Source organism: Streptomyces sp. NPDC026394, from assembly GCF_055567735.1.
In genome coordinates this window covers 344,069-401,474 of the sequence record NZ_JBVHPX010000004.1, presented here as the reverse complement: position 1 = coordinate 401,474, position 57,406 = coordinate 344,069, and the positions used below count along the sequence as shown (strand labels likewise).

Annotated in this window: 44 protein-coding genes and 2 pseudogenes (2 of these 46 cut by a window edge); 23 read left to right on the top strand and 23 right to left on the bottom strand. The window is 72.4% G+C overall.

Annotation, left to right across the window (positions count from 1 at the left end; genetic code table 11):
* The 5 genes in view from glgX to ACZ4QV_RS13085 are tightly spaced (at most 12 nt apart) and all read right to left on the bottom strand, a layout consistent with a single transcriptional unit that may run on beyond the window.
* Positions 1-746 carry the 5' portion of a glycogen debranching protein GlgX gene (gene glgX / locus ACZ4QV_RS13105; RefSeq protein ID WP_361147921.1) on the bottom strand. Its footprint begins 1,288 nt before the window's first position, so only the first 746 of its 2,034 coding nucleotides appear in the window; the start codon lies at positions 744-746; its stop codon lies off the left edge, out of view.
* Entirely contained in the window at positions 746-1,999 is a 1,254-nt protein-coding gene (locus tag ACZ4QV_RS13100; RefSeq protein ID WP_361635424.1) for a cupin domain-containing protein, read from the bottom strand. The genes glgX and ACZ4QV_RS13100 overlap by 1 nt, the downstream gene beginning before the upstream one ends.
* A gap of 12 nt (positions 2,000-2,011) precedes the next feature.
* Positions 2,012-3,142, bottom strand: a complete 1,131-nt coding sequence (locus ACZ4QV_RS13095) for a cupin domain-containing protein (protein ID WP_361147917.1) — start codon at positions 3,140-3,142, stop codon at positions 2,012-2,014.
* A 1-nt stretch (position 3,143) separates the two neighbouring features.
* On the bottom strand, positions 3,144-4,952 hold the full coding sequence (locus ACZ4QV_RS13090; protein ID WP_467762893.1) for a GMC oxidoreductase: 1,809 nt from the start codon (positions 4,950-4,952) through the stop codon (positions 3,144-3,146).
* Between the two features lie 11 nt (positions 4,953-4,963).
* On the bottom strand, positions 4,964-6,034 hold the full coding sequence (locus ACZ4QV_RS13085; RefSeq protein WP_467762892.1) for a gluconate 2-dehydrogenase subunit 3 family protein: 1,071 nt from the start codon (positions 6,032-6,034) through the stop codon (positions 4,964-4,966).
* Positions 6,035-6,910: 876 nt separating this feature from the next.
* On the opposite strand from ACZ4QV_RS13085, the gene ACZ4QV_RS13080 reads away from it, so the two are divergent.
* Together ACZ4QV_RS13080 and ACZ4QV_RS13075 are read left to right on the top strand one after the other, a co-directional pair.
* On the top strand, positions 6,911-8,440 hold the full coding sequence (locus ACZ4QV_RS13080; RefSeq protein ID WP_361614499.1) for an NAD(P)/FAD-dependent oxidoreductase: 1,530 nt from the start codon (positions 6,911-6,913) through the stop codon (positions 8,438-8,440).
* Positions 8,440-10,308 (top strand): transketolase, encoded by a 1,869-nt coding sequence (locus tag ACZ4QV_RS13075; protein WP_361635414.1) that lies wholly within the window; start codon positions 8,440-8,442, stop codon positions 10,306-10,308. Before ACZ4QV_RS13080 ends, ACZ4QV_RS13075 begins: the two co-directional genes overlap by 1 nt.
* A gap of 78 nt (positions 10,309-10,386) precedes the next feature.
* Here the strand turns inward: ACZ4QV_RS13075 and ACZ4QV_RS13070 are convergent, their stop codons facing one another.
* The gene (locus ACZ4QV_RS13070; RefSeq protein ID WP_361635411.1) at positions 10,387-11,034 is read right to left on the bottom strand and encodes an HhH-GDP family DNA glycosylase; all 648 of its coding nucleotides are present in this window, start codon (positions 11,032-11,034) and stop codon (positions 10,387-10,389) included.
* A 231-nt stretch (positions 11,035-11,265) separates the two neighbouring features.
* Between ACZ4QV_RS13070 and ACZ4QV_RS13065 the strand changes: the two genes are divergently transcribed.
* Entirely contained in the window at positions 11,266-12,300 is a 1,035-nt protein-coding gene (locus ACZ4QV_RS13065) for a phosphatidylinositol-specific phospholipase C domain-containing protein (protein ID WP_361147906.1), read from the top strand.
* Between the two features lie 19 nt (positions 12,301-12,319).
* On the opposite strand, the gene ACZ4QV_RS13060 is transcribed toward ACZ4QV_RS13065, so the two are convergent.
* From ACZ4QV_RS13060 to ACZ4QV_RS13035, 6 genes are all read right to left on the bottom strand, one after another.
* Positions 12,320-13,372 (bottom strand): trypsin-like serine peptidase, encoded by a 1,053-nt coding sequence (locus ACZ4QV_RS13060; protein WP_361635405.1) that lies wholly within the window; start codon positions 13,370-13,372, stop codon positions 12,320-12,322.
* An 81-nt stretch (positions 13,373-13,453) separates the two neighbouring features.
* A complete protein-coding gene (locus tag ACZ4QV_RS13055) occupies positions 13,454-14,587 on the bottom strand; it encodes an alpha/beta hydrolase (RefSeq protein ID WP_361614495.1) in 1,134 nt (377 codons plus the stop codon).
* A 2-nt stretch (positions 14,588-14,589) separates the two neighbouring features.
* Positions 14,590-15,501, bottom strand: coding sequence for a phosphatidylinositol-specific phospholipase C domain-containing protein (locus tag ACZ4QV_RS13050; protein WP_361587835.1), 912 nt, complete (start codon positions 15,499-15,501; stop codon positions 14,590-14,592).
* 142 nt (positions 15,502-15,643) lie between these two features.
* Positions 15,644-16,687 carry a phosphotransferase family protein gene (locus ACZ4QV_RS13045; RefSeq protein ID WP_467762891.1) on the bottom strand — a complete coding sequence of 348 codons (1,044 nt, stop codon included), beginning with the start codon at positions 16,685-16,687 and terminating at the stop codon, positions 15,644-15,646.
* 87 nt (positions 16,688-16,774) lie between these two features.
* A complete protein-coding gene (locus tag ACZ4QV_RS13040) occupies positions 16,775-17,533 on the bottom strand; it encodes a bestrophin-like domain (protein ID WP_361147897.1) in 759 nt (252 codons plus the stop codon).
* 9 nt (positions 17,534-17,542) lie between these two features.
* Complete coding sequence (locus ACZ4QV_RS13035; protein WP_467762890.1) at positions 17,543-18,178, bottom strand: hypothetical protein; 636 nt, start codon at positions 18,176-18,178, stop codon at positions 17,543-17,545.
* Between the two features lie 272 nt (positions 18,179-18,450).
* On the opposite strand from ACZ4QV_RS13035, the gene ACZ4QV_RS13030 reads away from it, so the two are divergent.
* The 8 genes from ACZ4QV_RS13030 (at position 18,451) to ACZ4QV_RS12995 (ending at position 29,895) form a co-directional block, all read left to right on the top strand.
* Positions 18,451-19,830, top strand: coding sequence for a hypothetical protein (locus ACZ4QV_RS13030; RefSeq protein WP_361614493.1), 1,380 nt, complete (start codon positions 18,451-18,453; stop codon positions 19,828-19,830).
* A 65-nt stretch (positions 19,831-19,895) separates the two neighbouring features.
* Entirely contained in the window at positions 19,896-20,711 is an 816-nt protein-coding gene (locus ACZ4QV_RS13025) for a thioesterase family protein (protein WP_361635396.1), read from the top strand.
* A gap of 180 nt (positions 20,712-20,891) precedes the next feature.
* Positions 20,892-22,496 (top strand): AbfB domain-containing protein, encoded by a 1,605-nt coding sequence (locus ACZ4QV_RS13020; RefSeq protein ID WP_361635393.1) that lies wholly within the window; start codon positions 20,892-20,894, stop codon positions 22,494-22,496.
* Between the two features lie 67 nt (positions 22,497-22,563).
* On the top strand, positions 22,564-23,112 hold the full coding sequence (locus ACZ4QV_RS13015; RefSeq protein WP_361635390.1) for an RICIN domain-containing protein: 549 nt from the start codon (positions 22,564-22,566) through the stop codon (positions 23,110-23,112).
* A 61-nt stretch (positions 23,113-23,173) separates the two neighbouring features.
* Complete coding sequence (locus ACZ4QV_RS13010; protein WP_361635387.1) at positions 23,174-23,713, top strand: RICIN domain-containing protein; 540 nt, start codon at positions 23,174-23,176, stop codon at positions 23,711-23,713.
* Between the two features lie 329 nt (positions 23,714-24,042).
* Positions 24,043-24,996: an ALF repeat-containing protein gene (locus ACZ4QV_RS13005; RefSeq protein WP_361635384.1), complete on the top strand. Its 954-nt coding sequence runs from the start codon at positions 24,043-24,045 to the stop codon at positions 24,994-24,996.
* A 179-nt stretch (positions 24,997-25,175) separates the two neighbouring features.
* Positions 25,176-29,495: a restriction endonuclease fold toxin gene (locus ACZ4QV_RS13000; RefSeq protein WP_467762889.1), complete on the top strand. Its 4,320-nt coding sequence runs from the start codon at positions 25,176-25,178 to the stop codon at positions 29,493-29,495.
* Positions 29,496-29,499: 4 nt separating this feature from the next.
* Positions 29,500-29,895 carry an Imm7 family immunity protein gene (locus tag ACZ4QV_RS12995; protein ID WP_361635378.1) on the top strand — a complete coding sequence of 132 codons (396 nt, stop codon included), beginning with the start codon at positions 29,500-29,502 and terminating at the stop codon, positions 29,893-29,895.
* A gap of 337 nt (positions 29,896-30,232) precedes the next feature.
* On the opposite strand, the gene egtD is transcribed toward ACZ4QV_RS12995, so the two are convergent.
* The 6 genes and pseudogenes from egtD to ACZ4QV_RS12965 all read right to left on the bottom strand — a co-directional run bounded on the left by egtD (position 30,233) and on the right by ACZ4QV_RS12965 (position 38,099).
* Positions 30,233-31,195 (bottom strand): L-histidine N(alpha)-methyltransferase, encoded by a 963-nt coding sequence (egtD, locus tag ACZ4QV_RS12990; RefSeq protein ID WP_361635375.1) that lies wholly within the window; start codon positions 31,193-31,195, stop codon positions 30,233-30,235.
* The gene (gene egtC / locus ACZ4QV_RS12985; protein WP_467762888.1) at positions 31,192-31,947 is read right to left on the bottom strand and encodes an ergothioneine biosynthesis protein EgtC; all 756 of its coding nucleotides are present in this window, start codon (positions 31,945-31,947) and stop codon (positions 31,192-31,194) included. The genes egtD and egtC overlap by 4 nt, the downstream gene beginning before the upstream one ends.
* A 211-nt stretch (positions 31,948-32,158) precedes the next feature.
* Positions 32,159-33,499 (bottom strand): ergothioneine biosynthesis protein EgtB, encoded by a 1,341-nt coding sequence (egtB, locus tag ACZ4QV_RS12980; RefSeq protein WP_361882246.1) that lies wholly within the window; start codon positions 33,497-33,499, stop codon positions 32,159-32,161.
* 395 nt (positions 33,500-33,894) lie between these two features.
* Positions 33,895-35,133, bottom strand: a pseudogene (egtA, locus tag ACZ4QV_RS12975) (ergothioneine biosynthesis glutamate--cysteine ligase EgtA); the annotation flags it as partial.
* A gap of 301 nt (positions 35,134-35,434) precedes the next feature.
* Entirely contained in the window at positions 35,435-36,949 is a 1,515-nt protein-coding gene (locus tag ACZ4QV_RS12970; protein WP_467762920.1) for a carboxylesterase/lipase family protein, read from the bottom strand.
* 175 nt (positions 36,950-37,124) lie between these two features.
* Positions 37,125-38,099 (bottom strand): MBL fold metallo-hydrolase, encoded by a 975-nt coding sequence (locus ACZ4QV_RS12965; protein ID WP_361614487.1) that lies wholly within the window; start codon positions 38,097-38,099, stop codon positions 37,125-37,127.
* Positions 38,100-38,312: 213 nt separating this feature from the next.
* On the opposite strand from ACZ4QV_RS12965, the gene ACZ4QV_RS12960 reads away from it, so the two are divergent.
* The 5 genes from ACZ4QV_RS12960 to ACZ4QV_RS12940 all read left to right on the top strand — a co-directional run bounded on the left by ACZ4QV_RS12960 (position 38,313) and on the right by ACZ4QV_RS12940 (position 44,816).
* A complete protein-coding gene (locus tag ACZ4QV_RS12960) occupies positions 38,313-41,189 on the top strand; it encodes a helix-turn-helix transcriptional regulator (protein WP_361614485.1) in 2,877 nt (958 codons plus the stop codon).
* Between the two features lie 235 nt (positions 41,190-41,424).
* A complete protein-coding gene (locus ACZ4QV_RS12955) occupies positions 41,425-41,937 on the top strand; it encodes a phosphatase domain-containing protein (protein WP_361590181.1) in 513 nt (170 codons plus the stop codon).
* Positions 41,938-42,022: 85 nt separating this feature from the next.
* A complete protein-coding gene (locus ACZ4QV_RS12950) occupies positions 42,023-42,337 on the top strand; it encodes a DUF6980 family protein (protein ID WP_361590178.1) in 315 nt (104 codons plus the stop codon).
* Positions 42,338-42,546: 209 nt separating this feature from the next.
* Positions 42,547-43,416: an alpha/beta fold hydrolase gene (locus ACZ4QV_RS12945; RefSeq protein ID WP_361147876.1), complete on the top strand. Its 870-nt coding sequence runs from the start codon at positions 42,547-42,549 to the stop codon at positions 43,414-43,416.
* Between the two features lie 275 nt (positions 43,417-43,691).
* Positions 43,692-44,816 carry a selina-4(15),7(11)-diene synthase gene (locus ACZ4QV_RS12940; RefSeq protein ID WP_361147874.1) on the top strand — a complete coding sequence of 375 codons (1,125 nt, stop codon included), beginning with the start codon at positions 43,692-43,694 and terminating at the stop codon, positions 44,814-44,816.
* Between the two features lie 48 nt (positions 44,817-44,864).
* Here the strand turns inward: ACZ4QV_RS12940 and ACZ4QV_RS12935 are convergent, their stop codons facing one another.
* Complete coding sequence (locus ACZ4QV_RS12935) at positions 44,865-46,502, bottom strand: phytoene desaturase family protein (protein ID WP_361614483.1); 1,638 nt, start codon at positions 46,500-46,502, stop codon at positions 44,865-44,867.
* Position 46,503: 1 nt separating this feature from the next.
* Positions 46,504-46,965, bottom strand: a complete 462-nt coding sequence (locus tag ACZ4QV_RS12930; protein WP_361147871.1) for an SRPBCC family protein — start codon at positions 46,963-46,965, stop codon at positions 46,504-46,506.
* Positions 46,966-47,195: 230 nt separating this feature from the next.
* Here ACZ4QV_RS12930 and ACZ4QV_RS12925 point away from each other — a divergent pair, with 230 nt between their 5' ends.
* Both ACZ4QV_RS12925 and ACZ4QV_RS12920 read left to right on the top strand, forming a co-directional pair.
* Positions 47,196-48,080, top strand: coding sequence for an SDR family oxidoreductase (locus tag ACZ4QV_RS12925; protein WP_361614481.1), 885 nt, complete (start codon positions 47,196-47,198; stop codon positions 48,078-48,080).
* Positions 48,081-48,161: 81 nt separating this feature from the next.
* Positions 48,162-49,253, top strand: coding sequence for a glycosyl hydrolase family 18 protein (locus ACZ4QV_RS12920; RefSeq protein WP_361614478.1), 1,092 nt, complete (start codon positions 48,162-48,164; stop codon positions 49,251-49,253).
* Between the two features lie 54 nt (positions 49,254-49,307).
* Here ACZ4QV_RS12920 and ACZ4QV_RS12915 read toward each other — a convergent pair.
* Positions 49,308-49,709: pseudogene (locus ACZ4QV_RS12915) on the bottom strand (MmyB family transcriptional regulator); the annotation flags it as partial.
* Between the two features lie 472 nt (positions 49,710-50,181).
* Between ACZ4QV_RS12915 and ACZ4QV_RS12910 the strand changes: the two are divergent.
* The 3 genes from ACZ4QV_RS12910 to ACZ4QV_RS12900 are packed head-to-tail and all read left to right on the top strand — an operon-like array spanning position 50,182 to position 53,566.
* Positions 50,182-51,180, top strand: coding sequence for an NADPH:quinone oxidoreductase family protein (locus ACZ4QV_RS12910; protein ID WP_361147865.1), 999 nt, complete (start codon positions 50,182-50,184; stop codon positions 51,178-51,180).
* Positions 51,177-52,385, top strand: a complete 1,209-nt coding sequence (locus tag ACZ4QV_RS12905; RefSeq protein ID WP_361147863.1) for an acyl-CoA dehydrogenase family protein — start codon at positions 51,177-51,179, stop codon at positions 52,383-52,385. Before ACZ4QV_RS12910 ends, ACZ4QV_RS12905 begins: the two co-directional genes overlap by 4 nt.
* A complete protein-coding gene (locus ACZ4QV_RS12900; RefSeq protein WP_361614476.1) occupies positions 52,382-53,566 on the top strand; it encodes an acyl-CoA dehydrogenase family protein in 1,185 nt (394 codons plus the stop codon). The genes ACZ4QV_RS12905 and ACZ4QV_RS12900 overlap by 4 nt, the downstream gene beginning before the upstream one ends.
* 78 nt (positions 53,567-53,644) lie before the next feature.
* Here the strand turns inward: ACZ4QV_RS12900 and ACZ4QV_RS12895 are convergent, their stop codons facing one another.
* Positions 53,645-54,043 (bottom strand): hypothetical protein, encoded by a 399-nt coding sequence (locus tag ACZ4QV_RS12895; RefSeq protein WP_361590169.1) that lies wholly within the window; start codon positions 54,041-54,043, stop codon positions 53,645-53,647.
* Positions 54,044-54,278: 235 nt separating this feature from the next.
* Here ACZ4QV_RS12895 and ACZ4QV_RS12890 point away from each other — a divergent pair, with 235 nt between their 5' ends.
* Positions 54,279-55,679 carry a hypothetical protein gene (locus tag ACZ4QV_RS12890; protein WP_361614475.1) on the top strand — a complete coding sequence of 467 codons (1,401 nt, stop codon included), beginning with the start codon at positions 54,279-54,281 and terminating at the stop codon, positions 55,677-55,679.
* A 30-nt stretch (positions 55,680-55,709) separates the two neighbouring features.
* Here the strand turns inward: ACZ4QV_RS12890 and ACZ4QV_RS12885 are convergent, their stop codons facing one another.
* Positions 55,710-56,168, bottom strand: coding sequence for a cell wall hydrolase (locus tag ACZ4QV_RS12885; RefSeq protein WP_361614472.1), 459 nt, complete (start codon positions 56,166-56,168; stop codon positions 55,710-55,712).
* Positions 56,169-56,279: 111 nt separating this feature from the next.
* Between ACZ4QV_RS12885 and ACZ4QV_RS12880 the strand changes: the two genes are divergently transcribed.
* Positions 56,280-57,406: the 5' portion of an ABC transporter substrate-binding protein gene (locus ACZ4QV_RS12880; protein WP_361614469.1), read on the top strand. Its footprint extends 472 nt past the window's final position; only the first 1,127 of its 1,599 coding nucleotides appear in the window; the start codon lies at positions 56,280-56,282; its stop codon lies beyond the right edge, outside the window.

Genomic DNA, 57,406 nt, shown 5'->3' with positions numbered 1-57,406 from the left:
TCGAGGATCACTTCGAGACCGGCGGCGTGCAGGGCTTTGACCATCGCCTTGAACTCGGTGATCTGGCCGCCTTCGTGGCCCGTCGAGCTGTAGGCGGCGTGCGGGGCGAAGAAGCCGATGGTGGAGTAGCCCCAGTAGTTGGTGAGGTCGCGGTCGAGGAGGAACGGCTCGGGGAGGAACTGGTGCACCGGCATCAGTTCCACGGCCGTGACACCGAGGCGGTTCAGGTGCCCGGTGACGGCGGGATGCGCCAGCCCGGCATACGTGCCACGCAGGGGCGCCGGCACCTCGGGGTGCTGCGCGGTCAGGCCCTTGACGTGCGTCTCGTACAGGAACGTCCGGGTCCACGGGTGGCGTGGCGGCCGGTCGTCGCCCCAGTCGAACGCCGTGTCGGCGACCAGGGGCAGCAGCGTGCGCGTGCCCGTCGGCTTCAAGGCTTTCGCGTACGGGTCGAGCAGCAGCCTGGACGGGTCGAAGCGCACGCCGCGTGCGGGGGCGAACGGGCCGTGCGCGCGGTAACCGTAGCCCTGGCCGGGGCCCGCGCCCGGGACGTACGTGTGCCAGATGTCGCAGTCCACCGCCATCGGGAGCCGCCGCTCGCCGCCTTCGTCGAGCAGGCACAGTTCGACGGAGCCGCCGTACGCGCCCGCCGAGGAGTACACGGCGAAGGAGGTGCCGGAGCCGTCCCCGTGGGCACCGAGCCGGTACGGGTCGCCGGGGGCGGGGGAGGTCGGGGAGACAGCCATCAGTCGTAACCGCCGAACATGAAGAGGGAGGCCCGCTGGTCCGCGGGGTTCATCAGCCCGTGCAGGTTGCCGCCCTTGAGAAGGGCGAGGTGCCCGGCGGGCAGCCGGCGCACCTCGAAGGAGCGCACCCGGCTGCCGGAGTCGGCCCAGTCGCCGACCACCATCAGCCCGTCGCCCTCCAGCATCAGGAAGACCTCCTGGTTGTCGCGGTGCCGGTGCAGACCGATGCCGCAGGCCGGGTCCAGGACGTGCAGGTCCATGTAGGTGACGGCGAGGAACGGCTCCACGTCGCCGCTCGGGTGCCCCTTGCGGCCGAACGCGTCGAGGTTGTACGGCTCCAGGGTGCGCCGCAGGTCGTCGGTGCCCGCCCAGCGGCCGTACTCGCTGAACAGCGTGCGGTATTCGAGGAAGCCGACGCCGCCGTGCGGGTGGGGACTGGTGCCGACGCCGAGGTAGTTGTCCCAGCCGCGGATCTTCATCTCGAAGCCGAGGCGTACCGAACCGGAGGGCGGGTCGGCCGAGCCCGCGCCGTCGGGGCTCGCGGTCCAGCGCACGTCGATGTAGCAGGGGAGCACGGGGTGCATGGCGTGCCGCGGGGCGACCAGCCGCAGGTCCTGGTTGGTCATCTGGTCGCGGTGGAAGTCCTGGCCGAGGCCGGTGACGAGGTCCGGCCGCGGTTGCAGGAGCCCGGAGTCGAGCGCCGTCCGGCCGCGTGGGCCGAGAAGGTCGCGGAGACCGTCGCCGACCCGGCCCCACAGCTCGATCGTGTAGAAGTCGGTCTCCTCGTCGTACGGCACCCGGACCGGCAGGGGGCGGCTGCCCTGGACGGACAGCACACAGCCGATGGCGTCGCCGAGCTGACCGGCCTCGCGCCACAGCGCGGAGTCCGGGCCGCCCCGGTAGGACAGTTGGAGGAACGGGCCGCGCCAGTCACCGATCTCGGCCCAGCCGCGCACCGCCCGGGTGTCGGCGAGGGTGAAGTCGCGGACGTTCTGCTTCTGGAAATCGGTCCTGTCGTCCTGCTGTGCCGGGTCGAGCTGGTCCTGGTCGGGCGAGGCGGGCCCGTACAACTGGAGCGTGCGCAGCGGGAACAGGTGCTGGAGCGAGGCGGGTTCGTACAGCTCGCGTTCGGCGGCGAACCGGGTGCGTTCGACCAGGCTCAGCAGCTTCAGCAGCGGGTTGGCCTGCGCGTAGTCCGGGGGCTTGACCGGGTCGACGCGGAAGACCGAGTCGGTGTGCACGATCTTGGGCATCGCGGGACCGCCTCAGGTGGTGTGGTAGAGGAACGCGACGAACTTCAGCGGCTCGGTGCCCGGGTTGCGGATGCCGTGCACGCCGCCGCTCTTGGTGTAGAGCACGCTGCCCGGTTTGACCGGCAGCTCACGGCACTTGACCGGGCCGATGCCGAAGACCGGCCGCTCGACCAGCGGGTAGGCGGCGGTCGTCGGGTCGTCGCCGTCGCTCATGTACGCGGTGCCGGTGCCGGAGACGACGTAGTACAGCTCCTCCGAGCCGATGTGCCGGTGGGCGCCCTCCACCGCGCCCGGCGGCACCGTCACCTCGTGGAAGAACACCAGGTCGCTGCCGAGTTCCCGCTGGAACAGCCAGCGCATCTGCACGATGTTGTCGTCCCGGCGTTCCGGATTGCCCTCGTCGGTCATGGCGTTGCGGTAGGTGACCGGCAGGATCTGCGCGGCGTCCGGGATGAAGAAGCCGCGCTGGAAGTCGAGGAGGTAGTTGCTGTCGGCGACGGTGTTGCGGGGGTCGCTGGGCTCCTGGGTGCGCGGTTCCTGGTGGGAGCGGAGGTAGGCGTTGTCCCACTGCGGGTTGCCCAGCCGCTGGCCCGTCGGGTACAGCACGCCGTCCTCACGGAAGGCCATCGCCACCTCGGAGACCGAGCCGAGCAGCGGGGAAAGCTGCGGCACCCGCGTGATCGGTGCGTTGCAGCCCATCAGCGGCAGGACGCGGTGGTCGTGCGCGGTGCCGTCCGGCGGCTCCAGCGTCTCCCAGATCTCCGTCGCGTACGCGCCGATCACCGGGTCCCAGTGCAGGGTCACGATGGCCTCGGCGGAGTCCGCCGGGTCCTCGCCGGTGACCTTCAGCCACGCCTTCGTACGGGGCCCCAGGCGCCGGTTGAACTCCCTGGCCTGCTCCACGAGCCGGATGCCGGAGTACTCGATGCGCAGCATCGGGCACAGCTTGGTGCCGCCGAGGAAGACGTCGCCCTTGATGGCGGTGCCGTCCGCCGAGCCGCGCACCTCGGCGACGTAGTAGCGGTAGCGGGAGGAGCGGGTGGCGTTGAGGTAGCGGGCGTGGTAGATCCGGTCCGGGTAGAAGACGACGCGGAAGATCTCGTTCTCGGGGTGGGTGTGGACCTCGTCGAAGCGGCTGTCCATGTCACGGCCTCCCGACCCTGTCCAGCAGCGCGTCGCCGACGCGGAAGGAGTTCGCCTCGATGGTCAGCGTCGGATTGGCGCTGCCCGAGGTCGGCATGAACGCCCCGTCGGTGACGTAGAGGTTGTCGAAGTTCCAGGCCCGGCAGTCGGGGTCGAGGACGGAGTCCCGGGCGTCCGTGCCGAACCGGGCACCGCCCAGCACATGGTTGGCGATCCGTACCACCGAACCGCCCACCGACCCCGAACTGACGTCGTGCACGTCACCGCCGCGCACCAGGATCTGCCGGCACTGCTCGGCGAGCGTGTCCATCAGCGCCCGGTCGTGCGGGTGCCAGGTCTTGATGATGTACGCGACCGGGCGGCCCCACTTGTCCTTGACGCTCGGATGCAGTTCGATGCGGTTCTCCCGCTGCGGTACCTGGTTGGCCATGAACGCCACGGACAGACGCCGCCCGAAGCTCTCCTCCAGGTAGTCCTCGAAGCCGTTGCCGACGAGGCTCGTGTCGTAGAGGTAGCCCTTCCACATGGTGTCCATGTCCATCGCGTGCCAGGTGCGGGCGAGGGAGATGGGCAGGGCGCCGTCGGAGGTGTTGTTGTAGATCACGCCGCCCGCCCACAGACCCTGGGAACGGAACCACTCGGGGCGCGCGCAGTGGTCGGTGGCCCAGTCCGAGTCCAGCGTCTTGGACTTGTCGGCGCGCTCCGGCACGATGCACTGGGCGCCGCCGAAGCAGTGCGTCAGGAAGTAGCGCCCCAGCAGGCCGTTGGCGTTGACGCGCTTGTCGAAGGCCGGGTCGAGCAGCCCGGAGAGCTGGAGCAGCCGTACGGACTCGATGGCCGAGCAGGCCACGACGACGGTGCCGGCGATGAGCGTGCGCGGGCGGCCGCCGGGGTCGCGGTAGTGCACCTTCGTCACGCGCGGGCCGTCCGCCTCCAGGTGGGTGACGGTGCAGTTGGCCCGCAGGTCCAGGCCGCCGCTGCCGTCGGCGCCATGCAGCGGCGCCAGCAGCGACACCCAGACGTTGGACTTCAGGCCCAGCGGATCGCCGTAGCGGTTGACGAACGCCGTCTTGACGGTGTCGGCGTCGGCGGGCACCGTACGGCCGCTGGGCGCGTGGTCGCGGGTGATCACCGCGAGCGGTGTGCGGTAGCGGCGCATCCCGAGCGCGTCCATGCCGGCGGCCGCGTACGCGCTGATCGGATTGGGCTCCAGCGGCGGCTGGTAGTGGTCCTGGGACGGGACCTTGGCCTGCCCGTCCCAGGTCCCGTTGATGCCGACGAGTTCCTCGGCCTTGGTGTAGTACGGCTCCAGCGCGGCGTAGTCCAGCGGCCAGTCACGGGCCTCCCGGCGCACCTCGCCGTCCGGGTCGTCGCGCAGGTCGCCGCGCGACGCGTTGAGGGTGGCCAGCCGCAGGTCCTCGGGGGTGAAGCGGGGGGAGACACCGCCGTACAACTGGGTACCGCCGCCGACCACCTGGGCGGTGTAGCCCTCGATGGTGACCCGGTCCCGGCCGTCGCTGTCGCGGTAGACGTGCGGTTCGTCGTTCAGGTCCGGTTCCACGTGAGCGGAGTAGTACGACTCGCCGGTGTTGGCCACGCCCTGCACGGTGATGCGCTTCTCCGACCCGGTGGCGAAGCACTCGTCGCGCTTGAAGTCCGACAGGCCGGTGGGGCTCTGCGCCTGGGTGCGCAGCAGCGGCCCCTTCTCCAGCACGACCACCCGGTGGCCGGCCCGTACGAGCGTATGGGTGAGCGGCGCGCCGCCCGCGCCGCTGCCGATGACGACGACTTCGGCGCTCTCCTCGTCCATGCCGTCCCCCCTCAGCCGCGGTAGTCGGTGTTGTGGCCCAGCGGCGACTCCAGCGCCCGCCGCCAGTCGAAGAGCGTGCCGCCCCGCGCGTCCCGGAACCGGCTCTCCAGATACGTCCAGCCCGCCGCGCCGGAATTCCCGCCGTGTTTCGGGTGGACGAAGGCACCGGTCATCGCGTGCCGGCGCAGGAGCAGCAGGAAGAACTGCGGACTTCCGTAACGGGAGTAGTCCCAGCCGTCCACCTTTTCGGTTTCCATCTGCCGGTGGAGATCCGCGTACAGCTCCGCGGGGGCGACCGCCGGATCGAGTCCGCCGAAACGGGACCGGATGATTTCCCCGATGATTTTGAGGCAGGTGTGGTAATCATCGGCATGGTGCTGTTCCTGGCGGGCGATCAGTTTGTCGATGTAGTTGACCGTGCCCACCTCGTCGTCCAGCAGATACGCCAGCGGGAATTCCTCGTCCCGGCTCGCGCGGTCCAGCGACTCGTACACCTCGCGGATCAGCCGCCGGTTCTCGTCGAGCCGGAAGGGCAGCAGATGGCACACCAGCCGGCCCAGCAGCTCGCGCTCGGTACGGCTCAGCGACAGCGGCACGGTGCAGGCGTCGGTGAAGAAGCGGGACCACGGCTCGCCGTTGTCCAGCACGGTGCGCTGCGGGTTGACCGGGTCGAGCGTGTACACCCCGTCCACCGCGAACTTGTACGTGTGGACCTGCCCCTTCGGGACGCGCACGGTGGTGGCGAGGAAGCCGGTCGGCTCGCCGGCGAACACCAGCGGGCGCAGCGGCACCGGCGAGTGCAGCGGCCCGAAGGTGCCCAGGACGGCCACCGAGGCAGGGGCGGAGCGGCGGCCGTCGTAGACGAACGTCACGTCGTTGTACGGATACGAACCGGCCGCCGACGACCCGTTCCAGTGCGCGTCGACGACCGGGAAGCGCCACGCCTCACAGATCGTCGCGCGCTCGTCGCCCGGCGCGTACTGGCCGAAATCATGGCGCGCGTCCCGGCTTTCCCTGGCGAGGTATTTGGTGCAGTGATTGAGAATGTACTGATCGTCCTTCTCGATGACCTCGATCTTCACCGCGCACCTCCGGGACGGCTTGAGGTGCCATTGAAAGTATTGCGCGCGGCGGGGGTTGTCCACGCCGACGGCAGACGCCGTATCGTGCCGGTATGGGCGCCGCTTGGTACGAGAACAGGGGCTCGGCCCGAAAGGTGTTCCAGGTGGGGAGCCGCCCACACCCCGGCCCGGCCCCGGGGAACCGCGCATCCGGCTGGCGTTCTCCGGGATTGCTCTCGGTGACGTGAAGAAGCGTCCGGCGCGCCGCGCGGTGTTCGCGGCCGGCCCGGTGGCCGGGCGGACGGTGGTGGTGGCGCCCTGGGCAGCGTCGGCCGCGCGGCGGCCGTCCTGGCGCGGCGGGCGGGCGCGCAGGCCATCGGCACGGTCAGCCGTCCCGGCCGGCTCGCCGCGCTGCGGGAGCTGGAAGTGGACCGCGCGGTGTGCGCCGGGGGCGACGTGGTGGACGCGGTGCCGGCCCTGACCGGGGGACGCGCGCCGACCGGGGTGTCGAGGTCGCCTTCGATGCCGACGCCGCCCTCGACGCGCGCCTGCTCGCCCCGGACGGCACCATCGCGGCCTACGCCACCCACGAGCCCGCCCCCCGCGCACGAAGCCGTCGAACGTCCGGGGCGCCGGGCGGGTGCTGCTCGCGCTGCCGGACTGAGCGGCCGGGGCGGCCCGAACAGCCCGGACGGCCCGGATGGCCGGGCCGGTCCGGACGGCCGGGCCGGTCCGGAACCGCTCCGGCGCAGTCCCGGCCCCGGGACCGGTGGCCGTAAGCCCCGTGGCCGAACGGCGCCCGGTACGGCCGGACTGGGCCGTACGGCGTACATACCCGCGCGGAATGCGGGCACCCGGGCCGATCAGGGCAGGACCCCGAGGTGAGAGGAGACGCAGATGGTGGCGGAGGCCCGTAACGGGAGGCGGCCGCGCGTGGTGATCGTGGGGGCGGGCTTCGCCGGGTACGAATGCGCCCGCACGCTCGCCAGGAAGTCCCGCGGCGCCGCGGAGATCGTGCTGATCAACCCCAACGACTACTTCCTCTACCTGCCGTTGCTGCCCGAGGTCTCCGCCGGGATCCTGGAGCCGCGCCGGGTCTCGGTGTCGCTGACCGGCACCCTGCCGGACGTCCGGCTGGTGCTCGGCCAGGTCGGCGGCGTCGACCTGGCCCGCCGCCGGGTGGAGTACACCGACCCGGAGGGCCGCACCGGCTCGCTCGGCTACGACCGTCTCGTGCTGACCGTCGGCAGCGTCAACAAGCTGCTGCCCATCCCGGGCGTCGCCGAGCACGCGCACGGCTTCCGCGGTATGCCCGAGGCGCTGTACCTGCGGGACCACATGACCCGCCAGATCGAGCTGGCGGGCGCCGCCGAGGACCCGGCCGAGCGGGCCGCCCGGATGACCTTCGTGGTGGTCGGCGCGGGCTACACCGGGACCGAAGTCGCCGCGCACGGCGTGACGTTCACCCGGTCGCTGGCCCGCCACAACGCGGGACTGCGCGGCGCACCGCAGCCCCGCTGGGTCCTGCTGGACCTCGCCGACCGGGTACTGCCCGAACTGGACCACCGGCTGTCGCGCACCGCGCACCGGGTGCTCAGCAAACGCGGCGTCGAGATCCGCACCAAGACCTCCGTCAAGGAGGCCACCTCCGAAGGGGTCCTCCTGGACGACGGCACGTCCGTCGACACCCGGTCGCTGATCTGGTGCGTCGGCGTGCGCCCGGACCCGCTGGTCGAGTCGCTGGGGCTGCCCACCGAACGCGGCCGGCTGTGCGTGGACGAGTTCCTCGCCGTACCCGGCCACCCCGAGGTGCTCGCCTGCGGCGACGCCGCCGCCGTACCGGACCTGACCCGGCCGGGCGAGACGACGCCGATGACCGCCCAGCACGCGCAGCGCCAGGGCAAGGTCGCGGCCCACAACGTCGCCGCCTCCTACGGGCAGGGCGAGCCGCGCGCCTACAAGCACCACGACCTGGGCTTCATGGTCGACCTCGGCGGGGTGCAGGCCGCCGCCAACCCGCTGCACGTCCCGCTGTCCGGTCCCGTCGCCAACGCCGTGACCCGCGGCTACCACCTGATGGCGATGCCCGGCAACCGGGTCAGGGTAGCCGCCGACTGGCTGCTGGACGCGGCACTGCCGCGCCAAGGCGTCCAGCTGGGCCTGGTGCGCTCCTGGTCGGTGCCGCTGGACACGGCGGCGCCGGAGCTGGCCCGCGTACCGGCCGACGGACGCGCGGGGAAGCACGACGGGCCCGCGGCGAAGGCCGCGAAGGACGACGCGCCGGACCGGCGGACGGCACCGGGTGAATCCGGAGCAACGGGGGAACCGGGGGAATCGGAGGGACCGGGGGAGGACACCGGCCCGAAGGACCGGCCCCAGGCGGCCGGACAGCAGTCCGACGGGCCCCGAAAAGCGGAAGGAACCTGATGACCACGCAGAACACCCCGGATGCCGACGCTCGCTACGGCCGGCTGCGCGAGCTGGGACAGCAGCTGCGCGTCGACTCCGTACGGGCCGCCGACGCCGCCGGCTCCGGCCACCCGACCTCCTCGATGTCCGCGGCCGACCTGGCCGCCGTCCTGCTCGACGCGCACCTGCGCTACGACTTCGACGACCCCGAGAACCCCGGCAACGACCACCTGATCTTCTCCAAGGGACACGCCTCGCCCCTGGTGTACGCCATGGGCAAGGCGGCCGGCGCCCTCACCGACGAGCAGTTGCTGACGTTCCGCAAGAACGGCAGCCTGCTGGAGGGACACCCCACCCCGCGCATCCCCTGGGTGGACGTGGCCACCGGCTCGCTCGGCCAGGGCCTGCCCTTCGGCGTCGGCGTCGCGCTGGCGGGCCGCGACCTGGACCGCGTCCCGTACCGCGTGTGGGTGGTGTGCGGCGACAGCGAGATGGCCGAGGGCTCGATGTGGGAGGCGTTCGAGCACGCCGGGTACGAGAAACTGGCCAACCTCACCGCGATCATCGACGTGAACCGGCTCGGCCAGCGCGGCGCCACCCGGCACGGCTGGGACCTGGACGCCTACGCACGCCGCATCCGGTCCTTCGACTGGCACACGATCGAGGTGGACGGCCACGACGTGGCCGCCGTGGACCGCGCGTACGCCGAGGCGGCCGCGACCACGGACCGGCCCACCGCGATCATCGCGAAGACCCGCAAGGGCCAGGGCGTGCGCGAGGTGGCCGACCAGGAAGGCAAGCACGGCAAACCGCTCAAGGACGCCGCGGAGGCGATCGAGGAGCTGGGCGGCGTCCGTGACCTGCACGTGGCGGTGCGGCCGCCGCGCGAGGCCGCGCCGCGCCCGCGGACCGGCGGCGGCACGCCCGAACTGCCGGACTACAAGGTCGGTGACTCCGTCGCCACCCGCAACGCCTTCGGCGAGGCGCTCGCCGCGCTCGGCGCGGCCCGCGAGGACGTGGTCGCGCTGGACGGCGAGGTCGGCGACTCCACCCGCGCCCAGATGTTCGGCGACGCCCACCCCGACCGGTACTTCCAGTGCTACATCGCCGAGCAGCAGATGGTGGCCGCCGCGGTCGGTATGCAGGTACGCGGCTGGATGCCGTACGCCACCACCTTCGCCGCCTTCCTCAGCCGCGCCTACGACTTCGTCCGGATGGCCGCCGTCAGCCGGGCCGACCTCAACCTCGTCGGATCGCACGCGGGCGTCGCCATCGGCGAGGACGGCCCCTCGCAGATGGGCCTGGAGGACCTGGCCGCGTTCCGCGCCGTGCACGGCAGCACCGTGCTGTACCCGTGCGACGCCAACCAGGCGGCCCGCCTGACCGCCGCGATGGCCGACGCGAGCGGCATCCGCTACCTGCGCACGTCCCGCGGTGAGAGCCCCGTCATCTACGGGCCCGGGGAGGACTTCCCGATCGGCGGCAGCAAGACGCTGCGGGCCACGCCCGAGGACCGGGTCACCCTCGTGGCCGCCGGGGTGACCGTCCACGAGGCGCTGGCCGCCGCCGACACCCTGGCCGAGGAGGGCGTGGCGGCCCGCGTCATTGACCTGTACTCCCTCAAGCCGGTGGATCTGCCGACGCTGCGGGAGGCCGCCGACGTCACCGGGCGGATCATCACCGTGGAGGACCACCACCCCGAGGGCGGCCTCGGCGACGCGGTGCTGGACGCCTTCACCGACGGCCGCCCGGTGCCGCGCCTGGCCCGGCTCGCGGTCCGCACCATGCCCGGGTCGGCGTCCCCGGAGGAGCAACTGCGCGCGGCGGGCATCGACGCTCAGGCGATCGCGGCGACGGCCAGGGGGCTGCTCACCTCGACACCGTGAGCGCCCGCGCTCGTGCGTACGGCGGCCCCGGCCCGGGAAGGTGCCGGGGCCGCCGTACGCGGTCCCTCGCCCAGCCGCTCACTTCGCCTTGCGGATCTCCTCCGCGCCCTTCTTGTCGAGCGCCGCGCGCACCAGCGCCGCCGCCAGCACGGCGGGCTCCGTCTTCTTCCCGGCGGCCTTGAGCAGCGCGTCGGGCGCGGTCGGCAGTCCGACGCGCTCCGCGCCCTGCAACGCCTTGGCGTCCAGGTGCGGCTCCAGCTCGGGCCACACGGCCTGCGCCTCCCGCAGGAAGATGTCGACACCGGCCGGCCCGAGGCCGGGCACCTCGCGCAGCAGCTTGCGCAGCCGGTCCGTGTCACCGTCCGCCGTGTCCCGTATCCGCCGCAGGTCGCCGCCGTACGAGTCGAGCAACAGCACCGCGCCGTCGCCCAGTTGGGTCGCGGTGCGTTCGTCGTAGCGCCGGTATCCGCCCTCGCCGAGGGCATCCACCCGCTGCTGCCAGGTCGTGTCCTTCATCCGCCGCGCGGTCCGCAGTCCCGCTTCGGACAGCGCGCGGCTCGCCGCCACCGCGATGTTCGCCTGGATACGGGCGCTGAGCAGGCAGGAGAGCACCAGTAGCTGGTACAGCGGCTGCGGCGTGTCCTTCAGGCGGATACCGGCCTCGTCGGCGTAGGTCCGGCCGTAGGTGTCCAGCAGGGCCCGGACCCGGGCGCGCTCGCTGCTCATGACCGCCTCCCGGACGTCGTGTCGTGCAGAGGTGTGTCCACGGTGTCCACGATGCCGTACATCTTCCTCGCGTCCTGGTTTGCTCGGCCGGCACGGCGTTTCCCGGCCCGCGTACCCACCCGGTGGCCGGACCACCCGTCAACTCCCGTACGCTGCTCCTTCGACCGGAGGGGCTGGTGATTCCGGAGCCGCAGGGGGCTGCCGGGGCCAGTGGAGTGAAAGCGGGGGCCCATGAGCAGAACACGGTGCGCGGGAGCGGCGGCGGTCGCCACGGCGGTGGTGCTGGCGGCGGCAGGCCCGGCCGGCGCGGCACAGCCCGCCGGATCGTACGGCGCCACCACGTCCGTCGGTGTCCACAACGCCTACGAGAAGGCCAAGTACCCTTACTTCGCCGACGCGTTGGACTCCGGCGCGGGCCTCCTCGAACTGGACGTGTGGACCAACGCGCTCGGCAAGTCCTGGCGGGTCTCGCACAGCAACCCGTTCGGCAACAACAGCAACTGCGTCAACGCCGCCACCGCGGGCGAGCTGCGCACCAAGAAGCGCGACCAGGACCTCGGCGGCTGCCTCGCCGACATGAAGGCGTGGCACGACGCCCACCCCGGCCACCGGCCGGTCATGGTCAAGGTCGAGCTGAAGGACGGCTTCAACGACCAGGGCGGCCGGGGCCCGGCCGCCTTCGACGCACTGGTCCGCGCCAAGCTCGGCGACGCGGTGTACGGACCCGGCGACCTGGCCGCCGGCCACCGCGACCTCGACGAGGCCGTACGGGCGGACGGCTGGCCCACCCGCTCCGCGCTGAACGGCAAGTTCCTCTTCGAGCTCATACCGGGCACGGTCGAGGAGAAGAACCCCCTCGACAAGCTGTGGACCGACCGCGAGTACGCCACCCACCTGAAGAACCTCGCCGCCCAGGGCAAGCTCGCACAGTCCACCGCCTTCCCCGCGGTGCACGGCGCGGCCGGGGGCGACCCGCGCACCCGGTACGCCGACGCGGCGCTGCGCCCCTGGTTCGTGGTCTTCGACGGCGACGCCGCGACGTACCTGAAGGACGGCGTCGACACCGCCTGGTACGACAGCCGCCACTACCTCCTGATCATGACGGACGCGCACAAGGTGCCCCCGGTCATCGACGGCACCGAGCCCACCGAGGCCCAGGCACAGGCCCGGCTGCACCAGCTCGCCGCCGCCCACGGCAGCATCGCGACCGCCGACTGGTACCCGCTGCCGAAGGTCCTCAAGACCGTGGTCCCGCGCGGGAAGTAGCGCGTACGGGCGCGCCGCCTCAGACCCGTTCCGTGGTGGCGCGCCGGTACAGGGCGGCGGTGTCCGGGCCGAACCGGCTGCTGTACGAGGTCGCGTCGTCGCCGCCCTCGTCCAGGCCGCCGATGACCCCGGTCACCGTACCCAGGCCGGTGACCGGGTCGACGCCGGTGAGCATCGGGCCGCCGCTGGTCCCGTTGGGGAAGCCGGCGCAGTCGAAACGTAGCTGGCCGGGGACAGCGGTGGTGAGGTTCTGGCAGCCGACGGGCGTCTCCCGGTCGTCGGGGTAGCCGACCGTCCGGGTCGGCAGGCCGGCCGGCGCGGCGAAGCGGATCTGCTCGGCGCCGGTCAGCTCCTCGATGCGCTGCGCACCGGCTGCGCTGCCGTGCGGGCGGCGCACCCGCACGAACGCCACGTCGTGGGCGTCGTCGCGGTCGTCCGCCCAGCGCGGATCGACGTCGATACGGGACGGCACCCACACGCCGTACGGCAGGACGCCGTCGTGGTAACCGGGCGCGAAGACGAGGTTCGTACGGAAGCCGCGGTCGTGGACGCAGTGCGCCGCGGTGACGAGCAGGTCGCCTGCCGGGGAGTGCACCACGCTCGCGGTGCAGTGGTGGTCGGCGTCGCCGTCGCCGCCCGGCGAGAAGAGCGGGCCGACGGCGGGGGAGACGGCGGCCGGGGCGGCTTCGAGGGGCCGGGAGACCGGCAGGCCGGCCGTCTTCGCGGGGGGTGCGGCAGGTGCCGGGGCCGCGGCCCCGCCGGACGCCGCTGCCCGGTCCGCCGCCGCGCGGGTGGTGACGCGAGGCGGAGCGGGGCGTTCGGTGTACGGGCCGGAGAGCAGCGCGTCGGCCGCCGCGTCCCCGTCGGCCGCTTCCTCGGCGTACGAGTCCGTGGCCGGGTCGCCGGGCGCCAGGTACCCGCCGTGCGTGAAGGACCGTACGGCCAGGGCCGTTCCGGCGCAGGCCAGGGTGAGCGCGGCACAGAGGCCGAGAGCGGTGGCGGTCCGGCGGCGACGGTACGGCCCGTCCGGGGCCGGGGGCCGTGCGGTGCGGCCGCGCTCGATGGTACTCACCAGCAGATCATACGGTTCCTGCCGGTCACGCGGTTCCGGGGCGGTCTTCCTCGTGCCCGGGCCCCGGGACCTGCCGGCCGTTCAGGCGCCGAGCGCGCGCATCAGCATCGGGAACGACGCCACCAGCTCACGCTCCCAGTACGGCCAGCCGTGCCCGCCCCTGGAAGCGCACACGGTCGCCGGGATGCCCAGCCGGGTCAGCTTGCCGCGCAGCTCCTGGTTCATCCCGTACACGGCCCGCTCGACCGGGTCCTGGGTGCCGTGCGCGGGCGGGTCGGTGCAGCGAGCGGGAGACGGCGCGGGCGGGCGGTCGCCGTCCCCCCACGACCAGCCCGGCCCACCGTCGGTGGTCCCGTCCCCGTACGAGAGGTACAGCGGGGTGCCGCGCAGCGAGGCCGCCTGCTCCAGCGGGCTGTTGCGTTTCCACAGCCACTGCTGGCGCAGGTCGGCCGGGTCGGCCGTGTCGAACGGGTAACCCGGCTCGCCCCAGACGCGCTTCCAGTCGACGAGGCAGGTCAGCGCGCCCAGCTTGACGCCGTCCGGCCCGGAGAAGCCGCCGTCGGGCGACCGGTACAGCGGATGGACGGCGCCGCTGTACGAGGCGGCGGCACGGAACATGCCGGGGCGCGCCGCGGTGAACTTCAGCGCGCCGAGCCCGCCCATCGACAGGCCGGCGACGGCCCGCGCCGTCCCGGCCCGGTAGTCACGCTCCAGCAGCGGACGCAACTCGTCGAGAAGGTAGGTCTCCCAGGCCGGGGGTCCCCCGTTCCCGCCGTTGTACCAGTCGCTGTAACTGCTGCACCCGCTGGTCTCCGGCAGCACGACCAGGACGTCGCGGCCGGCGGCCAGTTGCTCGACATGGGTGTTGGCGGTCCAGTCCTTGTGGTTGCCGCCACCGCCGTGCAGCAGCCACAGCACCGGCCACGTACGGGAGGCGTTCTTCGACCAGCCCTTCGGCAGCAGCAGCCGTACCCACTTGACCGGCGCGTCGGTCGTGGGGGACGCGATACCGAGGTCGAGCATCCGGTCGCCGACCGGCACCTCGGCGACGACGCGGGCCGGATCGCGGGTCCGGTCGCGCGCCGGGCCGTCCGCCGCGTACGCGGGCTGTCCCGCCGCTGGGACCGTGAGGAACGGCAGCAACAGAGCCGTCACCAGACCCGCGCAGCCCGCGCCCCACAGCCGGCGGACGCGGGGGATTCGCCGCGGCCGCATGGTCACACTCCCGTGTTGTGCCGGATCACTGCCTCGGCCAGGCCCGCTTCGTTGGGAAAGTCCATCGGGACGATGCCCAGCCCGGTCCACCCGCGTGCCTCAGCGCCGTTCAGGAAGTTCTTCACCTGAGGGTTGAGCCGGTCCGCGTTGGAACGCGGGGGCAGCAGGGCAGCGGTGCTCACGTAGTTCATGAACAGCTTGCCGGGTTCCCTGACGGCCTTCCGGAACTGACCCTCGATGAGCGGGTACTTGCGCAGCGGCTCGGCCATGTAGTCGTCCTGGATGTCGAAGACGCGCGGATCGGCGTACCGCACCCCCGGCAACCCGTCGGAGTCGCCCAGCAGCACGACCTTGCCGCGGGCCTGCCCGAGAGAAGGCAGCGTGCCGTCCAGCCGGAACAGCGACCGCCAGCCCTTGCCGTCCAGGTAGCTGTCGAAGATCCGCCGGAACTCCGCCGCGCTCTCCTCGGAGTACTCCTGCTTGACGCGCATCAGTACGGTCTCCGACGGATGCGCCTGGAGGAACGCCCGGCACGCCACCAACACATCGCCGAACATCAGCTTCTGGTAGAACGCGCCGTGATGGATCGCGAAGGCCGAGTCGATGGCCCGGCAGCGTACGTCCAGGAAGCGGATGCCGCTGTCCAACTGCTGCGCGATGGTGGTGTTCTGGCAGACCACCCAGGGGCCGCCGTACCGCGCCCCGGAGTCGTGCGTCCCCGGGATGGAGAGCCGCTGCACCGCCGTGCTGTCCGGAAGAGCCGACATCCAGTCCTGCACGGAGGCGGCGCGCCGGGACCGCCCGGCCGGGCGTCCGACGGCCGGTGCCGCGACGGACAGCCCGCTCCCGGCTCCCGCCAGCACACCCGCGGCCGACACCGCCGCCGTCCCCTTCAGGAATCCCCGCCGGTCCATCCGTCCACCCCGGTCTCTCTGCCGCTCTGCCGCCCCTGCGCGAACAGATGATCGGCAGCATCGAAGCACAGGAACGGAACGCTGAACAGGCGGCCGCGCGAACGCGCGGAGAAGACCGCGGTGCCTTTTCCCCGTACGGCCGTCAAGCGTCCTCGGGGCGCTCGCGGGGCGGTGCCGTGAGGGCGGGCCAGCGGCCGAGCATCCGCTCGCGCAGCGCACCGGCGACGCGGCCGAGACGGTGCAGGTCGTCGCGGTCGGCGGTGAGCCGGGCGACGACACCGAGCCGGTACGCCAGCCGCTGCCGCGCGGTGACCGTGCCCCACGTCCAGTCCTCCTCGGGGAGCCGGGCGAGGTGGTCGGCGGTCCCGCGGTGGGCGCGCTGGACCAGCGCGTCGCCCCGGAGCAGCCAGCCCGCGCACGCGTCGACGAGGTCACCGGGCGGCGCGCCGCCGGTCGCCGCCTCCCAGGCCGCCCCGTACGCGGCTTCCGCCTCGCGCAGCAGCGGGCCGGGCGTGTCCGTGACGCACCAGCAGGTCGGGAAACCCATGCGCAGATAGGCGAGTTCGGTGAGACCGTTGCCCAGGGAGGACTGCTCGAAGTCGATGAACCGGATGCCGTCCGGGGTGTGCAGGTCGTTGCCGGGGCACGGGTCGCCGTGCAGCAGGGCGCGGCCGGGCGCGGTGCCGAGCCGCCGCAGCAGGGCCGCCAGTTCGGTGTCCGTCCCGTCCGGCACCGGCACCCCGAGGCGGCCGGCGAGGGCGAGGAAGGCGTCGAGGTCCGCGCGGACCGGACCCTGCCAGGCGGGCAGACCCGCCTCCTCCACGGGGGCGGACGAGGCGGCCGCGTGCAGGCGGGCCAGCGCCGACGCGTAACCGACCACCCAGTCCGGCGACGGCCGCCGGTGTTCCACGTGCTCCAGCACCAGGAGGCGCGCGCCGGGGTCCGTGCCGAGCAGCCGCGGCACCACCGGCGGCGTCACCCGTGCGGCCAGCCGCAGCGCGGTCACCTCACGGGCGTACCGCTCGTCGGCGTCCGCGCTCTCCACGGCCTGCTTGACCACCGCGGGTACGCCGCCCAGTTCCACCCGCCACACCCGGGACCGCGGGCTGCTGCCCAGCCGCACCGCGCGGCGGGCCGGGCCGAGCCGCTCCTGCAGGACATCCGTGAACGGCAGTTCTGTCGCCATGCGCGCATGGTCGCACGGGCTGATCACCACCGTCGCCGGATTTACCCCCGCACGTGGGCCGTCGTCCCCGCTCACCCCCTCGCCCCCTCACAACCGTGGGAAGAGATCCGTGAACGGCTCGGCGGACGTCGTGATGCCCCGGCTGAACGGGGCGTCGAAGTCCCACACCAGGAAGAGCAGGAAGGCGATCAGCGCGCTGAAGACGGCGGCCATCAGCAACTCCCGCCCCGACCTGCGGATCTGCAACGTGAAGATCAGCCCGATGGTGATCACGGCACCGGTGATCAGCCCGAACCAGACCACCGGCGGCAGGGTCGGCTCGATGCTGTCCGCACGCGCGTTGCGGGCGTCGTCGGCCGCCGAGACCTGGTCGAGCAGGGGCTGGTAGTTCTGCCCCTCGTAATCGTCGCGCGGCCGGTAGTCGGTCACGTCGGCCCGTACCTTGGCCAGCAGTTCGGCGCCCCGGTCGGTGACCTCCCCCCGCTCGGCCATGGCCGGCCACTCCTGGTGGACGAGGTGGGAGACATAGGCGTCGACGTCCGCGCGGATGCGCTCCCGGGTGGCCTCCGGATAGGCCCGTACCCGTTCGCTGACCTCGTGCAGGGCCTGTGCCTCGGTCCGTACGGTGTCCTCGGCGCTGCCGCGGGCCTCCCAGACCCCGGCGATCGCGAGGCCGAGGACGATCGCGTACACCACCCCCACCATCATCGTCATGTACTCGATGACGTCGGGCGTCTCGGACGGGTCGTCGTCCTCGCCGATGCGGCGCTGCCTGAGGACCGTGATGGTCAGGACGACGGCGCAGACGGCGGCCATTGCGATGGTCAGTACCAGCCATTCCGACAAGGTGGCCTCCTACGAGGAACGCCGTCCGGACGAACCGGACGAGCTGGACGAACGGGGACGCAGCGCGGCGGCCGCCAGTACGGCGGGCGCGGTGATCAGCAGCATGGTGGTGACGACCGAATGGCCGCTGTGCTGCTTGCCGGCCGACGGGACGTACGCGCGCGGCAGGACGGCCGACGGGCTCGGCGTCGGGGCGGGACGCGGCGACGTGGGGCTGCTGGACGGCGGCGGGGCAGCCGCCGACTTGCTGGGGGTGGGGCGCGGCGGGGGCAGCGTCCTGGCCGGCGCGGCCGGCGCGGCGGAAGCGGGCGGCCGGGGGCGCGGGCGCGACGGCGTCGAAGTGGGTGTGGGCCGGGGTTTCGGGGGAGGGGTGTACGTGGGGGTGGGGGACGGCGGCGTGGGTGTGGGCCTGGGGGGCTTGGTGGGGGTGGGGCTCGGGGTGGGCGTAGGAGTGGGTGTCGGAGTGGGTGTAGGAGTGGGCGTGGTGCAGGGCCAGTGCCAGTCCGGCGGCATCGGCCAGCCGGTCGGCCCGTGCACCGGGGCGTGCGCCCCGGCGGTCGCGCACGCGTCGGCGGGCCGCACCGCGGCAGCGGGCGGCCGGGCCTGCGCGGCACGCGGCGCGAGGAGCACGGCCAGAATCACCAACAGCGGTATCAAAAGCGCAGGTTGGGCGCTGCGGAAACGTTGCGATCCCTTCACGCTCGTGATGTTGCGCAACGCCGGCCGCCGTCAGCCGCCGAATGGCGGTGATTCCCCCGAACGATGGAATGCCGCCCGGTCGCCTGCGGGAGAACAGCCGAGGTGTTCGCACCGCGGTCGCAGGCCGCCCCGGTGCCGTACCGCGACGCCGGGAACGACCTCGCGGTCTCTACAACCATCCGCCTCCCCGGTACGTCTGACCAGGCATGAAAAGATCTATGGCACGTACACGGGGGCAGCGCCTGGCCGGGTCCGGGGCAGCGGCCCTGCTGACGGCACTCGGCACGGTGGTGACGTTCGGCGGCGCGACGCCGGTGGCCGCTGCCGGCGGTCAGCAGGCCACGGGGGCGCGGCTGACGGCCGAGCACATCATGAACACGTACTACATTCCGAAGTACCGGGCGTCGGCCCCCGACGAGGGACCGACCGAGTACCAGATCAGCCTGAAGGCGACCGGACGTGGCGCCGACGGGCAGCCGCTGACGGTCAAGAACGTCAAGGTGAACATCGACCTGGCCGCCCTCAAGGGCAAGGCGCGTGTCGCCTGGGAGAACACGGGCTCCCACTGCAAGCGCTCGGGAACTCTCATGACCTGCGCGCTGGGGGACATCCAGGGCGCGCTGTTCACCCCGTTCCGCCTGCTGCCGGAGCCGGGTGCGGCGCTGGGCCCTGTCGGTGCCATGAACATCACCGTGACCAGTGCCAACGCCCCCACCGTCCGGCACACCACCCACGTCGTCATGGGAGCGCCGGTCCTGACCGCCCGGCAGAGCAAGCCGCTGACCGAGGTGCAGCCCGGTTCCGAGCTGCGGGTCTCGCCCGCCTTCGGCAACAAGGGTGACACCGCGATCGACGACGGTTTCCTCGTCCTGCTCACGGCCGAGCAAGCGACGCTGCGCAACCAGTACAGCAACTGCCGCTACGACAAGGCCACGGCCCCCACCAAGGCGCTGTGCGAGCTGCCCGGCCCGCTGCCCGCCGGGGCGGCCTACGAGACCGACGGGCCGCTGACGGCCGTGGTCGACAAGACGGCGATGTACGGCAAGGTCCACTACACCGTGCTCCGGGCGCACGACCCCCTCAACAACACCCTGCTGCCCGCCTCGTCGCCGCGCGGCACCGGAGGGCCGCTGGGCGTGCGTCCCGTCGACGGCAGCGGGGACGATTTCACCCCGTCCGCGTACTGGAAGGCCGAGATGGCCGGCAGCACCCTGGACTTCAGCACGAATCAGATCAACGACCTGCAGGCCGTCGGATTCACCATCAAGGGCAAGATCGGCCAGGTGGTCGACACGCAGGTGCCCTTCCCGCGGAACTTCCAGGGCGGGCTGATGCGGGTGAAGCTGCCCGCCGGTGTCAGCCTGGTGCCGGTCAAGCCGGGGGGCCACCCGAGCGAGGACTCCTACTGCGGATACGCCTCGCAGGGGAACGGCCTGGTGCACTGCTTCGGAACCCTCGACCGCAACACCTACCTGCGGGCCCGCATCGACAAGCGCGTCCCGGGCGCCCAGGGCAGCATCTCCGCCGACTCGGACCCGGCGATCGACCCCGATCAGGAGAACAACACCGCGCCGGTGAAGGTGGAGTACGTCGGCTGAAGCCACCTGTGTACACCTCCTGAACGGCATGGTCCGGAACGGCAGACGTGCAGTAGGCAGTCCCCATGACTGATCTTTGCCCGACTGGGCCGGAAGCGGGGGGCCAGGCGTTCTACCGGAACCTCGGTGACGGCCGCTACGAAAGCAGCTCGGCCACCGCAGGGCCGTGGAGCGCCAAGGCCCAGCACGCCGGCCCGCCCTCGGCCCTGCTGGGCCGGGCGATGGAGGAGCACGGGGCCGGTGACGGATTCCGTGTCGCGCGCGTCACCGTCGAACTGCCCCGCCCCGTACCCGTCGCGGAACTGCACGTCCAGGTGCGTACCGTCCGCTCCGGCGGACGTACGCACCTGGTCGAGGGCGAACTGACCGCGAACGGCGACACGGTGATGCTGGCCCGCACATGGCACATCGCCGCCGCCCCGGCCGACACCCCAACCCTGCGCCCCGCGGCCGGACCACCACCCCTCCCCGGCCCGCAGACGCCGCACACCATGGCCGGAGCACAGCCGTACGGCTACATCGCCGCCATGGAATGGCGCTTCGAGCCCGGAAAGGGCTTCGACACCCCCGGCCCGGGAACGGTCTGGGCACGCCAGCGCATCCCCCTGGTGGCGGGGGAACCGGACACACCACTCACCCGCGCGCTCACCCTGGCCGACAGCAACTGGGCGGTCGCCTTCCAACTCGACCACGTCCGCCAGTTCGTCATCAACACCGACATCACCCTGGCGCTGCACCGGGAGCCGGTCGGCGAATGGTTCTGCCTCCGGTCGGAGACGGCCGCCAGCCCTGGTGGGTCGGGGGTCGCGGCCGGTCAGCTCTTCGACGGGTTGGGGGACTGCGGGCGCATCTTGCAGACGCTGCTGGTGGCCGGGCGCTGACGGCGTTCCATGATCGGATGAGCTGAAAACATATCAGGGCGCCTGTACGCGGCGAATATGGACAACTTTGGAAAGTCTGATTTGACTCCTTTTAAGAGAACATTAAGACTTCCCTGACGTTCGCCGTGTACACATCCAGGTCGCCCTTACGGGGGGCTAGAGGGGTTCCTGATCACAAAAATGCATAAGAGCGACACGAGCTACACGCGTACCGGTTCGACCCGCGCCCGGCGCCTCGTCACGCACGGCATCGTCACCGCCACGGCTCTGGCCGCCGTCACCGGTATCGCAGCTCCGGCCGGCGCCTTCGCGGCTCCGTCGGCAGCGGCCAGCGCGGTGGATGTCATCCGTACCAGCGAGAAGGACCGGGTCAATGCGGGGCTGAAGATCGAGTACGAGGTGACTGCGGAGCAGCTCGGAGTGAGCGACCGCGACTTCATCATTGTCCTGTGGGACAAGGCCAGGGCCGCCGGTGGGAAGTGGGAGGCGGTACGCCAGGCAGCTGCGGACGCCATAGCCAGCACCTCACCCGACGATCACGTCCGCTTCATCACCACCGGCATCGGCGAGGCCCGCGAGCTCGACTGGAAGCGGGCGCAGGAGCAGGATGCTGCCGATCGCGTGGCCCGAATGATGAAGTCCCAGGCCCTGATCGCGGTGGGCATTCCGAACAGCCCGGACCTGCTGGTGCTCAGCGACGAGAACTTCATCCGCGCGATCATGCAGCATGATGCCGCTACGCCGGAGGTCAAGAAGGCCGCCTCTCGCGCTCTGGGAGACAAGGACCCGGCCGTCTGGCGCGCTTTCATCGCCAGCGGTGCTCGTGAGGCGCACGACCTCGACATGGAGAACGAGCGCAAAGAACTGGAGCGCAAGGACCGCGAGGCGGCCCAGCGCCAGGAGAAGCGGGATGCACGCAGGAGTGCCGCCTCCCTGTTCGATCGTGATCTCACCGAGGCCATGATGAACATGGGCGACGACGACTTCATCCGCATGCTGATCAACTCGCTGTCGGACGAGGCCAAGAGCTCCGTGAAATTCGAGTTGTACGACGCGGCTCAGAAGGCTCTGAACAGCTCCGATCCGGCGGCCTGGAAGACGTTCATCCACTCCGGCGCCAAGCAGGCTGACCGGCGCGATTTCGATAAGCGCGAAAAGAAGAAGGCCGACGAGGACGCCAAGAAGGTTGGCATCATCAAGGCCGCGGCGGAGCAGACCGGCGTGCGCCCCAACCTGGTCGCCGCGGCGGATAAGGCGCTCAAGGGCAGCCCGGCGGACGTCCGCGCGTTCATCGACAGTGGCCAGGACCGAGCCCTGCGTCAGTCCATCCAGCCTGTCAGCTCGAAGCTGAGCGGCTGGTACATCCGTCAGTCCAGCGTCGACGACGGTGACAGCTTCATCACTCCGGTCAGCACCAAGAGCAAGGAGGCCGACCGCGAGGACGCCACCTGGATAGTCAAGGACGCGCTGGCCAGTGCACCGGGTTGCTACTCCTTCGAGTCCGTTCGCAAGCCGGGCTCCTTCCTGTCGCTGAAGGACTCCCGGGTACGTATCGTTGCGAACGACGACACCCCGAAGTCCCGCAAGGACGCGACGTGGTGTGCGCGCAAGGGCCTAGCCGAGGGCGGCACCTCCTTCGAGTCCCTGTCCAACGAGGGCCACTGGCTGCGGCAGTACAAGGGTGACCTCTACGCGGCCGTCCAGAAGGGCAAGCGTGGCTTCGAGACGGGCAAGGACTTCGAGCAGGACGCCACCTGGAAGATGTCCACCCCGCTCGCCGACTGACCTCGGCCCACCAGAACCATCCGGCGTCACCGACGCCGTCATTTTGCACAGAAGAACGGAACACACGATGTCTCGGCCCATCCGAGCCGCACTGGCCACCGCCGCAGGTCTCACCGCGCTCGTCAGCGGCGCGACCACCGCTCACGCCGCCCCGGCCACTTCTGCCGCTTCCGCGCCTGCCGCGGTGAAGCTCCAGGTCGCACACAGCGGCAAGTGCCTCACCATCGCAGGCGGCAGCTTCCGCAACGGCGCAAACGCTGAACAGTCGACCTGCGTCGACGGTCTCGACAACCAGGCCTTCGAGCTCACCCCCGCCGGTGACGGAACCTTCGAGGTACGGGCGAAGCACAGCGGCAAGTGCCTCGAAGTGCGCGGCGCCGGGACCGCCGCGGGCGCCAACGTCTGGCAGTGGTGGTGCGGCGAGGGCGACCACCAGCGCTGGCGGTTCCGCCTGGTCGAGGTCTCCAAGGAACTGTTCGAGCTGCGTCCCGAGCACGTGCAGAACCAGTGCCTGGACGTCTACGACAGTCAGACGGCGGACGGCACCAACATCACGCAGTGGTACTGCAACGGCGGCGACAACCAGCGCTGGCGCATCCTGCCGGTGACCGACTGAGCTGTCGCCTGCCGACCGCCTACCCCTTGAAGTCAACTCAGTGAGAAGAGAGAACCACACCATGGCACGGATCACCCGAGCCGCGCTGGCCACGGTCGGCATGGTCGCCGCGCTGGTCGGCGGCACGACGACTGCCCACGCGGCGGGTGCCGCTCCCGCCCCGGTCGCGGAGACCGTCCAGTTCCAGCTCGCCGCCACCGGCAAGTGCCTGGACGCCTCGCCTTACACGGCGGGGGACCAGATGAAGGTGCAGCAGCTCTCCTGCAACGGTGCGGAAGCCCAGAAGTGGCGCGTCGTGCCCGCCGAGGAGTCCACCTTCGAGCTGCGCAACATGGTCAGCGGACGCTGCCTGGAGGTGCGCCGGTCGCAGCTCCAGTCCGGCGCCGAGGTCTGGCAGTGGCCCTGCAACGGAGGCAAGCAGCAGCGCTGGACGTTCGGTCTCCTGGACCCGATCAACAAGCTCTACGAGATCCGTCCCACGCACACCGGTGACCAGTGCCTGGACATCGGTCACGCCCAGGACACTGAAGGTGCCGCGGTCTGGCAGTGGAAGTGCAACCAGGGCGCCGCCCAGCAGTGGCTCATCCAGCCGGTCAATTGACCGGCTGAGCCGTGCTGTCGGCACGGCGGACACCTGCCGTGAGAGACAGTGCCGTACCGATCCAGCGGCGACGGCACTGTCCTCACGTTCGCATCTCTTTCACGAATTTCACGTAACCGGTTGCAGCCATGCCGTGCTGCCTGCCGGTTTTCTTCTCCAAGGGGACTTGAGTGAGACGTCAGTGGTGGATCGCCCAGGCGTTGACGTGCAGCGTGCTGGCCGGCGCGAGCGCCGTCGCGGGAACGGCGCCGGCGTGGGCCGAAGCTCAGGGGGGCGTTGCGGCAGCCCGGAGCCAGACTTTCGCTCAGGAGTCCGACGCGACCGCGCTCATGATCGCCGAGGCGGCCGAGAACGCGCGGAAGGAAGTGCATCACTATGCGCTGACGCATCCGTTCGCGGAAGTCCGCGTATCGGCCTGGAACGCTCTGCGGAGCGAGGATCCGGAGGCGATCGAGAAGTGGCTGGCGCCCGACGGCGGTTACGACTTCGCCAGTAACCGGGGACGTACCCTCCGGTCCCGGAACAAGGCGTTCATCGAGCGGGTCGTCCGTACGCACCCCAAGAGCTACTCCCCCGAGGTGCGGGCGGCTGCCGAGAAGGCACTGAAGGGCACCCCGGACCAGCAGGCTGCATTCGTTCGCACGGGATACGCCGAGGCCCAGAAGCGTGACCGCGCCAAGCGTGACGCCGACACCCAGCACAAGCAGGAGGTTGCTGCCGCGGAGCGCGAGTTCGTGCGCGATATCGCCGAGAACGACCCGGGCCAGAACGTACGGACGGCGGCGCAGTGGGCACTGCGGCCCGGTGCCACGGATGACGACATCGCGGAGTTCTACGGCTACGGCTGGGCGTCCGGCGCCACGCTGGACCTGGAAGGCCTTCGGTCGCGGATCGCGGAGGCCGAAACGCGCCGCCACTACACGCTGACCCGGCTGATCCGGGTAGCCGTGGCGACCGAGGAATCCGTCAAGGGCAGCGCCGACGCGGCGAAGGCCCGAGCGGAAGCCGAACAGGCCTGGCGGGCCGTGTCCGAGCACGCCGACGCCGCCCACAGGGCATGGCTGGCCGAGCAGGCCGCCGCCGAGACGCAGGTGAAGAACTGGCGGGCCATCGCCGAGCGGGCCAAGAACTCCGCCGCGGACGCTTGGAAGAACATCGCCGAGCCGGCCGAGAGCAACCGCGCGGCATGGGACAAGGAACTGGCCGATGCCGCCGAATCGACTGCTTTCTGGCAGAACATGTTCGACCGGGCCAAGGAAGGCGAGATCCGGGTCAAGGGCTGACCTTCCTCTCTCTTCTCTACTGCCTTTTCCAACTTTCCCGCACCTGCCCTGCCCGGACGCCGTGCGTATCCGGGCAGGGCAGGGGTTATTTCTGTACCCACTGACTGAGGGGGGTTCTTCCCTTGATAGGTAGATTCCGGCCCAGAGCCGGACGATCACGCACCGCGGTGACCGGGACCATGTCCAAGGCGGTTTCCGCGGTGGTTGCCATGGCGGTGCTGGGCACGACGGCGACCGAAGCCGTCGCCGCCGTGCCCGCCACACCCGCCCGGGCATCGTCGTTCGCTCAGGCGATGGCGACGCTCGACGCGGCCACCGCGTCGCTGCCGAAGCCCGGGGCCACGACGAAGGAGCCAACCGAATCCCGGCTCGCACGGCTCAGCGCGGAGCGCGACCGCCAACTGGTCCAGGACATCGCGGACTGGGACCCGGACGAGGAAGTCAAGGAAGCCGCCAAGAAGGCCCTGGAGAGCGACGACCCGAACGCCATCCGGGAATTCCTGGAGCACGGCGAGGACGAGGCCCGCAAGCGCGCCAAGGAAAACAAGACCGACCACGACGCCGAGAACCGCAAGAAGATCGAGGCGATGCGCGGCACCGGCGGGCCGCACTTCAACGCCGAGGTCGAACGTGTCCTGGGCCCCAAAGCCACGGCACAGGACCGCGAGGCCTTCCTGGAATACGGCGCGCAGATCGCACGGGACCAGGACGAGAAGGACGAGAAGACCGCCAAGGAGCGCGCGGCCGAACTCCGCAGGCGAGTGGAAATGCTCGCCACGGTCGGCGGCACCCATGTGCAGGCGGCCGCCAAGGCCGCACTCGCCACCGGCACCGACGCGGCCATCACGGAATTCCTGAACAAGGGATACCTGGTCGCCGCACAGCAGGACGCCGATGACCAGGCAGCCCACGAAAAGGCCCTGAAAGAGGAACAGGAAGCCGCCGACAAGCTGGCGGAACTGGCCAAGAAGACCAAGCGCGCGGCTGAGGCCCGTACCAAGCTGATCGGCTTCCACGGCGACGCCGTCAAGGCCCTCAAGAACGCGTCCAACGCCATGTCGTCGGCTGCCAGGGCCGCGCGTGAGGCCGACCGGATGCTCTCGGCCGACCGGGCCGGCCAGCGCCTGTCCTCGTACGACGAGGTCAAGGCCGAGGTGGCCCGTCAGGTGAAGTACGCGACCCAGGCGGCCGAGGACGCCCGGCAAGCGGCCGCCCAGGCCAAGATCCAGGCCGACGTGCTGGCGGAGACCGGGCTCACCCACGGCACCGAGTGGTCCGAGGTCGCCTCCGGCATGGCGGCCGCCGCGGACGCGGCGGTCAAGGCGAGCGAGACCGCCCAGCACGCCGTGGACGCCACGGCCGCCGACGCCGCGGCGCTCAACTCCAAGAATGCGGCCCAGGCGCACGAGCAGCAGGCAAAGCAGTGGCGCGCCAACGCCGAGCAGCACGCCAAGGCGGCGGCCACGATGGCCGCAGCCGCCGAGAAGCAGGCCAAGATCGCGGCGGATGCGGCTGCCCGGGCCAAGACGGCCCGTATCGCGGCGGAGAAGGCCGAAGCGGAGGCGTGGGAGCACGCCAAGAAGACCCGTGCGGCCCGCCTCGAAGCCGAGCGGCAGGCGAAGATCGCCGCTGAGCAGCGTCAGATCGCCGAGCGGGAGCGCGCGCTGGCCGCCCAGGCACGGAAACGCGCCGAGAGCGAGCGCGACGCCGCCGCCGCGGCACGGGCCCGCGCGGAAAACGAGGCCCACACCGCCGCCGCCCTGCGGGCCCAGGCTCAGTCGGCCGCCGCCACCGCCGCCTCGGCGCGCGCGAGCGCCGCCGAGAAGGAGGGCATCGCGGCCAAGGCCGACGAGGCGGCCCGCGGTGACGAGCGCGCGGCTCACGAGGCCCGGGACAAGGCCTACCAGGCCGAGCAGAACCACCGGGCAGCAGAGGCCAAGGCCCGGGCCACCGAGGCGATGGCCGCCTCGGGTCGTGGCACCATTCACGCCGGTGAGGCGAAGGCCGCGGCGGACTCCGCCCGCCAGGACGCCAACACCGCGGGCGCGGCGGCCACCCAGGCACGCAGCGCCGCCGACGGCGCCAGCGGCGCGGCCGTACGCTCCCGTGCCGCCGCCACCGAAGCCGCCGGACACGCCGCCCGGGCCCGCGCCGCAGCGGCCGAGGCCACCGCGCACGCCGCCCGGGCCAATGCCGCCGCGAACGCGGCCGAGGCCGCCGCCGCCAAGGCCGACGCCGCGGCCAACAAGGCCGAGTCCGAGGCCGCCGCCACGCACGCCGCGGCGCAGCGCGCCAACGCCCAGGCCGCCGAGGCCACCGCTCAGGAGGCCCGCGCGGGCATCGCCGCCCACGAGTCCGCCCGCCAGGCGGACCTGGCCATGCGGGAGGCCAAGAACGCCCTCAACGCGGCCAACCGCACCAAGGAGGAAGCCGAGGGCGCGGTCCGCGAGGCCGCGATGGCCCGGCTCCAGGCCACCACAGCAGTACGGGCGACGGCGGCCGCGCGCGGCACGGCGGCCGGCATCGCCGACCCGGCCAACACCGCCATCGAGATGACCGCGCCCTTCGCCGGCTCGGACGTCGACGCGGACTTCGCCGCCGAGGTGGCCAAGGCCGCCCTGGAGACCGGCCAGGAACAGGTCGAATCGGCCGAGGCCAAGGCCGCCGAGGCGCTCAAGGCCGCCAAGGACGCCGAGGACGCGGCCAAGCGGGCCAACGCCCAGGTGGCGCCCGCCTTCAAGGCCGCCGCCGACGCTGCGAACTCCGCAGCGAACGCTGCACGTTCGTCCGCCGACGCCATGAAGTCCGCCGCCCAGGCAGCCGACGACGGTGCCAAGGCCCGGGCCGCGGCAGCCAGCGCCAACAAGGCCGACGCCCAGGCCCAGGCCGACGCCCAGGCCGCTCGCCAGGCCGCCAACCGGGCCTACGCCGACGCCAAGGCGGCCCGCGACGCAGCCACCGCGGCCGAGGCCGAAGCCGCCCGCGCCCGCGGCGCCGCAGCCGAAGCCACCCAGCACGCCAACGCCGCTGCAGCCGCCGCTACCCAGGCCGAGCACGATGCCTCGGTCGCCCAGGGCGCCGCCACGCAGGCCGAAAGCGACGCTGCCGCCGCCGGCAAGCTCGCCGACTCCGCCGAACAGCACGCCAAGTCGGCGGAAGCATTCGCAAAGAAGGCCAACGAGTACGCCCAGGAAGCAAAGCAATCAGCCGAAAAGGCGGAGGCCTACGAGCGGGAACAGGAACGCAAGCGGCGCGAGGCTGCACTGAAGGAAGAGGGCAGCAAGGGCGAACTCGGGCAGCTCACCTCGGCCGAAAAGGAAGCGCTCAAGGCCGACGGCGTACCACCCGAGGAGCTCGAAGCAGCTCTCACACTACTGAGAGAGGGATTTGTCGGCTTCGTCAAGGAGGAAGGCGGTAAAATCCTCGTCGAACTCCTTGGCCTTGACGACATCAAGAAGTGCTTCACCGAAGGAGACATCGAGAGTTGCATCTGGACACTCGTCGGCGCCCTTCCGTGGGGCAAGGCCCTCACCGTCGTCGAGAAGTTCCCGGCAATCTCCAAGTCCGTCTACCGCATCGTCACTGGAATCAGCGGATTCATCGAGAAGTCCGACAAGGCAAAGAAGCTGATCGGCAAGGCCGAGACGATAATTGAAAAGCTCCGCAAAACGGGCTGCTTCAGAGAAGACAAGAAAAACAGCTTCACCCCGGGCACTCTGGTGCTGATGGCCGATGGTGCACGTAAGAAGATCGAGGACGTTCGCGTCGGCCAGCAGGTTCTCGCAACCGACCCGGCAACCGGCCGGACCGAGGCGCGCGCTGTCACTGATGTGATCCTCGGTGAGGGACAGAAGCGTCTGGTGGATGTCGCCATCGATGCCGACGGTTCAGCTGGTAACGCCATCGGAACGATCAAGGCGACTGATGGCCATCGCTTCTGGTCCGCCAACCGCGGCCAATGGGTAGAGGCCAAGGATCTCAAGGCGGGCGACCGACTCCGTACCGTCGACGGTGACCCGCGGGACGTCGTCAGCATCCGCACTTGGACCGAGGTTCGTAAGGTCTACAATCTCTCTGTCGCTGGCATCCACACGTACTACGTACTCGCGGGGGCGACGCCGATCCTCGTGCATAACGAGGATCCCTGCAACGGTGGACTCGGAGGACTGGTTAAGGTAAGCAAGCCAGACGCCGCCGCCGATGCTCTTGCGCAAAAGCTCGGAGGCGAGTCTCGGGTCCGCTTCGCGAATGATCCTGCCGGAAGGGAGTTTGACGCGATAAGCGATAAATATGTAGCGCAATCAAAGCCGGCTGGGTTCCGTATGGGCAGCGCATTCAGAAACCAGGCGAAGGCTACCTTCGAGGCGGCGGTCCAGTCCGGTCGAACTCCATACTTCCACTTCGAAGGGCCGCCGGATCCTACTGTAATCTCCAAGCTGCAAGAGTATTCGCAACGCTACGGCATTAAAGCGGTAATCGATACTGATCCACTGGGATGACGAAATGTATGAGTTTCATGGGTGGTTCGGCATTGCGGAGACGCCGGAAGAGGCCGATGCCGGCTCGCTCTCGGAAGGCGTGGAGGACCTGCGGAGTCGGATTGCCGTGCTTCAGTGGGCAACGGCAGAAGTGCAGCTGAAGTCCTACAACGGGCAGCACTTTCTGATTGCCACTGGGCTGGTCAATCGGCGGAGGGACGAGGCCGCTGAGCTCAATGATCTTTTGGATCACGTGGCCGCCCGTTTCCGCGGGGCTTGGGGGCTTCTGTATGAGCGCTCGGACGACTTTATTGGCCAGCCGGGCTATGGAGCCTTTCGGGTGCGCGTCATGGCGCGAGGTGCTCTCATTGATCGCCTCGATCCTTTCCTGTCGCCCTGCATCCCTACAATTGAAGATTAGTCTCAACTTGCGCGAGGAACTGACGGGTGCCAGCAGCCTTTAAATGTTAGGGTTTTGAAGAGCTGTTAAGAATTGCCTGGCACCGTCAAAGGCCCCACCGGATAAGAAATCCGGTGGGGCCTCTTCTCGGGTTCTGACGGCAATGACAGCAGACAGTTGCTCCGCACAGTGGCAGGCAGCGAAGCGCTCGACGGAGAGGATCCGGTGGGCAGGTGGCCGGGACAGCGGACTACGGCATCACTGCCTCAGAACGGTGAGTGACACTGGTCCCTCGCCGAGTTGTGTGGCAGTTCTCGTGCCGTTCGGCCGGTACCGTGCCCGCTGACCTTCACGCCGCTCACCCCCGATCAGCCAACGAAACCCCGAACCGTCCCTCCCTGTCCGTCCACCACCGGCTCATCTCGAACCCGGCGGCCTTTAGCTCGTCCCGTACTCCTTCCTCCCGGAACTTCGCCGAGATCTCCGTCCTGATCTCCTCGCCCTCCGCGAAGGGCACGGCCAGATCCAGCGCCGGGATCTTCACCGTCAGTTCCTTCCTCGCCCGCAGTCGCATTTCGATCCACTCGTGTTCGGCGTTCCACAGCGCCACATGTTGGAAGTCGGCCGGGTCGAAGTCGGCTTCCAGTTCTCGGTTGATGACGTGGAGGACGTTTTTGTTGAAGTTGGCGGTGATGCCGGTCGGGTCGTCGTAGGCGGCCAGCAGGGTTGCTTCGTCCTTGACGAGGTCGGTGCCGAGGAGTATGGCGTCGCCGGGGGAGAGGAGGTCGTGGGCGGAGCGGAGGAAGGTGGCGCGTTCTTCTGGGAGGAGGTTGCCGATGGTGCCGCCCAGGAAGGCGAGGAGGCGGGGGGCGGGGGTGGCGGGGAGGGCGAAGCCCTGTTGGAAGTCGGCTACCAGGGCGTGGACGGTGAGGGAGGGGTGGAGGGTGAGGAGGGTTTCGGCGGCGGAGGTGAGGGCGGATTCGCTTACGTCGACGGGGACGTAGGTGTGGAGCTCGGGTAGGGCCGCGATGAGGTGGCGGGTTTTGTCGGAGGAGCCTGAGCCGAGTTCGATGAGGGTTCGGGCGCCGGTGGCGGCGGCGATTTCGGGGGAGCGGTTGATGAGGATTTCGCGTTCGGCGCGGGTGGGGTAGTAGTCCGGCAGGGTGGTGATCTCGTCGAAGAGTTCGCTGCCGCGGGCGTCGTAGAACCATTTGGGCGGGAGCTGTTTGGGGGTGCGGGTCAGGCCGTGGGCGACGTCGGCGCGGAGCGCGGCGGTGGTGGCGTCGGCGGGCAGGGTGCGGGTGACGGTGAGTGAACTCACGCGGCGGGCTCCTTGAGCGGGGTGAGGAGGACGTCGGTGGGCGTGGCCGCGAGCAGGGTGTACGCGGGGACCTCGGTCCAGTGGGGGGAGCCGTCGTACGGCTCGGAGGCGACGGTGGTGCTGCGTCCGGGCTCGGCGAGGTAGTAGAGGGAGTCGCCCCAGGCGGTCGCGGCGATGGTGGCGCCGTCGGTGAGGAGCAGGTTCAGCCGGGCGCCGGGCGCGGCGGCGGACACCGCCGTGACGGTGTCGGCCAGTGCCTCGGCGGGGTCCAGGCCGGCGCTGAGCCGGTGGTGCACCAGCGCCCAGAGGAAGGCTGAGTCGCAGCGGGCCGGGAGGGAGAGGAGTCGTTGTGGGGGCAGGTCGGCGGTCAGGTTCGCCAGGGAGCCGGGCCAGCCCGGGACCGCGCCGTTGTGGCTGAAGAGCCAGGGGCCGTCGGCGAACGGCGCGGCGGCCGCCTCGGCGTCCGCGCCGGCGAAGGTGGCGTCGCGGACGGCGGCGAGCAGTGCGGTGGTGCGTACCACCCGCAGCAGGTCCAGGATTCCGGTGTCGGCCCAGATGGGGCCGCCTTTGCGGTACCGGGCGGGTACCGGGTCGCCGGGCGCGTACCAGCCGACGCCGAAGCCGTCCGCGTTGACGGTGCCGTGGATCTGGTGGCGTGGTTGCCACGACTGGCGGTACAGGCCGTGGGAGGGGGCGGTGATCAGGGAGCCCAGGGGGACCTCCGGCCCCAGGTAGGCGATGTGTCGGCACATCAGTACCGCCCCCCGGGAGCGGGAGCGAGGGTGGGGGTGGGGGTGAGAGCGGCTTCGGGGGCGGGGTATGGCGTCGGACTTCCCGGTTCGGTGTTCTGTGACGGACGCCGAGGGCCGGTGCGCTGTGACGGAGCACAGGGGTCGGTGCGCTGCGCCGGATTCCGGTGCCCGGTGCTCTGTGCCGCCGGGCACCCCGGTGCGACCGGGGCCCTCATGCGCCCACCGGATCGGCGTCGCGGGCGGTGCGGAAGCCGGCGAAGATCTGGCGCCGTACGGGCAGGTCCCAGTTGCGGAAGGTGCCCCGGCAGGCCACCGGGTCGACGGCGAACGAACCGCCGCGCAACACTTTGTACGGCCCGCCGAAGAACACCTCCGAGTACTCGCGGTAGGGGAAGGCGGCGAAGCCGGGGTACGGGAGGAAGTCGCTCGACGTCCACTCCCAGACGTCGCCGATGAGCTGGCGTATGCCGAGGGGGGACCCGCCGTCCGGGTAGCTGCCGACGGGGGCGGGGCGCAGGTGTCGCTGGCCCAGGTTGGCGTGGGTGGGGCCGGGGTCCTCGTCGCCCCACGGGTAGCGGCGTGACCGGCCGCCGGCCGGGTCGTGCCGGGCGGCCTTCTCCCACTCCTCCTCCGTGGGCAGCCGCCGGCCCGCCCATCGCGCGTACGCGTCGGCCTCGTACCAGCTCACGTGCAGGACCGGTTCGTCCGGCGGTACCGGTTCGGTGACGCCGAAGCGCCGTCGCAGCCACTGGCCGCCCTCGTGGCGCCAGAACAGCGGGGCGTGCAGGTGGTGTTCGCGGACGTGGTCCCAGCCTTCGGGGGACCACCAGCGCTGTTCGTCGTAGCCGCCGTCCTCGATGAAGTCGAGGTACGCGCCGTTGCTCACCGGTGTGGTGTCGATGAGGAAGGCCGGCAGGAGGCGGCGGTGGGCGGGTCGTTCGTTGTCCAGGGCCCACGGTTCGGTGGAGGTGCCCATCGTGAACGGGCCTGCGGGCACCAGTACTTCGGCGGGCAGGGGGCCGTCGGTGGTCCGCGGCGGCTCGGGGGCCGTCAGCGCGGCCGGGCCGTGCCGCAGTTGGTGGGTGATGAGCATGGTCTCGTCGTGCTGCTGCTCGTGCTGCGCGATCATGCCGAAGGCGAAGCCGGAGTCGAGCAGCGGTTCGCCGCGCAGCGGGCTGTGCTCCAGCACGTCCAGGACCCGGCTGCGTACGTCCGCCACGTAGCCGTGTGCCTCGGCGGGCGGCAGCAGGGGCAGGGACGGGCGTTCGGCCCGCGGGTGCTCGAAGGCGTCGTACACGGAATCGATGTCCGGGCGCAGCGCGTCCCGCTTGCCGACCGCGCGCAGCAGCCACTGCTCCTCCTGGTTGCCGATGTGGGCCAGGTCCCAGACCAGGGGCGACATCAGCGGGGAGTGCTGGGCGGTGAGGTCGTGGTCGTCGACGCAGGTGGTCAGCGCGCGGGTGCGGTCACGCGCGGCGAGCAGGGCGCGCGCCGCGCGTTCCCGGAGCGCTTCGGGGTCATGGGACTCGGGGTCGTGGGGCAGGGAGGTCACAGGCTGTCCTTCCCGAGGGTGAGCTGGTCCTCGTACGCGGCGTCCGCCGGGACGGTGGGAGGCGCGGCTGCCGGTTCGGGAGGCCCGGCCGGTTCCGATGGCGCGGTTGCCGACTCCGGCGCCGCGGCGGACGTCCCAGGCGGCCCGGAGGCCGTCCCAGGGGCCCCGGTGGCAGGGGCCGACGATCCGGAGGCAACCGGGCCGGGTGGCTCAGCCTCCGTCGCCGTCACCGGTCCGGGTGGCGCTGCGTCTGTCGCCGTCGCCGGTCCTGGCGGCACCGTGTCTGTCGCCGTCCCCGAACCGGGCGGCGCCGCGTCCGCCGTCGCCCCCGGTCCGGGTAGCACTGCCTCCGCCGCCGCCCCCGGTCCGGGCGGCACCGTACCCGCCACCTGCTCCCCGTACGCTCCCTCCAGCAGATCGTCCGCCGGGCACCGCCCCCGCGCCACGTAGCGTTCGGTGAAGCGGGCGACCGCTTCGCTCACCTCGGCCGGAGCGCCCAGCCGGGGCAGTGCCTCCTGCGCGATGGTGAAGCAGGCCAGCGCGGCGGCCCGCAGTTCGGGGTCGGTCAGTGCGCCCCGGGTGGCGTGCCGCCACAGCGGGTTGCGCGGCGCCGGACGGGAGCCGGCCGTCTCGGCGAGGGGTTTGACCACGCGGTACGCGCTCTCGGCGGCCTCCGGGTCGTCGAACAGCGCGGCCGTGACGGCCAGCGGCACGATCCAGCCGCCGTCCCCCGGCTGCGCGTCGATCATGCGCAGCTCCAGGTGCCCGCGCGGCCGTACGGGCGGGAAGAGCGTGGTGACGTGGTAGTCGAGGTCGTCCGCCGTCGGCGGACGCGGCGCACCCGTGCGGACCCAGTCGCGGAACGTCAGCCCCTCGGGGGCGTCCCACGGGCCGTCGTCGCCGCGGACGCACATCACGGGCGCGTCCAGGACGTAACCGGCCCAGGCGGCGCGCGGGTCGGGGCCGTCGGGTGGGGCGAGGGTGCGGGCCGGGTCCATCTGCGACCACACCACCTGGCGGGTGGAGCGGTAGCCGGTCGGGCACCCCTCGCTGACGGGGGAGTTGGCGAAGGCAGCGAGCAGGACCGCGCCCAGCAGGTGGGCCAGCCGCCAGCGGCGGCCGAGCCCGAGCGGGCCCGGCTCCTCATGGCCGGCGTCCAGGCAGACCTGTACGGACGCGGTGCCGCACATCATGGATCTGCCCGCGTGGCCCCAGCGGTCGAAGTACGCCTCCATGGCGTCGTAGCGGGGTTCGGTGAGCACCCGCCGCGGGGGGTGCCAGGGGTTGTGGCCGTGGCCCGCCATACCGAGGCCCATCTCCCGCATCGCGGGGCGGACCAGGGCCAGGTCGGCCGAGACGGCTTCGATGCACGCGGTGAGGGACGTGGCGGGCAGCGAGCTGAGCTCCAGCTGTCCGCCGGGTTCGAAGGTGAGGGCCGACCGCAGGGGGAGGGCACGCAGTGCGGTGGCCGCTTCGCGGTGTCGTACGGGGTCGACGGGACATCGGGGGTTGCGGGCGTCGTGGACGAGCCACTCGATCTCGACACCCAGGCGGCGGGGTGGTCCGGTCTTGAAGCAGATGCCACGCAGGTGGGCCTCCAGCTCCGCCTCCGTGACCGCCGGCCGTGCGGGCATGGGCTCCAACTCCCTCGGATCGGGACGACGGCTGCCGTCCGACGGCGGAATTGCCGCCCTCCACCTAAGCGGGTGCGGGCGGTGCACTCAAGGGCACATTCTCGTCGCCGGGGTGCCGGTGCGCGAGGGCACCGGCCCGGAGCGGTGCGGGACCGGGGCCGGTGCACCCGCGTCTGCCTGGGATTTTCCGGCGGTGACGGGTGATGCGGAGGGTTCGTTTCTTTGTGCGAATTTGGGGAAAGTGGATGCGGAGGACGCCGAGGCGTGCCGGGGACGGGCTGGAGGTGCGCCGGGCGCCGGGTCAGGCTGCCCAGGCCCGCCGTTCCGGGCCGCGTGGGTCGTCGGTGAGGGTCCACTCGGTGTCGATGCGCATCGTGGTCCGGCGTTCGGTGTCGTACGGGGCCCAGCCGGGGCTGCCGGTCGCGGCGAACCGGACCCAGCTCCCGTGCATCCGGGCGGCGAGGTCGGCGAGGTCCGCGGACGGCGCGTCGGGGCCGAGCAGGCCGCCGGGCCCGCGCAGGCCGGGCAGGTCCGTGCGGTCGAAGACGAAGGGGAGCTCCACGGCGTGGGCGGCGCCCAGCGTTCCGTCCAGGGCCCGGGAGCGCCAGGCGAACTCGTACCCGAAGGTGGCGGCCCCCGGGTGGGCGGCGTGCGCGGAGGCCAGGGTCCAGCTCCCCGCGCCGAACAGCGCGTCGCCCATGACGGCGGACCGCAGCGCCCCGGCGGACGCCGCGGGACGCGTCGTCCGGTACGTCTCGACGAGCCGCGCCGGGTCCGGGTGCGCGCGGGCCGCCGCCGCGTCGACGTCCGCTGCGGTCGAGCTGGTGTACCGGCCCACCGGAGCCAGATAGAGATTTCCCTCCTCGGTGTTGGTCCCGATGAGCAGGTCCACGCCGGAAGCGGCCCCGGCGGCGACCGACGCGGCCGGCTGGGTGTCCAGGACCAGACTGAACGGGCTGAGGCCGAACAGCGGGTCGTGGTGGGTGGCGGTCCGCAGGCAGATGCCGGCGAGCCGGGCAGCGGTCTCGACCAGTCGGGCGTCGTCGAGGTAGGCGAAGGCGTCGGCGTGCGGCTCGACGCCCAGGTCCGCGGCGGCCGCCCGGGTGACCCGGGCGGCCTGCTCGGTGGTGAAGGCCCCCAGGCCGCTGCCGCTCTGGACGATCGCCCGGCGGACGAGGCCGGCGGCCTCCGGGGCGGCGAGCACGCCCCCGACGACGGTGGCCCCGGCGGACTGGCCGAAGAGGGTGACACGGTCGGGGTCACCGCCGAAGGCGGCGATGTTCTCCCGTACCCAGCGCAGCGCGGCGACGACGTCGAGGAGGCCGCGGTTGGCGGGGGCCCCGGGGAGGTCCAGGAAGCCCGCGATGCCGAGCCGGTAGTTCAGCGTGACGAGGACGACGCCGTCGCGGGCGAAGCCGGCGCCGTCGTACAAGGCGGACCGCGTCGATCCGGCGACGAACCCGCCGCCGTGGACGAACACCATGACGGGCAGGCCGCCACTCGCGTCCTGCGGCGTCCGGACGGTGACGGTGAGGTAGTCCTCGCCGCGGCTCCAGCCGGCGCCGAAGTACGGCGTCATGTCCAGGCTGCCCAGGTCGCGCGCGGACTGCGGTGCGTTGGGGCCCGGCGTGGTGGCGTCCCGTACGCCGTCCCAGGGCGCGTGCGGCCGCGGCGGCGCGAACCGGCCGGGGCCCACCGGCGGGGCGGCGTAGGGAATGTCCAGGAAGACGGCACTGCCGTTCTGGCGCAGGCCGCGGACCGCTCCCTGGGCGGTGGTCACGACGGGGGCCGGGTGGTGGTTGTGGCGCACAGGCATGTCTTTCAGGTCGCTTCGGTCGCTGTTCTCCGCAGGTCTCTCCGGACCCGGCAGTTCCTCGGGTTCCTTGGGTTCCTTGGGTTCCTCGGGTTCCTCGGGTTCCTCGGGTTCCTCGGGTTCCTCGGGTTCCTCGGGTTCCTTGGGCACCTCGGATCCCTCCGTGCCCTCCGGGCTCTCAGTCCCGCTCGGTGTACGGCGTGAACGGGGCCCACCCCTTGATGGCGAACGCGCTCCCGTCGCGTACCACCTCCGCGGCGCCGTGCCCGCCCAGGTGCGCGGGGATGACGAGCGCGTGGGTGTCGGCTGCCCGGCCCAGTACCTTGCGCCGGGTGGCGCGGGCGCCCGCGGGGTCCTCGCAGAAGCAGCTGTTGGCGTCCGGTGCGAGGATCTGCGCCGGGCTGTGCAGCAGGTCGCCGACGAACACCGCGCGGTCGGTGCCGGACGCGAGGGTCAGTACGGAGGAGCCGGGGGTGTGCCCGGGGGCCGCGTCCAGACGCAGATTCGTGTCGATACGGTGGCTGTCCTCCCACAGGTGTGTCAGCCCCGCCGCGTGCACCGGAGCCACGCTGTCCTCGAACACGTTCTGATTGCCGCGGCCGAGTACCGGCTGATGGCCGTTGGCCGGATTCCAGAAGTCGAAGTCGTCCTTCGGCATCAGGTACGTGGCATTCGGAAAGGTGGGAACCCAATTCCTGCCGTCCAGGTACGTGTTCCAGCCGACGTGGTCGACATGCAGGTGCGTGTTGATGACGACGTCGACGTCCTCGGGTGCGACACCGGCCCGGGCCAGAGCGGCCAGGAAGCCGGTGTCCAGCCGGCTCCAGACCGGGGAGTACGGGCGTTCCTTGTGGTTGCCCACGCCGGTGTCGACCAGGATCGTCTTCCCTTCGCTGCGCAACAGCCAGGTCTGGATCGCGGAGTTGACGATACGGGTGTCGGGGTCCAGGAAATCCGGGGACACCCAGGAGGAGTTCTTCTCCCACACCTCCTCCGGGACGTCGGGGAAGAACGTGTCCGGCGTCATGTCGACCGGGCCGAAGTATTCCCGGACGCGGGTGACGGCGACGTTTCCGAGTTCGATGGTTTCCGGGCGTGGGTCGATGTGTGTGTCGATGCGTGTGTCGTGGATTGTTTCCGTGCGTGTTTTCATGCGGTGCCTTCGCGAATCCGTGGGTTTTCCCGGAACCGTACGAGCGGACCCGCCGCGTGAGGTATCCGTCAGGTGACTGCACCCACATCCGCACCCACATCCGCACCCGCACCCGCACTCGCACCCGCTCACGGGCGCCGGTCGCGCCGCTTGTAGCCTGGGTGCGACGAGGCACGACGGCTCCATCCGGGAGCCCGCACTCCTGGAGACGGCGTGGACGAGCATCGAGCGGCCGCCGGCACGGTCGCAGGGTCGGCGCCGATTCCGGAGGACCGCATCGTCGGCCGGGAGGCGGAACTCGCCCGCCTCTTCCGTACGGTGGACTCCCGGGCAGGGCATTCCTGGGCGGCGGATCCCGGTACGGCCGATTTCCGTACGGCGGATTCCCGTACGGCGGACCCGGCCGCCGCGGCCGGTCCCGTACTGGTCCTCACCGGCGACGCGGGCATCGGCAAGAGCGCGCTGCTGGACTCCGCGGCACGCCGCGCGGCGGCCCGGGGCGCCCGCGTCCTGCGCGCCTGCGGGAGCGAGTCGGAGGCGGATCTCGCCTTCTCGGCGCTGCACCAACTGCTGTGGCCGGTACGGGCCGAGGCGGACGCGCTGCCGCCGAGGCAGCGCGCGGCGCTGCACGACGCCTTCGGTACCGGGCAGGACGCCGCGTCCCCCGACCCCCTGCTGACCGGGCTCGCCGTCCTGGGCCTGCTGTCGGCGCTGGGCGAGCGGGGCCCCGTACTCGCCGTACTGGACGATGCCCAGTGGTGCGACCGCGCCTCCCTGGACGCCTTGGCGTTCGCCGCGCGACGGCTGGCGGACGAACCGGTCACGGTGCTGGTCGGCGCCCGCACCGGCGACTGCCTGCCGGGCTTCGACCGCCACGTGCCCGTGCTCACCCTCGGCCCGCTCGACGACGTGGCGGCGCACCGCCTGCTGGACCTTCAGCCGCAGCGTCCCACCGGACGGACCAGGACCCGCATCCTCGACCAGGCCGCCGGCAACCCCCTGGCACTGGCCGAACTGGCGCGGGCCGCCGCCGTCATGGAGACCGGAGCCGCCGGGGAACCGCCGTCCGCCGGTCCGCTCCCGCTCACCGACCGCCTGGAACGGCTCTTCGCCGCCCGCCTGCACGGCCTCCCGGCCCGTACGACGCGGGCGCTGCTGCTCCTGGCCGCCATGGACACCGCCGACCACGCCGCCGTACCGGCCGGGCTGCCGCACGCCGAGGACGACGCCTGGCTGCCCGCCGAGCAGGCCGGGCTCATCCGCCGTACCGGCCGGGACACCCGCTTCCGCCATCCGCTGGTCCGGTCCGCCGTCTACCATGCCGCGCCCTTCGACGCGCGGCGCGACGCCCACCGCACGCTCGCCGGGATGCTGCCGGACGCACCGGACCGGCGCGCCTGGCACCTCGCCGCCTCCTCCGGACGCCCGGACGCGGCCGTGTCGGCCGAGCTGGAGCGGACCGCGGACCGGGCCCGCCGCCGGGGCGGCCACGCGGCAGCGGCCAAAGCGTTGCAGCGTGCCGCGGAGCTGGCCCCGCGGCGCGCGGACAGCGCTCGGCTGCTGGTCGAAGCCGCCGGCGCGGCCGTGTTCACCGGGGATCTCGCCTGGGTCGAGGAACTGGCCGCCGCGGCACGCGCCCGTACCGACGATCCGGCGCTGCTGGCCTCCGTCGCGGCACACGCCGGCCGGCTGGCGACGCTGACCGTACGCCACAGCGTGGTCTTCTCCCGCCTGGCCGGCGCCGCCGAGGAACTGGCGGCCGGGCAGCCCGCCGTGGCGCTGGACCTCCTGGCCGGGGCCGCCGTGGTCCGCTTCTACTCGGGGGAGGAGTGCCGGCGGCGCCGTATCGAGGACATACTGCGGCGCATTCCCGAGCAGGCGTCACAAGACTGGCTGCGTGCCTGGGTGCAGGCCGTGTCGGACCCTGACGGCGGGCGGCCGCAGCTTCTCCGTTCCCTCTCGGCGTCGATGGCCGAGGCGGAACACCGGCCCGGTCGGCTCACCGCTCTCGCGGTCATGGCCTGGCTCCTGGACGAGACCCCGCAGGCAGCGCGCGCCTTCGACGCGGCCTTCGACCGCTGGGAGTCGCGCGGCCCGCTGCCTGCGGGCCTGGGTGGCGCCGCCGCCTGGACCTACGTGGAACTGGGCAGGTGGGGGCGGGCCCGCGAGGCCTGCGCACGCATGACGGCGGTCGGCGCCATGGCGGGCCTCGACCACGCCGTGGCGTGCGCGGCAGCGGTGGACGCCGTCGTACTGGCCCACCAGGGCGACGCGGCAGCAGCCCGCGCCCGCGCCGACGACGCGCTCGCCCTGATCGACCCGTTGGAGAGCCGCTCCGTCACCGTCTACGCCCGTCGCGCACTCGGCGCCGCAGCAGCCGCGGAAGGGGCGTACGACACCGCGTACGACCACCTCCGCGCGGCCTTCACGGCGGACGGCGCGCCGCTCCACTACCACGCGTCCTGCCCAGCCCTCGCGGACCTGGCCGCAGCGGGTGTGCGCAGCGGCCGGCGCCCGGAGGCCACCGTGGTCGTCGAGCGCTGTGCGCGCACACTCGGGGAGCACGCCTCATCCCGGCTGCGCGCGCTGCTCAGCCGGGCCCGTGCTCTGCTGGCGGCGCCCGAGGACGCCGAGCCGCACTTCCGGGCGGCCCTGGCGGATCCGGTGCTCGCCCACTGGCCTTTCGAGCGTGCCCAGGCCCTGTTGGACTTCGCCGAATGGCTGCGGCGCCGACGGCGTATCGCCGAGGCGCGGCCGCTGCTCGTCGAGGCACTGGAGACGTTCCGGCGCCTGGGAGCACGTCCGTGGATCGACCGCGCCCGGACCGAATCGCGTGCCGCCGGGCTCGATGTCACGGCACCGGCCCCTGACGCGCTCGCCGAACTGTCCCCGCAACAACAACAGATCGTCGGACTGGCGGCCCGCGGACTGACCAACCGTGAAATCGGCGAAAAGCTCTTCCTCTCCCCGCGCACGGTCGGCTCGCACCTCTACCGCAGCTTCCCCAAGCTGGGCATCACCGCACGTTCCCAGTTGCGCGACCTTGTCGAGGGGGCGCGCACGGGGCCGGCTGACGTCGGCGGCCGGTGAGCGTGCCGCGGTCAGCCGGTCAGCCGGTCAGCCGGTCAGCCGGTCAGCCGTTCAGCCCGGCGGTCGGTCCTCCGGTCGGCCAGTCCGCCGGTCCGCCCGAGCGCGCGGCACCGGCACGCTGATCGCGGCTCACGTACGCTGCTTCCGGCCGCCGCGAGCAGGGGTTCCGGCGGCCTCGCGGGCACCGCCGTACGCATGGGCGGTGGCCGGGCGCCGCACGGGACGAGGGGACGCGATGACGAGTACGAAGAGCGGCGGCCGCGGCAAGGCCGCGAGGCCCCTGGCGGTCTTCGACCTGGACGGCACGCTCGCCGACACCGGGCACCGCCAGCACTTCCTGGAGCGCCGGCCGCGCGACTGGAAGGGCTTCTTCGCCGCGGCCCCGGACGACCCGCCGCTCGCCGCGGGTGTGGAACTGGCCCGGCAGAGCGCCGAGGAGTGCGAGGTCGTCTATCTGACGGGCCGCCCCGAGCGCTGCCGCCGGGACACCCTGGCCTGGCTCGGACAGCACGGGCTGCCCGAGGGGCGGCTGTACATGCGCCCGAACGAGGACCGGCGTCCCGCCCGGTACACCAAGCTGGAACTCCTGCGCCGCCTGGCGGCAGGCCGCGAGGTACGCCGAGTCGTGGACGACGACGAACTGGTCTGCGACGCCTGCGAGCAGGCCGGCTACCCGGTCGTACGGGCCCGCTGGGCCGTGCCCTCCACCGACCTGAAGGACGCGCAGGAACGTGAGGGGCGTACCTGACCTCCGCGCCGCACCCGCCGCCGGTGATGGTGACCGTGCGTGATCTACTGTCGGCCGTACCACCGATCGACGCGACACCGAGGCCATGACCGACCACTGCTGCGACCTCATGCGGAACCAGGCGGATGCCGTCTGCGACCGGCACGACGACCCTTTCGCCTGCCCGGACGCCCTGATCCGCTTCAGTGCCAAGTTCCGCGAGTACGGCCTGATCATCCATGACGGCGGTACGTCGAGCATCACCATCACGTTCTGTCCCTGGTGCGGACGGCGGCTCCCCGAGTCGCAGCGGGACCGGTGGTTCGACGAGCTGGAACGCCGGGGGATCGACCCGTGGGAGGACGAGGTCCCCGCGGAGTTCGAGGACGAACGCTGGCTGGCCTCGCCTCTCCAGGAATAGCGCCACCGCACGGCACGACGCCGCACCGGCCCGCACCACCACCCCTTCACCTCTCACCTCGCACCCCTGCACCTGGCCCGACATGCTTGCGATGGCGGTAACCCCCTGAGAGGGTGAGCCGCGCTGGCTGGTGGTGGTGCGCCCGCGCCCGGCCGAGGTACGGCGGCCGCGCCCGGCGACGGTTCCAACGGCTCGGAAGGGAACGGACGGTGGACGGTACGACCACAGGTGTGGCCCAGGTGGACGGCGTAAGGCTGCACTACACCCGGGCGGGCTCCGGCCCGCTGGTGGTGCTGCTGCACGGCTGGCCGCAGACCTCCCGGTGCTGGTGGCCGGTCCTCGGCGAACTGGCCAGGGACTACACCGTCGTCGCGCCCGACCTGCGCGGTTACGGCCGCAGTGACAAGCCGACGACCGGCTACGACAAGCGGCGGATGGCCGCCGACATGGCGGGTCTCGTCGAGTCGCTGGGGTTCGAGCGGGCCGCCGTCGTCGGGCACGACCGGGGTGCCAGGGTGGCCCACCGCTGGGCCCTGGACCGGCCCGAACAGGTGGCGCGGATCGCGCTGCTGGACATCGTGCCGACGCGGGAGATGGTGCGCCGCACGGACGCCACGGTCGCCGCCGGATACTGGCACTGGTTCTTCCACCTCCAGCCCGACCTGCCGGAGCGGCTGGCCGGTGCGGATGTCCGCGGCTATCTGGAGTACTTCTTCGAGCGGTGGACCCACAACCGGCACGCGCTGACCGACGAGGCCGTGGACGCGTACGTGGCGGCGTTCTCCCGCCCCGGCGCGCTGCGCGCGGGCTTCGACGACTACCGGGCCCTGGAGACGGACACCGCCCTGGACGACGCGGACTTCGCCGAGGGGCGGCTGCTGACCGTCCCGGTCCTGGCCCTGTGGGGAGCGGCCGGCCTGCCCGCGCGGCTGCCGACGCTGGACATCTGGCGGGACCATTGCGCGCAGCCGGAGCTGGTGACCGGCGCGGAGATCGCCGAATGCGGTCACTTCATCGCGGAGGAGGCCCCGGAAGCGCTGCTCGCGCATCTGCGTACCTTCCTGCCGAAGACCGCCTGACGGCCGCGGTCCGCCCGACGTCCCGTCAGGGGCGCGGCGGCGGGCCGCCCGTGGTACGGGCGCCGCGGCTTGCGCCGGCGTGCGTCGCCCGGGCGGCCGGACGTCGGCACAGAAAACGGACGATCCCCCTCCACAACTTGTCACAGGCACGAAGACGCTATTGGATCAGGGGCACCGACTGCGTACTATGCGCCATAGTTGATCAATCAAAGACCGACATGTCTGTTTCCCTATCCGGCCGAATGTGCCGTGACGCTGCTGAGAGGTGGTCAGGCGTGGGACCCGAGCTGACCGTTCCGCCGACCTACTCGCCCATCCCGCCCGCCGTCCACCCCCGGCACGTGGAGATCGAGGCCCGGACGACTGCCTGGGCGAATCGTTTCTCCATAGGGTCGGACGAACTGCGCGGACGGCTGGTCACCCACGGGATCGGCGGCTTCTCGGCCCGCATCCTGCCGGACGGCCGCGAGGAGGTCGTCTCCCTCCTCGCCGACTTCGTCCTGTGGCTCTTCGGCGTCGACGACGGCTACTGCGAGGAGAGCGATCTCGGCCACGATCCGGGCGCGCTCACCGGCGTACTGCACCGGCTGCTGCGCGTCGCGCAGAATCCCGAGGCCCCTGTCCTGCCGGGCGACAGCCTCGCCGAGGGTTTGCGCGACCTGCGGCACCGCGTCGCCCGCCACGGCACGGTGGGCCAGGCCGCGCGCTGGATCGACGCCCTGCGCGAATACTTCTTCTCCGTGGTGTGGGAGGCGTCCTACCGGCGCTCGGGCGCCGTGCCGAGCCTGCCCGACTACACCCTCATGCGGCTGTACGACGGGGCGACCTCGGTCGTCCTGCCCATGCTGGAGATGGGGCACGGCTACGAACTCCAGCCGCACGAGCGCGATCACAGGTCCGTGCGGGCCGCAGCAGAGATGGCCTCCTTCATCATCACCTGGGACAACGACATCTTCTCCCACCACAAGGAGAGCCGGGGGCCGGGCTACTACCTCAACGTGCTGCGCGTCCTCCAGAACGAGTACGGCATATCCCAGGAGGAGGCCCTGACCACGGCGATAGCCCAGCGGGACCGCGTGATGACGCTGTTCATGCGCCTGAGTGCGCACCTACAGCAGCAGGCCAGCCCGCAGTTGCGCCAGTACCTGCACAATCTGGGCACGTTCATCCGCGGGTCCCAGGACTGGGGCATCACCTCCCTGCGCTACACCACCCCGGACGACCCGGCCCGGCTGCCTTCGACGTTGCGCTCCACCCCCACCGACGACAGCCGTGCGCCGCTGGACATCCCGGTCATCTCCTGGTGGTGGGGTCTGGTCCCGGCCACCCCCGCTCAGGCGCGTGGCGCGGCGGACGACGGCGCACGCGCGCACGCGTGGGCGGCGCAGCCCACCGGCTGATCGCGGTCCTGGCGGGGGCGCCCCGCCGTCCGGCCCTCGCCCGGCGGGTCACTCCGCCGGGTCGTCCGGGCGGTCACCGAGCCGGTTACGGCTGGTCAGCGACCGCTGGAGACGGGTGAGCGCGCTGCTCGGCGACCGCTTGCGCAGGGCGGCGCGCGCCGCGTTGGCGCCGGGCGCGCCGTGCACACCACCGCCCGGATGCGCCCCGGCGGACGCCAGGAAGAGGCCCTTGACCGGGGTCTCCGGCCGCCCGGTACCCGGCACCGGGCGGAAGACGAGCTGCTGGTGCATGGCGGTCGTGCCTCCGTTGATGGCCCCTCCGTGCAGATTGGCGTCGAGCGCCTGCAACGTGGGCGGTGCCAGGATGCGGCGGGCCCGGATACGGGAGCGGAAGCCCGGCGCGTACCGCTCCACCTGCTCCTCCAGCCGGTCCGCCATCGCTTCCTGCTCGCCGCGGCTCCAGGAGCCGGTGATCCCGGCGTCCCCGGCGTCCGCACGGACGTCGTGCGGTACGTGGGTGTACGCCCACGCCGACTCGGTCCCGGCCGGTGACCGGGTGGCGTCGGCGGTGGTCATCTGCCCGAAGAGGGCGAACGGCCGGTCGGGGACCCGGCCCGCCGCGAGCTGCGCGGCGAACCGCGTCAGCTCGTCCACCCCCTCGGCCAAGTGCACGGTGCCCGCGCTCGCCGCTTCCCGGCAGGTCCACGGCACCGCGCCGTCCAGCGCCCAGTCGACCTTGAACGTCGCGAAGTCCCACTGGAAGCGGCGCAGGTCCGCCATCAGCCGCGTGGGCAGGTGCCGGCTGTCGACCAGCTCGCCGTAGAGGGACGGTACGGACACGTCGGCCAGTACGGCCCGGCCGGCGGCCACCGATTCGCCGCCCGCGGTGCGTACCGCCACGGCGCGGCCCGCCCGCACGACGACCTCGGTCACACGCTCGCCGCAGCGCAGCACACCGCCGCGCGCCTCCAGCCGCCGTACCAGAGCCTCCGTCAGCGCGCCCGCGCCGCCGACCGGCACGGGAAAGCCGTACGACTGCCCGAGCATGGACATCAGCCAGCCGAAGCCCCCGCTGCCCGCGGCCTCCGGCGCCAGGTCGGCGTGCAGCGCGTTGCCCGCGAGCAGCAGCCGGCCGCCCTCACCGCCGAACTCCTCCTCGCCCAGCCGCCGTACGGGCAGCACCATCGTGCGGGCCAGCCGCAGGCCGCCCGCGCTGCGCAGCCGGGCGGCGAGCCGGGCCGTGGCCCGTACCGGCGGGAACGGCGTGAACAACGCCCCCAGGACGTCCGGCCCCACCCGGTCCCAGATCTCGCAGAGCCGCCGCCAGGCGTCGCCGTCGCCGGCGGCGAAGCGGTCCAGCCCGTCGGCGGTGGCCGGCCGCCGCCGTTCCAGCACCGCGCACCGGCCGTCGGCCAGCGGATGTGCGAGGACGCTGGGCGCGTGGCTCCACCGCAGCCCGTGCTCGTCGAGGCGGAGCGCGTCGAGCACCGGGGAGGCGGCGGCCAGCGGATAGAAGGAGCTGCACAGGTCGCTGACGAAGTCGGGGTGGACGCCGCGGTCGCTGCGGACCGCGCCGCCCGCTTCGGGCTGCGTCTCCAGGACCTCCACGCTCCAGCCCGCGTCGACCAGCAGGTTGGCGGCCACCAGCCCGTTCGGGCCGGCGCCGATCACCACCGCGTCGGGCATCTCAGAACGCCCCGCTCGGCTGCTGCCGGGGCCTGCCGCCCTCCACGACCTTGGCCAGTCTGCCGAGCATGCTGCGGTGCCGGATCTGGAGCAGGGCGTCCAGCACGGCGTTGTGCAGCAGCCCGCCGGGCCCGCGCAGCGGGTGTTCGTCCATGATGATGAGGCTGTGCTCGCCCCAGGGGCGGATCTCGGCGGCGATCCGTGCGCTGCCCAGGGCACCGCTCTCGATCTCCAGCTCCAGTTCCCTGGGCGGCTCGACACGCCGGACGACGGTCCGGCCGCTCAGCGACCACGGACCCACGCGCACGCTGTACGCGATCGAGGACCCCAGCTCCGGCCAGTCGCCCTCGGCCGGTTCCGACCGGTAGGGACCGACCACCCACTCCTGGTACCGGGCGCCGTCGGCGAGCACCGCCCACACCGCGGCAGGCGGACTCTTGATCAGCTGATGTCTTACCGCCATGCGGTCTCCAACGTCAGGGGGAGCCGGTCGCCAGCATAGGCGGGTCCGGCTGTCCCGGCATTCGGGACCACGACCGTGTGCCCGTGACGGGCCGTACGACACCAGCCGGGCGGGTTTCGTGCCGGGCGTCGGCGGCGACCCGGCGTCACGTTGCGGAAGCCCGGTCCCGGGTACCCCCCTCTGACCCGTCACCCCGACCGGTACCGCCCGCAGCCCGTGGAGGCCCGACCATGAGCCACGACCTTCCCCTGCGCGGACGCACCGCCGTGATCACCGGCGCCGCACGCGGCCTGGGCGCGCACATGGCGCGTTCACTCGTACGGCGGGGAGCCGACGTGGCCCTGCTCGGGCTGGAGGAGGACGCGTTGGAGCGGGTCGCGGCCGGCTTGCCGGGTCACGCCGAACACTGGCCGGTGGACGTCACCGACGAGGACGCCATGGACCGCGCCGCCGCCCTCGTGGAGCGCCGCTTCGGCCCGCCCTCCGTCGTCGTCGCCAACGCGGGGGTGGTGGCGGGCGGCCCCTTCCTCGACACCGACCCGGCCGTCTGGCGCCGCGTCGTCGAGGTCAACCTGATCGGCAGCGCGGTGACCGCACGTGCCTTCCTGCCCGCCCTCCTGCGCACCCGTGGCTACTTCCTCCAGGTCGCCTCCCTCGCGGCCATCGGCCCGGCGCCGATGCTGTCCGCCTACTGCGCCTCCAAGTCCGGAGTGGAGACGTTCGCGCAGGTCCTGCGCGCCGAGCTGGCCCATCGTGGGGTGGGGGTCGGTACCGCGTACCTCAGCTGGGCGGACACCGAGATGGTCCGGGCCGCCGACCGCCGGACGGCGATGCGGGAGCTGCGCGCCCACCTGCCGTGGCCCGCGTCGAAGACCTACGACGCCGGTCCGGTGGCCGACCGTATGGTCCGCGGCATCGAACGGCGGGCCGCAGCGGTCTACGCACAGCCGTGGCTGCGGGCGGGCCAGGCGGTGCGCGCCGTCCTGCCGGGGATCGTGGCCGAGGGCTCGCGCCGCGCCTTCCTGCGCCTGGCGGGCCGCGCCGACCTCACGGCGACCGGTCTGCTCGGAGCGGGCGGCCGGGCGGCCGAGGCGTCCGGCGACACGCGCTGCTGACCGTGCGGAGTACGGGGGAGGGCACGGCCGTTCGGCGCAACCGGCGCGGCGGGCCCGCCGCACCCGGGACAAGCTCGGGGCATGGACCAAGCATCGGCTCCCCGGGCGCGGCTCGGGCTCGTCTTCCTGCTGACGGCAGCCGGGGTCGCTGCCGCCCTGACCCCCGGCGCCGCGGCCCAGGACCGTACGGACACCCGGGCGCCCGCCGCCGCGGAGCCCGCCCGTACGGCCTCCGCCTGGCTGCCCTACTGGGGCGACACCAAGGCCGCCTACCGCGACGCCCTCCAGCACGCCGCGCAACTGCACACCGTCAGCCCCTTCTGGTACCGGGCCACCTCCGCCACCACCATCAAGAGCCAGCACGGCGCGGGCGACAAACAGGTCATCGCGGGCCTGCACAAGGCCGGGATCAAGGTGGTGCCGACCGTCAACGAGTCCATGGACGCCACCGCCATGGCCGCGCTGCTGCACGACCGGTCCCGCCGCCACGCGCACATCGCGGCACTGCTGCGGCTGGTGGCCTCCCGCGCGTACGACGGCGTCGACCTCGACTACGAGACGATGGCGACCACCGGCAGCGCCCGGATGCGCGAGCGGGTGCGCACCGGGTACGCGCTGTTCGCCGACGAGCTGTGCGCCCGGCTGCACGCCAGGGGCAAGAGCTGCGTCATCACCGTCATGGCCCGCACCGGCACCTCCGGCAAGGCGTACGACTACGCACGCCTCGGCAAGGCCGCCGACCGCGTCCGGATCATGGGCTACGACCTGCACTGGGCCGGGGGCTCCCCGGGCCCGCTGTCCTCGCTCGCCTGGTACGAGGAGTTCCTGCGGTACGCCACCCGCACCGTGCCGCGGGACAAGCTCGAAGTGGCCTTCCCCGGGTACGGCTGGGACTGGACCCAGGGCGCCAAGGCCCGCGCCAAGCACCTGACCTGGAAGGAGGCGGAGGCGCTGCGCCGCCGCAAGGGTGCCGCCTACCGCTTCGACGCGAAGTCCGGCACGCCCCACTTCACGTACAAGGCGGGCCGGGCCGTGCACCACGTCTGGTACCAGGACGCACGCGGGGTCGCCGCGCACCTGCCGCTGCTGAAGAAGTACGGCGTACGCAACACCGGGCTGTGGGCGCTCGGGTTCGAGGACCCGCGGTTCTGGCAGGCGCTGGGCGGCGAGTAGCCGCAGCACCGCCCCGGACGGACTGCCGGCCCGCACGGTGAACATCAGCAGACTCTGCCCGGAGGCGTCCGGCGTGTGCAGCATCCGGAAGTCCAGCTCCATGGCGCCCACCAGCGGGTGGTGGAAACTCTCCACTCCGAAGCCGCAGTAGTAGACCGCGTGCCGCGAACGGAGCGTGCCGCACTCGGTGCTCTTCATGGACAGCTCACCGATCAGCTCCGCCAGTTGCGGGTCGTCCGGATGCTGCCCGGCCGCCATGCGCAGCGCGGCGACGGCTCGCCGGGTCTCCGCCTCGCGGTCCGGATACAGCTCGCGGGTGTGCGGGTCCAGGAACAGCAGCCGCTGGGTGTCGGGCCGGTCCAGCGGCCGTCCGGGGCTGTCGAAGTCCAGGTGGCCGGGGACCAGTGCGTGTCCCGCGGGGTCCCACGCCGGAGCCTCGAAGCGCCGGCCGAGCACCACGGTCGGCGCCTCGCCGAGCGCGGCGAGCAGTTGGCGCGTGCCGGAGCGCGCCCTGTCGGGCCGTACGGCCGGGCGCCGTAGGAGACCAGGCCGACGTCCTCCAGCTGGAGGCGGGTGCGGCGGGTCCGGAGGAGGTGCCCAACTCGGCGGTGGTGTCCATGACGGCCAGTGTTCGTCCACCGGGCGGCGCGGTGCCTGACCCTGGCGGTACCGGGCTCCGGGCGCTGCCGGTCGGGGACTTCGGCCTTGCCGATACCGGGCTCCGGACACGGCCGGTCGCGGGCCGCGGCGACCTGGGTACCGGGCTTCGGGCGCCGCCGGGCCGTGGACTTCGGCGCCCCGGTGGCCAGGCTGCCCGCGATCGGCTGTTCCCTCCGGGATACCGACCGCTTAGTATGCCGAGGGTCGCGGGCCCGGCAGGTTCCGGCACCCCGCGCTCCCCGCGTACCCGAGGTCTGTGGAGGCACCTGTGAAGGCATGGCGCGTACACGAGAACGGCGAGCCTCGCGAGGTGATGCGGCTGGAAGAAGTGCCGGACCCGCAGCCCGGGCCGGGACAACTGCTGCTGCGGGTGCGAGCGGCCGACGTCAACTTCCCCGACGCGCTGCTGTGCCGCGGCCAGTACCAGGTACGTCCGCCGCTGCCCTTCACGCCGGGCGTGGAGATCTGCGGCGAGGTGCTCGCCGCGGGCGAGGGCGCGTCCGCCGAGGTGGGCGCCCGGGTCCTGGCCCAGCCCCCGCTGCCGGGCGGTGGCTTCGCCGAACTGGCCCTCGCGGACGCGGCGTCGGTGCGTCCCGCGCCCGACGCCCTGGACGACGCGGAGGCGGCCGCACTGCACATCGGCTACCAGACCGGCTGGTTCGGTCTGCACCGCCGGGCCCGCCTCCAGCCCGGCGAGACGCTGCTCGTGCACGCCGCGGCGGGCGGGGTCGGCAGCGCCGCCGTCCAGCTCGGCAAGGCCGCGGGGGCCCGGGTCATCGGGGTGGTGGGCGGCTCCGACAAGGCGGCCGTCGCCCGCGAACTGGGCTGTGACGTGGTGCTGGACCGCCGCACCGACGACCTCGTGGCCGCCGTCAAGGAGGCGACCGGCGGCCGGGGCGCCGACGTGGTCTACGACCCGGTGGGCGGCGACGCGTACGCCAAGTCCGTCAAGTGCGTCGCCTTCGAAGGCCGGATCGTGGTCGTCGGCTTCGCCAGCGGCACCGTACCGGCCCCCGGCCTCAACCACGCCCTGGTGAAGAACTACACGATCCTCGGCCTGCACTGGGGCCTGTACAACACCAAGGACCCGGCCGCGGTCGACGCCTGCCACGAGGAGCTGGCCAAGCTGGCCGCGCAGGGCGTCATCAAGCCGCTGATCGGCGGCCGGGTGCCGCTGTCCGGCGCGGCCGAGGCGGTCCAGCGCGTCTTCGACGGCACCACCACCGGCCGCCTCGTCGTGGTCCCCGGTCTGGAGGACGCGCGATGACCGAGGTGATCACCGAGGCCGGGAGCCCCGACGCCGACGGACTGCGCCGCCGCACCGCCGACCTGCTCGCCGCCCACCCGCCCGCCACCACCGACCCGCTCGACTTCCTGCGCGCCCGCTTCGACGCCGGGCTGGCCTGGGTCCACTTCCCCCGGGGCCTCGGCGGACTCGACGCGCCGCGCGCGCTCCAGGCCGTCGTGGACGCCGAACTGGAGGCGGCCGGCGCGCCGGACAACAACCCCCGCCGTATCGGCATCGGCCTGGGCATGGCTGCCCCCACCATCCTCCGCTTCGGCACGGACGAGCAGCAGAAGCGCTTCCTGCGGCCGCTGTGGACCGGCGAAGAGGTGTGGTGCCAGCTGTTCAGCGAGCCCGGTGCCGGCTCCGACCTGGCCGCGCTCGCCACCCGCGCCGTACGGGACGGCGACCACTGGACGGTGGACGGCCAGAAGGTCTGGACGTCCGGCGCCCACCAGGCCCGCTGGGCGATCCTCATCGCCCGTACGGACCCGGAGCTGCCCAAGCACCGCGGCATCACCTACTTCGTGTGCGACATGACCGACCCCGGCGTCGAGGTGCGGCCGCTGCGGCAGATCACCGGCGAGGCCGAGTTCAACGAGGTCTTCCTGACGGGCGTACGGATTCCCGACGCGCACCGCCTCGGCGCGGTGGGGGAGGGCTGGAAGGTCGCCCAGACCACGCTGATGAACGAACGGGTGGCGATCGGCGGCGCCCGGCTGCCGCGCGAGGGCGGCATGATCGGCGTCGCCGCGCAGGCGTGGCGCGAGCGCCCCGGGGCCCGCACCCACGACCTCCACCAGCGGCTGCTGCGCCACTGGGTGGACGCCGAGGTCGCCCGCCTCACGGGCGAGCGGCTGCGTCAGCAGCTCGCGAAGGGGCAGCCGGGGCCGGAAGGCAGCGGCATGAAGCTGGCGTTCGCCCGGCTGGCCCAGCAGATCAGCGGCTGGGAGGTGGAGTTCCTGGCCGAGGACGGGCTGGCGTACGACGACTGGACGCTGCGCCGCCCCGAGGGCGTGGACTTCACCGGACGCGACGCCGGCTACCGCTACCTGCGCGCCAAGGGCAACTCCATCGAGGGCGGCACCTCCGAGGTGCTGCTGAACATCGTCGCCGAACGCGTCCTGGGGCTGCCGCCCGAGCCGCGCACCGACAAGGACGTCGCCTGGAAGGACCTCCCCCGATGACCGCTCCGAACCAGGCCCAGGCCGCCCCCGCCGCACCGGCCCCCGCGCAGCCCGACGCCGTCCCCGACCTCCTCTACTCGGAGCCCGAGGACGACCTGCGGGCCGCCGTCCGCTCGCTGCTGACCGACCGCGGCGGCCCGGCCGCCGTCCTGGCCGGCCTGGAGAGCGGCCGGACGCACGACACCGGACTGTGGCGCTCACTGGCCGCCGACATGGACACGGCCGGACTGCTGGTCCCGGAGAAGCTCGGCGGGCAGGGCGCGAGCACCCGCGAGGCCGCCGTGGTCCTGGAGGAACTGGGCCGCTCGGTGGCGCCGGTTCCGTACCTGACCAGCGCGGTACTGGCCGTGACGGCGCTGCTCGGCTGCGAGACGGACCGCCCGGAAGTGGCCGGGCCGCTCGCCGCGCTCGCCGAAGGGCGCAGCGTCGGCGTGCTCGCCGTACCTCTGCCGACGGCCCCGGGCGCCCTGCCGGAACCGGCCGTACGGGCCGACGCCGACGGCGCGCTGAGCGGCGAGGTGACCGGCGTCGCGGACGCCGCCGCCGCGGACGTGCTGCTCGTGCCGGCCGACGGCCCGTACGGATACGCGCTGTACGCCGTCGGCACGACGGCCGACGGGGTACGGACCACGCCCGGCACACCGCTCGACCTGACCCGCACCCCGGCCCGGGTCACCCTCGACCGCGCCGCCGGACGGCTGCTGGCCGGGCAGGACACGGCCCGCGCGGCGGTGACCGGGGCCCTGCTCGCGGGCGCGGGGCTGCTCGCCTCCGAACAGCTCGGCATCGCCGAATGGTGCCTGGCCGAAACCGTGCGGCACACCGGCCGACGCACCCAGTTCGGACGCCCGGTCGGCTCGTTCCAGGCGCTCAAGCACCGGATGGCCGCGCTCTGGCTGGAGGTCGCCTCGGCCCGGGCGGCGGCCCGCAACGCCGCCGACGCGCTGGCCACCGGCAGCCCGGACGCGCGGGTGGCGGTCGCGGTCGCGCAGGCGTACTGCGCGCCCGTAGCGGTGCGCGCGGCCGAGGAGTGCATCCAGTTGCACGGCGGCATCGGCATGACCTGGGAGCACCCCGCGCACCTGTTCCTCAAGCGCGCCAAGGCCGACGAGATCGCCCTGGGCACCCCGGGCCGACACCGCGAAGCGCTGGCGGAACTGGTGGAGCTCCCGGCTCCGTAGCGGCTCCCGGGCTCGCGCTCCGGCCGCGGAGCGCCCCGCCCCGGGAGCCGGCGCCCCGGTCACCGGGCGGGCGATCCCCTACCCGATGAGACTCAAGGGCCCGCTGACGTCACTCTCCTTGCCGTCCTGGGTCGTCACCTCGATCGTGTAGGAGGTGCCCGGCGGGACGGTGGGCAGGGTGGCCAGGGCCTCGCCGGCCTTCTTGGTGCCCGCCTTGGGCGCGACCAGTGAGAGCCGGTCGTGTCCGCCGGACGGCGTGCGGGCGCTCAGCCAGACGTCCACCTCCTTCCCGGTGGTGTTCGACCACTGGACGAGGAGGCCGCCCGCCACCTTCGCGCTGGAGCCGGCGGCCGGTGTCGTGACCTTCAGGGCCGGGCCGGCGGCGGACGGGGCGGCGGCCGGTCCGACCGCGAGGGCGGCCGCCGCCGCGGTGGTGGCGGCTCCGACGGCTATGCCCTTGGCCTTCGCCGTACGCATGATGACCTCCGTGTCGTCGGGGGCGGTCGGGCGAAGCTTCCCCGCGCGGTGAGATCATCACCGGTGCCGGGGCGACGGCCACCTCACCGGGGGCCCTTGAGCGGCCGAGGCGTCGCGGCTGTACGACACTGTGTCCACACGGCGGTACCGCGCCCGGTGTCCGCGCGGGCAGCACGACTCCGCCCGTTACGCAACCGTTATGTCTAAAAAGTGCAGTTCGGGTAGCGTCGTACCCATGAAGATCGCAACCCGTCGCCGCACGGCCTCCGGGGCGGCGCTCCGCCGGTGCCCGCAGGCCGGCCCGGCGTCCCTGCTGGCCGCCGTCCTCCTGGCGGTGCTCACCGCCGTGGCACCCGGCGCGCGGGCCGCCGGAGGGCTCGACGAGGCGGCGGACGCCCTGAAGAAGGGCCCGGTGTACGTGGACCCGCGGGCGTCCGGCGAGCTGTCGTCCGCCGACGCGGACGCCCTCGCCAAGAAGATCAAGGACTCCGGGAAGCCGGTCTTCGTGGCGGTGCTGCCCAAGGCCGCCGAGTACCGGCCCGAGACCCTTCTGCGGGACCTGCGGACCAAGACCGGTGTCAGCGGCGTCTACGCCGTCGAACTCGGTGACCGGTTCAACGCCGCCGCCGACCGGCGGGTGATGTCGGTCAATTCCGTACGCAACCTCGTCGGCGCCGTCCAGCGCTCCGGCTACGGCACCACCAAGGAACGCCTGAACAGCTTCGTGGACACCGCGACCCAGCAGGCGTCCGGCCACGAGCCGGCCTCCTGGGGCGGCGACGGCGCCGGTGTCAGCACCGGCGCGCTCGTCGGCCTGGGCGCGCTGGTGGCCGTCGGCGGTGGCGGTGCCTACGCGCTGCACCGCCGCAACAAGAAGCGGCGGGCCGAGGAGGAGCGGGCCGCGCTGGAACAGCTCCGCGTCGTGGTGGACGAGGACATCACCGCCTTCGGCGAGGAGCTGGACCGGCTCGACTTCAACCCCGGCGAGCCCGGTGCCGACGACGCGATGCGTGCCGACTACAGCCACGCGCTGGACGCGTACGAGAACGCCAAGACGGCGATGGCCCGCGCCGAGCGCCCCGGCGACGTCGAGCCGGTCACCAAGGCCCTGGAGGACGGCCGGTTCGCGCTGGCCACCCTGGCCGCGCGGCGCGAGGGCAAGCCGCTGCCCGAACGCCGGGTGCCGTGCTTCTTCGACCCGCGGCACGGGCCGTCCGTCGCGGACGCGGAGTGGGCGCCGAACGGCGCGGCGCCCCGCACGGTCCCGGTCTGCGCCGCCGACCAGGCGCGCCTGGCGGACGGGCAGGAGCCGATGGCCCGCACGGTGCAGACCGAGTACGGGCAGCGTCCTTACTGGGACGCGGGCCCGGCCTACGGCCCCTGGGCGGGCGGCTACTTCGGCGGCGGCATGCTGCCGGGCCTCCTCGTGGGCACCATGCTCGGCAGCGTCATGATGGGCCCGTCCGCCTACGCCTCCGACTTCGGCGGCGGCCAGCAGGGAGCCGAGGGCGGCGACGTCTCCGGCGCGGACTTCAACCCTGACGACTTCTCCGGCGGTTTCGGCGGCGGCGGCGGTGACTTCGGCGGTTTCGGTGGCGGCGACAGCGGCGGTGGCTTCGGCGGCGGCGACTGGTGACACGCGCCGCCCGGCCGGTGACGACCGGGCCTACCGGCTGACCGGTGCCGCCCGGACCCGCTTCGCGCCCAGGAACCGCGCGTAGCAGGCCCGCCGGGCGAAGTCCGCGTACGTCCACACGGCGGGCCGTCCGGCCTCCTTGCAGAGGTGCAGCACCTGGCCGGGCTCCAGGTGCACGCCGACGTGTGCCCCGTACCCGGCGGGCCGTCCCGGTGCCTCCCCGGCGTCGAAGAGCACCAGGTCCAGCGGTCCCGGCGGATCGGCCCGTACGGTCGCCGCGGTGTCCGCCCACAGTTCGGCGGACCGCAGCGGCGGCACCTCACGTCCGAAGTGGCGCAGCACGGCGTAGGCGTAGAGCTGGCAGTTGGCGCCCGCCGTCACGTCGTACGGGTGGCGGCCCGGCGGCGGGGGAGCGCCGGGGTGCCGGGCGCCGTCGTAGGGGACGTCCCGCAGGCCGGCGGGCAGGCGGTGAAGCGGATCGGCGGGCATCCGTCCATGATGACGGGCCCCGCGAGCGGGGGTGGCGGAGCTTCCGTTTCTCTCATGCTGTTTAATTGCCTGCACTTTGCAACAACATACGGTCTTCAGTAGGGAGTGGGCATGAGGTCCCGGTCGATACGCTCAGCGACCGCCGCGGCACTGGCGGGAACGGTGGCGCTCACGGCGGCGGCCTGCTCGACGCCCACCAGCGGCAAGGGCGGCGCGTCCGGTGCCCAGGACTCCGCCGTGGTCGGCATCGCCTACGAACCGGAGTCGCTGAGCCCGCTGCTGGGGTACGGCAAGGACGGCAACTCCAAGATCTTCGACGGGCTGCTCACCCACGACGCGGACATGAAGCTCCGGCCCGCGCTGGCCGCGAAGCTGCCCGAGGTCTCCGACGACGGCAGGACGTACACGTACACCCTGCGCGACGGCGTGACCTTCAGCGACGGCAAGCCCTTCACCGCCGACGACGTGGTCTTCACCTACGAGACCATCCTCGACGCGAAGACCAACAACGCCTCCAAGGCCGAACTGGACGCTCTGGAGAAGGTCGAGAAGAAGGACGCCCGCACCGTCGTCTTCCACCTCAAGTACCCCTACGCGCCGTTCGCCGAGCGCACCGTCCTGCCGATCGCCCCGCAGCACGTCGCGGGCAAGCAGGACATCAACCACGGCTCCTTCACCACCGCGCCGATCGGCACCGGCCCCTACATCCTCACCAAGTGGTCCAAGGGTGAGAAGCTCACCTTCAAGGCCAACCCGCACTACTGGGGCGGCGCCCCCAAGGTGAAGAACTTCACCATGGCGATCATCAAGGACGACGACGTGCGCGCCACCCGGCTGCGCTCCGGCGACCTCGACGGCGCGATCCTGCCGCCCAACCTCGCCGCCACCTTCACGTCCGACAAGGACAAGAAGTCGCTGGCCGCCAAGACGTTCGACTACCGCACCGTCACCCTGCCCACCGCCAACGAGGTCACCGGCGACAAGGCCGTCCGCCGGGCCCTGGACATCGCGGTGGACCGCAAGGCCATGGTCGACGGCATCCTCGACGGCGCCGGCAAGCCCGCCTACGGGCCCGTACCGACCGACAGCCCCTGGTTCGCCAAGGGCACCGAGCGCGCCCACGACCTGAAGAAGGCCGAGCGGATCCTCGACGACGCCGGCTGGCAGAAGGGCGAGAACGGCATCCGCGCCAAGGACGGCCGGCCCGCCTCCTTCAAGCTCTGGTACCTGGCCGGCGA

Coding starts and splice junctions, on each gene's coding strand:
- ACZ4QV_RS13100 (WP_361635424.1), bottom strand. CDS start 1,999: ATGCCCAAGATCGTGCACACCGACTCGGTCTTCCGCGTCGACCCGGTC.
- ACZ4QV_RS13095 (WP_361147917.1), bottom strand. CDS start 3,142: ATGGACAGCCGCTTCGACGAGGTCCACACCCACCCCGAGAACGAGATC.
- ACZ4QV_RS13090 (WP_467762893.1), bottom strand. CDS start 4,952: ATGGACGAGGAGAGCGCCGAAGTCGTCGTCATCGGCAGCGGCGCGGGC.
- ACZ4QV_RS13080 (WP_361614499.1), top strand. CDS start 6,911: ATGGTGGCGGAGGCCCGTAACGGGAGGCGGCCGCGCGTGGTGATCGTG.
- ACZ4QV_RS13075 (WP_361635414.1), top strand. CDS start 8,440: ATGACCACGCAGAACACCCCGGATGCCGACGCTCGCTACGGCCGGCTG.
- ACZ4QV_RS13070 (WP_361635411.1), bottom strand. CDS start 11,034: ATGAGCAGCGAGCGCGCCCGGGTCCGGGCCCTGCTGGACACCTACGGC.
- ACZ4QV_RS13065 (WP_361147906.1), top strand. CDS start 11,266: ATGAGCAGAACACGGTGCGCGGGAGCGGCGGCGGTCGCCACGGCGGTG.
- ACZ4QV_RS13055 (WP_361614495.1), bottom strand. CDS start 14,587: ATGCGGCCGCGGCGAATCCCCCGCGTCCGCCGGCTGTGGGGCGCGGGC.
- ACZ4QV_RS13050 (WP_361587835.1), bottom strand. CDS start 15,501: ATGGACCGGCGGGGATTCCTGAAGGGGACGGCGGCGGTGTCGGCCGCG.
- ACZ4QV_RS13045 (WP_467762891.1), bottom strand. CDS start 16,687: ATGGCGACAGAACTGCCGTTCACGGATGTCCTGCAGGAGCGGCTCGGC.
- ACZ4QV_RS13030 (WP_361614493.1), top strand. CDS start 18,451: ATGGCACGTACACGGGGGCAGCGCCTGGCCGGGTCCGGGGCAGCGGCC.
- ACZ4QV_RS13025 (WP_361635396.1), top strand. CDS start 19,896: ATGACTGATCTTTGCCCGACTGGGCCGGAAGCGGGGGGCCAGGCGTTC.
- ACZ4QV_RS13020 (WP_361635393.1), top strand. CDS start 20,892: ATGCATAAGAGCGACACGAGCTACACGCGTACCGGTTCGACCCGCGCC.
- ACZ4QV_RS13015 (WP_361635390.1), top strand. CDS start 22,564: ATGTCTCGGCCCATCCGAGCCGCACTGGCCACCGCCGCAGGTCTCACC.
- ACZ4QV_RS13010 (WP_361635387.1), top strand. CDS start 23,174: ATGGCACGGATCACCCGAGCCGCGCTGGCCACGGTCGGCATGGTCGCC.
- ACZ4QV_RS13005 (WP_361635384.1), top strand. CDS start 24,043: ATGATCGCCGAGGCGGCCGAGAACGCGCGGAAGGAAGTGCATCACTAT.
- ACZ4QV_RS13000 (WP_467762889.1), top strand. CDS start 25,176: ATGTCCAAGGCGGTTTCCGCGGTGGTTGCCATGGCGGTGCTGGGCACG.
- ACZ4QV_RS12995 (WP_361635378.1), top strand. CDS start 29,500: ATGTATGAGTTTCATGGGTGGTTCGGCATTGCGGAGACGCCGGAAGAG.
- egtC (WP_467762888.1), bottom strand. CDS start 31,947: ATGTGCCGACACATCGCCTACCTGGGGCCGGAGGTCCCCCTGGGCTCC.
- ACZ4QV_RS12970 (WP_467762920.1), bottom strand. CDS start 36,949: ATGCCTGTGCGCCACAACCACCACCCGGCCCCCGTCGTGACCACCGCC.
- ACZ4QV_RS12965 (WP_361614487.1), bottom strand. CDS start 38,099: ATGAAAACACGCACGGAAACAATCCACGACACACGCATCGACACACAC.
- ACZ4QV_RS12955 (WP_361590181.1), top strand. CDS start 41,425: ATGACGAGTACGAAGAGCGGCGGCCGCGGCAAGGCCGCGAGGCCCCTG.
- ACZ4QV_RS12950 (WP_361590178.1), top strand. CDS start 42,023: ATGACCGACCACTGCTGCGACCTCATGCGGAACCAGGCGGATGCCGTC.
- ACZ4QV_RS12935 (WP_361614483.1), bottom strand. CDS start 46,502: ATGCCCGACGCGGTGGTGATCGGCGCCGGCCCGAACGGGCTGGTGGCC.
- ACZ4QV_RS12930 (WP_361147871.1), bottom strand. CDS start 46,965: ATGGCGGTAAGACATCAGCTGATCAAGAGTCCGCCTGCCGCGGTGTGG.
- ACZ4QV_RS12925 (WP_361614481.1), top strand. CDS start 47,196: ATGAGCCACGACCTTCCCCTGCGCGGACGCACCGCCGTGATCACCGGC.
- ACZ4QV_RS12920 (WP_361614478.1), top strand. CDS start 48,162: ATGGACCAAGCATCGGCTCCCCGGGCGCGGCTCGGGCTCGTCTTCCTG.
- ACZ4QV_RS12905 (WP_361147863.1), top strand. CDS start 51,177: ATGACCGAGGTGATCACCGAGGCCGGGAGCCCCGACGCCGACGGACTG.
- ACZ4QV_RS12900 (WP_361614476.1), top strand. CDS start 52,382: ATGACCGCTCCGAACCAGGCCCAGGCCGCCCCCGCCGCACCGGCCCCC.
- ACZ4QV_RS12895 (WP_361590169.1), bottom strand. CDS start 54,043: ATGCGTACGGCGAAGGCCAAGGGCATAGCCGTCGGAGCCGCCACCACC.
- ACZ4QV_RS12890 (WP_361614475.1), top strand. CDS start 54,279: ATGAAGATCGCAACCCGTCGCCGCACGGCCTCCGGGGCGGCGCTCCGC.
- ACZ4QV_RS12885 (WP_361614472.1), bottom strand. CDS start 56,168: ATGCCCGCCGATCCGCTTCACCGCCTGCCCGCCGGCCTGCGGGACGTC.